Source organism: Shewanella sp. SM95, assembly GCF_025653595.1.
In the GTDB taxonomy this organism is placed as follows: domain Bacteria; phylum Pseudomonadota; class Gammaproteobacteria; order Enterobacterales; family Shewanellaceae; genus Shewanella; species Shewanella oncorhynchi.
The window spans coordinates 1-55,242 of the sequence record NZ_JAKKSE010000027.1; the positions used below are offsets into that span (position 1 = coordinate 1).

The 55,242-nt window shown below is 46.0% G+C and carries 48 protein-coding genes; 27 read left to right on the top strand and 21 right to left on the bottom strand.

Going from position 1 to position 55,242, the window contains the following annotated elements; genetic code table 11:
* Window positions 1–168: transposase family protein (locus L5M29_RS20575; RefSeq protein ID WP_263169833.1), on the bottom strand; the 168-nt coding region annotated here is incomplete at its 3' end.
* Between the two features lie 122 nt (window positions 169–290).
* Between L5M29_RS20575 and L5M29_RS20580 the strand changes: the two genes are divergently transcribed.
* Window positions 291–557, top strand: coding sequence for an FAD-binding protein (locus L5M29_RS20580; RefSeq protein WP_263169793.1), 267 nt, complete (start codon window positions 291–293; stop codon window positions 555–557).
* Window positions 558–1,024: 467 nt separating this feature from the next.
* Here the strand turns inward: L5M29_RS20580 and L5M29_RS20585 are convergent, their stop codons facing one another.
* Window positions 1,025–4,144: a multidrug efflux RND transporter permease subunit gene (locus L5M29_RS20585; protein ID WP_263169794.1), complete on the bottom strand. Its 3,120-nt coding sequence runs from the start codon at window positions 4,142–4,144 to the stop codon at window positions 1,025–1,027.
* A gap of 16 nt (window positions 4,145–4,160) precedes the next feature.
* Complete coding sequence (locus L5M29_RS20590) at window positions 4,161–5,318, bottom strand: efflux RND transporter periplasmic adaptor subunit (protein WP_263169796.1); 1,158 nt, start codon at window positions 5,316–5,318, stop codon at window positions 4,161–4,163.
* A 165-nt stretch (window positions 5,319–5,483) separates the two neighbouring features.
* On the opposite strand from L5M29_RS20590, the gene L5M29_RS20595 reads away from it, so the two are divergent.
* From L5M29_RS20595 to trmY, 3 genes are all read left to right on the top strand, one after another.
* The gene (locus tag L5M29_RS20595; protein WP_259541624.1) at window positions 5,484–6,218 is read left to right on the top strand and encodes a response regulator; all 735 of its coding nucleotides are present in this window, start codon (window positions 5,484–5,486) and stop codon (window positions 6,216–6,218) included.
* Window positions 6,215–7,282: an ATP-binding protein gene (locus L5M29_RS20600; protein WP_263169801.1), complete on the top strand. Its 1,068-nt coding sequence runs from the start codon at window positions 6,215–6,217 to the stop codon at window positions 7,280–7,282. Before L5M29_RS20595 ends, L5M29_RS20600 begins: the two co-directional genes overlap by 4 nt.
* Before the next feature lie 670 nt (window positions 7,283–7,952).
* Entirely contained in the window at window positions 7,953–8,549 is a 597-nt protein-coding gene (gene trmY, locus L5M29_RS20605) for a tRNA (pseudouridine(54)-N(1))-methyltransferase TrmY (protein ID WP_028759682.1), read from the top strand.
* Between the two features lie 84 nt (window positions 8,550–8,633).
* Here the strand turns inward: trmY and L5M29_RS20610 are convergent, their stop codons facing one another.
* On the bottom strand, window positions 8,634–9,500 hold the full coding sequence (locus L5M29_RS20610; protein ID WP_263169803.1) for a LysR family transcriptional regulator: 867 nt from the start codon (window positions 9,498–9,500) through the stop codon (window positions 8,634–8,636).
* Window positions 9,501–9,617: 117 nt separating this feature from the next.
* On the opposite strand from L5M29_RS20610, the gene L5M29_RS20615 reads away from it, so the two are divergent.
* Window positions 9,618–10,724, top strand: a complete 1,107-nt coding sequence (locus L5M29_RS20615) for an NADH:flavin oxidoreductase/NADH oxidase (protein ID WP_263169805.1) — start codon at window positions 9,618–9,620, stop codon at window positions 10,722–10,724.
* A 266-nt stretch (window positions 10,725–10,990) separates the two neighbouring features.
* On the opposite strand, the gene L5M29_RS20620 is transcribed toward L5M29_RS20615, so the two are convergent.
* Both L5M29_RS20620 and L5M29_RS20625 read right to left on the bottom strand, forming a co-directional pair.
* Window positions 10,991–12,778, bottom strand: a complete 1,788-nt coding sequence (locus L5M29_RS20620) for a DUF3413 domain-containing protein (protein ID WP_263169807.1) — start codon at window positions 12,776–12,778, stop codon at window positions 10,991–10,993.
* A gap of 66 nt (window positions 12,779–12,844) precedes the next feature.
* Window positions 12,845–13,063: a YejL family protein gene (locus tag L5M29_RS20625; RefSeq protein WP_011847036.1), complete on the bottom strand. Its 219-nt coding sequence runs from the start codon at window positions 13,061–13,063 to the stop codon at window positions 12,845–12,847.
* Window positions 13,064–13,140: 77 nt separating this feature from the next.
* Here L5M29_RS20625 and yejK point away from each other — a divergent pair, with 77 nt between their 5' ends.
* Window positions 13,141–14,169: a nucleoid-associated protein YejK gene (gene yejK / locus L5M29_RS20630; RefSeq protein WP_263169810.1), complete on the top strand. Its 1,029-nt coding sequence runs from the start codon at window positions 13,141–13,143 to the stop codon at window positions 14,167–14,169.
* A 157-nt stretch (window positions 14,170–14,326) separates the two neighbouring features.
* Here yejK and L5M29_RS20635 read toward each other — a convergent pair whose 3' ends face one another.
* Window positions 14,327–15,325 (bottom strand): cytochrome-c peroxidase, encoded by a 999-nt coding sequence (locus L5M29_RS20635; RefSeq protein WP_263169812.1) that lies wholly within the window; start codon window positions 15,323–15,325, stop codon window positions 14,327–14,329.
* A gap of 469 nt (window positions 15,326–15,794) precedes the next feature.
* Here L5M29_RS20635 and L5M29_RS20640 point away from each other — a divergent pair, with 469 nt between their 5' ends.
* Window positions 15,795–16,667 (top strand): 6-carboxytetrahydropterin synthase, encoded by an 873-nt coding sequence (locus L5M29_RS20640; protein WP_263169815.1) that lies wholly within the window; start codon window positions 15,795–15,797, stop codon window positions 16,665–16,667.
* A 298-nt stretch (window positions 16,668–16,965) separates the two neighbouring features.
* Window positions 16,966–17,904 (top strand): M23 family metallopeptidase, encoded by a 939-nt coding sequence (locus L5M29_RS20645; protein ID WP_411569050.1) that lies wholly within the window; start codon window positions 16,966–16,968, stop codon window positions 17,902–17,904.
* Between the two features lie 154 nt (window positions 17,905–18,058).
* On the opposite strand, the gene L5M29_RS20650 is transcribed toward L5M29_RS20645, so the two are convergent.
* The 3 genes from L5M29_RS20650 to L5M29_RS20660 all read right to left on the bottom strand — a co-directional run bounded on the left by L5M29_RS20650 (window position 18,059) and on the right by L5M29_RS20660 (window position 19,982).
* Window positions 18,059–18,319 (bottom strand): DUF5062 family protein, encoded by a 261-nt coding sequence (locus L5M29_RS20650; RefSeq protein WP_006081993.1) that lies wholly within the window; start codon window positions 18,317–18,319, stop codon window positions 18,059–18,061.
* A gap of 292 nt (window positions 18,320–18,611) precedes the next feature.
* On the bottom strand, window positions 18,612–19,295 hold the full coding sequence (locus L5M29_RS20655) for a VOC family protein (protein WP_263169818.1): 684 nt from the start codon (window positions 19,293–19,295) through the stop codon (window positions 18,612–18,614).
* A 174-nt stretch (window positions 19,296–19,469) separates the two neighbouring features.
* On the bottom strand, window positions 19,470–19,982 hold the full coding sequence (locus tag L5M29_RS20660) for a murein L,D-transpeptidase family protein (protein WP_028759690.1): 513 nt from the start codon (window positions 19,980–19,982) through the stop codon (window positions 19,470–19,472).
* A gap of 172 nt (window positions 19,983–20,154) precedes the next feature.
* On the opposite strand from L5M29_RS20660, the gene L5M29_RS20665 reads away from it, so the two are divergent.
* Together L5M29_RS20665 and L5M29_RS20670 are read left to right on the top strand one after the other, a co-directional pair.
* On the top strand, window positions 20,155–21,012 hold the full coding sequence (locus L5M29_RS20665; protein WP_028759691.1) for an ion transporter: 858 nt from the start codon (window positions 20,155–20,157) through the stop codon (window positions 21,010–21,012).
* 44 nt (window positions 21,013–21,056) lie between these two features.
* The gene (locus L5M29_RS20670; protein ID WP_263169820.1) at window positions 21,057–22,598 is read left to right on the top strand and encodes an MATE family efflux transporter; all 1,542 of its coding nucleotides are present in this window, start codon (window positions 21,057–21,059) and stop codon (window positions 22,596–22,598) included.
* 244 nt (window positions 22,599–22,842) lie between these two features.
* Here L5M29_RS20670 and L5M29_RS20675 read toward each other — a convergent pair whose 3' ends face one another.
* Window positions 22,843–23,040 carry a DUF2986 domain-containing protein gene (locus L5M29_RS20675; RefSeq protein ID WP_028759693.1) on the bottom strand — a complete coding sequence of 66 codons (198 nt, stop codon included), beginning with the start codon at window positions 23,038–23,040 and terminating at the stop codon, window positions 22,843–22,845.
* A gap of 338 nt (window positions 23,041–23,378) precedes the next feature.
* On the opposite strand from L5M29_RS20675, the gene yqfB reads away from it, so the two are divergent.
* Window positions 23,379–23,696, top strand: a complete 318-nt coding sequence (gene yqfB / locus L5M29_RS20680; RefSeq protein ID WP_263169822.1) for a N(4)-acetylcytidine aminohydrolase — start codon at window positions 23,379–23,381, stop codon at window positions 23,694–23,696.
* A gap of 123 nt (window positions 23,697–23,819) precedes the next feature.
* Here yqfB and L5M29_RS20685 read toward each other — a convergent pair whose 3' ends face one another.
* From L5M29_RS20685 to L5M29_RS20700, 4 genes are all read right to left on the bottom strand, one after another.
* A complete protein-coding gene (locus L5M29_RS20685; RefSeq protein ID WP_263169824.1) occupies window positions 23,820–26,867 on the bottom strand; it encodes an efflux RND transporter permease subunit in 3,048 nt (1,015 codons plus the stop codon).
* Window positions 26,864–30,115, bottom strand: a complete 3,252-nt coding sequence (locus L5M29_RS20690) for an efflux RND transporter permease subunit (protein WP_263169825.1) — start codon at window positions 30,113–30,115, stop codon at window positions 26,864–26,866. Before L5M29_RS20690 ends, L5M29_RS20685 begins: the two co-directional genes overlap by 4 nt.
* Before the next feature lie 12 nt (window positions 30,116–30,127).
* A complete protein-coding gene (locus L5M29_RS20695; protein WP_105252698.1) occupies window positions 30,128–31,192 on the bottom strand; it encodes an efflux RND transporter periplasmic adaptor subunit in 1,065 nt (354 codons plus the stop codon).
* A 299-nt stretch (window positions 31,193–31,491) separates the two neighbouring features.
* Complete coding sequence (locus L5M29_RS20700; protein WP_105252697.1) at window positions 31,492–32,778, bottom strand: citrate synthase; 1,287 nt, start codon at window positions 32,776–32,778, stop codon at window positions 31,492–31,494.
* Between the two features lie 414 nt (window positions 32,779–33,192).
* Between L5M29_RS20700 and sdhC the strand changes: the two genes are divergently transcribed.
* From sdhC to L5M29_RS20750, 10 genes are all read left to right on the top strand, one after another.
* Window positions 33,193–33,588 (top strand): succinate dehydrogenase, cytochrome b556 subunit, encoded by a 396-nt coding sequence (gene sdhC / locus L5M29_RS20705; protein WP_012089416.1) that lies wholly within the window; start codon window positions 33,193–33,195, stop codon window positions 33,586–33,588.
* A complete protein-coding gene (gene sdhD, locus L5M29_RS20710; protein WP_028759700.1) occupies window positions 33,582–33,929 on the top strand; it encodes a succinate dehydrogenase, hydrophobic membrane anchor protein in 348 nt (115 codons plus the stop codon). The genes sdhC and sdhD overlap by 7 nt, the downstream gene beginning before the upstream one ends.
* Window positions 33,930–35,696: a succinate dehydrogenase flavoprotein subunit gene (sdhA, locus tag L5M29_RS20715; protein WP_105252695.1), complete on the top strand. Its 1,767-nt coding sequence runs from the start codon at window positions 33,930–33,932 to the stop codon at window positions 35,694–35,696.
* Window positions 35,697–35,707: 11 nt separating this feature from the next.
* Window positions 35,708–36,415 carry a succinate dehydrogenase iron-sulfur subunit gene (locus L5M29_RS20720; RefSeq protein ID WP_028759701.1) on the top strand — a complete coding sequence of 236 codons (708 nt, stop codon included), beginning with the start codon at window positions 35,708–35,710 and terminating at the stop codon, window positions 36,413–36,415.
* Between the two features lie 214 nt (window positions 36,416–36,629).
* Entirely contained in the window at window positions 36,630–39,461 is a 2,832-nt protein-coding gene (gene sucA / locus L5M29_RS20725; protein WP_028759702.1) for a 2-oxoglutarate dehydrogenase E1 component, read from the top strand.
* A gap of 31 nt (window positions 39,462–39,492) precedes the next feature.
* Window positions 39,493–40,683: a 2-oxoglutarate dehydrogenase complex dihydrolipoyllysine-residue succinyltransferase gene (gene odhB / locus L5M29_RS20730; protein ID WP_006081977.1), complete on the top strand. Its 1,191-nt coding sequence runs from the start codon at window positions 39,493–39,495 to the stop codon at window positions 40,681–40,683.
* A 105-nt stretch (window positions 40,684–40,788) separates the two neighbouring features.
* Window positions 40,789–41,955: an ADP-forming succinate--CoA ligase subunit beta gene (gene sucC, locus L5M29_RS20735; RefSeq protein WP_006081976.1), complete on the top strand. Its 1,167-nt coding sequence runs from the start codon at window positions 40,789–40,791 to the stop codon at window positions 41,953–41,955.
* Window positions 41,955–42,827: a succinate--CoA ligase subunit alpha gene (gene sucD / locus L5M29_RS20740; RefSeq protein WP_028759703.1), complete on the top strand. Its 873-nt coding sequence runs from the start codon at window positions 41,955–41,957 to the stop codon at window positions 42,825–42,827. Before sucC ends, sucD begins: the two co-directional genes overlap by 1 nt.
* Before the next feature lie 400 nt (window positions 42,828–43,227).
* Window positions 43,228–43,635, top strand: coding sequence for a nucleoside diphosphate kinase regulator (gene rnk / locus L5M29_RS20745; RefSeq protein WP_263169826.1), 408 nt, complete (start codon window positions 43,228–43,230; stop codon window positions 43,633–43,635).
* Window positions 43,636–43,730: 95 nt separating this feature from the next.
* A complete protein-coding gene (locus L5M29_RS20750; protein WP_028759705.1) occupies window positions 43,731–44,228 on the top strand; it encodes a GNAT family N-acetyltransferase in 498 nt (165 codons plus the stop codon).
* Window positions 44,229–44,311: 83 nt separating this feature from the next.
* Here L5M29_RS20750 and fur read toward each other — a convergent pair whose 3' ends face one another.
* Window positions 44,312–44,743: a ferric iron uptake transcriptional regulator gene (gene fur, locus L5M29_RS20755; RefSeq protein WP_028759706.1), complete on the bottom strand. Its 432-nt coding sequence runs from the start codon at window positions 44,741–44,743 to the stop codon at window positions 44,312–44,314.
* A 257-nt stretch (window positions 44,744–45,000) separates the two neighbouring features.
* On the opposite strand from fur, the gene cobB reads away from it, so the two are divergent.
* The 4 genes from cobB to corA all read left to right on the top strand — a co-directional run bounded on the left by cobB (window position 45,001) and on the right by corA (window position 47,949).
* Entirely contained in the window at window positions 45,001–45,732 is a 732-nt protein-coding gene (cobB, locus tag L5M29_RS20760) for a Sir2 family NAD+-dependent deacetylase (RefSeq protein WP_173496822.1), read from the top strand.
* Window positions 45,729–46,178 carry an ATP-binding protein gene (locus L5M29_RS20765; RefSeq protein ID WP_263169828.1) on the top strand — a complete coding sequence of 150 codons (450 nt, stop codon included), beginning with the start codon at window positions 45,729–45,731 and terminating at the stop codon, window positions 46,176–46,178. The genes cobB and L5M29_RS20765 overlap by 4 nt, the downstream gene beginning before the upstream one ends.
* Window positions 46,179–46,502: 324 nt before the next feature.
* Complete coding sequence (locus L5M29_RS20770) at window positions 46,503–46,874, top strand: hypothetical protein (protein WP_028759709.1); 372 nt, start codon at window positions 46,503–46,505, stop codon at window positions 46,872–46,874.
* Between the two features lie 127 nt (window positions 46,875–47,001).
* Window positions 47,002–47,949, top strand: a complete 948-nt coding sequence (gene corA, locus L5M29_RS20775; RefSeq protein WP_028759710.1) for a magnesium/cobalt transporter CorA — start codon at window positions 47,002–47,004, stop codon at window positions 47,947–47,949.
* A gap of 188 nt (window positions 47,950–48,137) precedes the next feature.
* On the opposite strand, the gene L5M29_RS20780 is transcribed toward corA, so the two are convergent.
* The gene (locus tag L5M29_RS20780; RefSeq protein ID WP_263169829.1) at window positions 48,138–49,400 is read right to left on the bottom strand and encodes an HD-GYP domain-containing protein; all 1,263 of its coding nucleotides are present in this window, start codon (window positions 49,398–49,400) and stop codon (window positions 48,138–48,140) included.
* 118 nt (window positions 49,401–49,518) lie between these two features.
* Here L5M29_RS20780 and L5M29_RS20785 point away from each other — a divergent pair, with 118 nt between their 5' ends.
* Window positions 49,519–50,214 carry a 2OG-Fe(II) oxygenase gene (locus L5M29_RS20785; RefSeq protein ID WP_168825391.1) on the top strand — a complete coding sequence of 232 codons (696 nt, stop codon included), beginning with the start codon at window positions 49,519–49,521 and terminating at the stop codon, window positions 50,212–50,214.
* Between the two features lie 15 nt (window positions 50,215–50,229).
* Here L5M29_RS20785 and L5M29_RS20790 read toward each other — a convergent pair whose 3' ends face one another.
* From L5M29_RS20790 to L5M29_RS20805, 4 genes are all read right to left on the bottom strand, one after another.
* On the bottom strand, window positions 50,230–51,579 hold the full coding sequence (locus L5M29_RS20790) for a sensor histidine kinase (protein WP_028759713.1): 1,350 nt from the start codon (window positions 51,577–51,579) through the stop codon (window positions 50,230–50,232).
* Window positions 51,570–52,244 (bottom strand): response regulator, encoded by a 675-nt coding sequence (locus L5M29_RS20795; RefSeq protein ID WP_028759714.1) that lies wholly within the window; start codon window positions 52,242–52,244, stop codon window positions 51,570–51,572. Before L5M29_RS20795 ends, L5M29_RS20790 begins: the two co-directional genes overlap by 10 nt.
* Window positions 52,245–52,426: 182 nt before the next feature.
* Window positions 52,427–52,786, bottom strand: coding sequence for a hypothetical protein (locus tag L5M29_RS20800; RefSeq protein WP_028759715.1), 360 nt, complete (start codon window positions 52,784–52,786; stop codon window positions 52,427–52,429).
* A gap of 171 nt (window positions 52,787–52,957) precedes the next feature.
* Entirely contained in the window at window positions 52,958–54,280 is a 1,323-nt protein-coding gene (locus L5M29_RS20805) for a dicarboxylate/amino acid:cation symporter (protein WP_263169831.1), read from the bottom strand.
* Window positions 54,281–54,502: 222 nt separating this feature from the next.
* On the opposite strand from L5M29_RS20805, the gene L5M29_RS20810 reads away from it, so the two are divergent.
* On the top strand, window positions 54,503–55,242 hold a 740-nt coding region (locus L5M29_RS20810; protein ID WP_263169832.1), incomplete at its 3' end, for an Ig-like domain-containing protein.

Below are 55,242 nucleotides of genomic sequence, written 5' to 3' on the forward strand. Positions count from 1 at the left end.
CGTGGATCTCAGACCAACCTTCGCGTGGATCTCAGACCAACCTTCGGCGCCAGCAATCACACCACACAGAGTGACGAACAATACATCATGTAACGGGTAAGTCACTTTGGCAGATTGTCGGCTGTCAGCAATCGAGTTGAAATGTGATGTGAAGGCTTCAAGGTACATGCTCTTATGCTCTCTATAAGAAAAAGAGAGCATAAGATCATAATCGATGCCGTCCGTCAAATTTAGCTCAAAACGGTTAAAATATATTCACGATCTTGCCCTGGGCATTTAACCGTGAGCAGATGCCGCTATCAATAGAAAAATCTCCTTATTATGCCGTAAAAGTTGCTCCTGGCATCCATCATACTATGGGGGGAGTTGCCATTGACACTAAAGCTGAAGTACTCGATATACAAAGCCAACCGCTCAAAGGTTTATTTGCAGCGGGAGAGGTGACTGGTGGTGTTCATGGGTATAATCGACTGGGTGGTAACGCTGTCGCTGATACTGTGATTTTCGGTAAAATCGCAGGGACAAATGCTGCCAAACATGCTCTAAATACAAAGTAACGCTAAATCAGTGAGAGACTCGTTATTGTCTCTCACAACATCTCAAGTTTTATTCATCGTAAATATTAGCAATAAAATTATTGCTTAAGTTAAAGTGCTCTCCCTGCTATTTTTTGAGAGGCTAATTTAGCCTCTCTTTTTTATTTGTCGGTAGAATTAGATTTGATGGATTTTGCTCACTTTTCGATGGCTTCATCTTTTTAGATAGCGCGGGAATATTGGCGAATTGTACTTACTCTGTCGATAAATCGAATAATACACTGTCGGCGAGTTCAGCATCGCACGGCTTCTTAGAGAACCGATTACAGATTTGAGCGTCGGAACCATAAGCCGGATACGCAGTAACGATTACTATCACTGAACCTATATTTCCAGTGTTTAAAATTATTACACATATATTGACCAGCTTTAATGCTCAATAGGATGGTGTTGTTAGACTTTCCTACAGAGCATCAAAGCGGGTGAGGCTATTTGGCTGTATTATGCCGCGCAAGCCAGGCACTCAAGCGCTCTTGTGTGCCGATGACAAAGACAAAAAACGCCGGTACGAAGAATATTGCCAGCAAGGTACCACTGAGCATGCCACCGAATACGCCAGTACCGATTGCATGTTGAGTTTCGGCGCTGGCACCGCTTGCAAGCATTAAGGGTACTACTCCGAGAGTAAATGCCAATGACGTCATCAGAATTGGACGCAGACGCAAGCGTGCAGCGGTCACTGCAGCATCTATCAGCGTATGGCCCTCGGCATGCAATTGGCGGGCGAACTCGACGATGAGGATAGCATTTTTTGCCGATAGACCGATGATGGTGATCATTCCCACCTTGAAGAACACATCGTTAGGCATATCACGCAATATTACTGCCGTTACCGCGCCCAGCAGACCCAGCGGCACGACCAACATCACCGAAAGTGGGATCGACCAGCTTTCGTACAACGCAGCGAGTACCAGAAATACAACCAGAGCGGACAGCAACATTAGCAACGGTGCCTGCGCCGCCGATTGGCGCTCTTGCAATGATGCCCCCGTCCACGCTACTGCGAACCCTTGTGGCAACTGCGCCACTAAGCGTTCCATCTCGGTCATCGCAGCGCCGCTGGAAACGCCTGCTGCCGCGCCCCCGGAAATACGCATAGCCGGGAAGCCCTGAAAGCGCATCATTTGCTGTGGCGACTCTTTCCATTCAGCCGTCACTACTTCCCGTAGAGGCACCATGCCACCACTTGAATTACGCACGCGCAGGCTGAGCACGTCGTCCAATTGCATTCGTGCCGTAGCGTCGGCCTGCAGTATGACCTGCTGCATACGTCCATTATTTGGGAAATCATTGACATACAGTGATCCCATGGCCGCCGAAAGTGTGCTGCTGACCGCGGCGAAGGACAGACCCATAGCCTCGGCTTTTGACCGATTGATATTCAGGCTAATGCTCTCACCGGGCGGCAGGCCATCTGGGTAGACATCGCTGACCACCTCGCTCTGCACAGCCAGTGCCAGCAATTGTGCCTGTGCAGCTATCAATGCAGCCTCGCCCCGATTGGATCTATCCTGCAGGAACAGAGTGAAACCTGAGGATGTGCCCAGCTCGTCAATGGCTGGCGGCATCATGGTCATCACTGTGCCTTCGACGTTATCAGCCATAGCTTGCTGCGCCAGTGCCGCTTCTTCGGCAGCTGTGGCGCCATTTCGTTGATCCCAGTCCTTGAGCATAGTGAAAGCCATGGCGGCATTGGGGCCGGAGCCTGCAAAGCTAAAGCCCAGCACTACCATATTTGCATCCAGCGCAGGGCGTGAGGCGACGTGTGTCTCATAGGCTTTGACCACATCCAGCATGCGCTCGCTGGTAGCGCCTGTGGGTAATTGGATGGAGGTCATGAAATAGCCTTGATCCTCTTCTGGTAGAAAGGACGACGGCAATTGCCCAGCAGCGATGACTAGCACCATGCAGAGTACGGCAAATGCCGCCATCATACGTCCACTGCGTCCAACCAATCGTGCTATGCGTGCACTATAGCCTGCGGTGAGTTGTTCAAATCCACGGTTGAAGGCTCCGAAGAAACCGCCTTTTTGATGGTGATCAGCACTAACTGGGCGCAGTAGCGTGGCGCATAGTGCTGGCGTTAGGGTCAGTGCGAGGAAGGCCGAAAACAGAATAGACACCGCCATCGACAAAGTGAATTGTTGATAGATCACTCCCACTGAGCCGCTACCGAAGGCCATGGGGATGAATACGGCGGTCAGCACTAGCGTGATACCGATCACCGCACCGGTAATTTCCTTCATCGCCTGTGAGGTTGCCTCCCGCGGCGACAGTCCTTGGGTAGCCATCAGCCGCTCAACGTTTTCCACCACCACAATAGCGTCGTCAACAATAATGCCAATGGCCAGCACCATGCCGAACATGGTCAGCGAGTTGATTGAGAAGCCTGCCAGTAACATCACCGCGAAGGTACCGAGTAGCGCTATGGGCGCGACGATAGCAGGTATAAGTGTGTAGCGCAGGTTCTGAAGGAACAGGAACATCACCATAAATACCAGCGCCATAGCTTCAAACAGGGTATAGATTACTTTTTCGATAGACACTTTGACGAAGGGAGCGGTATCGAATGGCACTGAATAGTTCATGCCAGCTGGCATCATCGGCGCCAGTTCGGCTAGGCGTTCACGTATCGCAGAAGCTGTGCGTACAGCGTTGGCTCCTGGCGAGAGCTGGATAGCAGCACTGGTCGCCGCCACACCATTCTCACGGTTAGAAAAACCATAGGACTGAGCGCCCAGCTCGACCCGAGCCACATCTGCGAGCACCAATTTTGCGCCATCGGCACCGGCACGTAGGACGATAGCAGCGAACTCCTCGGTTGTACTGAGTTGTCCTTGCACTGTTAGGGGGACCGTCAGTCGTTGTCCCTGTAAGACAGGTTCATCACCGAGTCGCCCTGGGGCTATTTGTGCGTTTTGCTGCTCAATAGCGATAGCAAGGTCGTTCATTGTCAGACTATAGGCGGTGAGTTTATTCGGGTCTACCCAGACGCGCATGGCTTGCTCGGCACCGAATAATTGCACGCGACCAACACCGTCGATTCGGCGCAGTTCCTCGACAATATTGCGTGCTAAATAGTCGTTTAGCGCGATTTCGTCGAATTGGCCGTTTGGAGATGTCATACCAATCATCATCAAAAAGCTTGAAGCGGCCGACTCAACCTGCAGACCGCTCTGCCGTACAACTTGAGGTAGGCGTGGTTCGACAGCCTTAATACGATTTTGCACATCAACTTGGGCCATTTCCGCATCAGTGCCTGGTTTGAAGGTGGCGGTTATTTGTGCACTGCCCGAGCTGTCCACCGATGATTCGAAGTACAGTAGGTTTTTCACTCCTGACAATTCGCGTTCGACAAGGCTTACTACAGAGTCATTAAGTGTCTGTGGCGTGGCTCCAGGATAAGCGGCATAAATGCTCACCGACACGGGTGCCACTGATGGGTAGCGGGAGATGGGTAATTTGGGAATGGCGATGACGCCAATCAGTACGATAAATAAGGCTATCACCCAAGCAAATACTGGGCGGTTGATGAAAAACTGGGGCATGGCGACTTCTCCAAATTCAGCGCACGACGGCGCTAAGTTGCTGAGGAACGACAGAGGGTTGCCAAGGTCGCGCATTCACTTGTGCTGCAGGGCTTAGGCGTTCGATACCTTCAACAACTATCTGCTGCCCAGCACTAAGGCCGGATACTACGTGATAGCGACCTGCCACCAATTCATCGACCTTAACGGCCACAGGTTGCACTTTAGCTTGCTCATCAAGCACCCACACTTGGGATTGACCAGCCTTGCGAGTCACTGCCTGCTGAGGCACGTTCAGAGTCGTAGGATAGTAAGCTTGTGGAATGCGAGCTTTTACAAAGAGACCGGGCAACAGACGATGCTGCGGGTTATCTACCAGCACGCGCAGCAGTACATCGCCTGTACCTGCATCTACCTGAATACCTGAAAATAAGATATGCCCTTGCATGCCAAGAGGCTCGCCACCACTGCTTAGGATCTCAACAGCTAACTCTGGGAGCCCTGAGCTTGCCAGCTGACGCATCGCTTCCAGCATTGATGCTGGAAGACGTACATCAACGTACACTTGGTTGATTTGTTGGATCCTCGCCATGGGTGTAGCATCGGTGGGTGAGACCAATGCACCTTCACTCACTAATGCTTCATCTATACGTCCGGAGATGGGTGCCTCTACGCTGGCAAACTGTAGATCTAACTGACGCCGTGCCAGCGTCGCTTTGGTTTGGGCTACATCTGCGGCAGCCTGATCGCGCAGGGAAATAGCATCGTCATGCATTTGTTGGCTGACGGCCTTAGTTTGTATCAAAGAGGCTAAGCGATCGGCTTCTTGACGAGCCCGAACCCATACCGCTTCGGCACGCTGTAACGCTGCAGCAGCAATATCGACATCCGCTTTAAATGGCGCTGGATTTATTTGAAATAGCACAGTGCCAGATGTTATCTCGGCGCCCTGTTCGAATAGACGACCTTGCACTATGCCGCTAATTTGCGCGCGGATCTCAGCGCTGCGAACCGCAGCGACACGACCGGGCAGATCTTTAGTCACCAATAGTGCTTCATTTTCTAATGTCATCACTGACACTTGAACCGGAGCAGTTGTCTCTTCATCCTGTACTGCTGAATCACAACCTACCAATCCCAACACGGCAATTCCTACAACTAACACAAAGCTTAAGTGCCGCTGTTTGATGTACATAATCTACTCTCCTCAATGTACAGCGATCTCACTAATGGCGTTTTATCAAACGCTAGAGAACTAATGCTGAATTATGACGAGTCAGTATTGCGAATTATTCGAGACATTGTGGAGAATGTATGGAGGGGATGATAAAGTTCAACCATTTTAACGTTGGGGCAATCCATGGCTAATCTCAATGAGCCCGTAAGTTCTATGACTTCGGCACTGGTGTTAATTGCAGAGGATGAAGCAGAGATTGCCGATATCCTTATCGCTTATTTGCAGCGCAGTGGGCTGCGAACTCAACATGCTATCGATGGTATCCAAGCGCTAGCTATGCACCAAGCATTTAAGCCCGATCTATTGCTGCTCGATGTCCAGATGCCGAATCTCGATGGCTGGAATGTACTGAATGAAATTCGCTCCCGTGGTGACACGCCGGTGATCATGCTTACCGCGCTGGATCAGGATATTGATAAATTAATGGGGTTACGCCTCGGTGCTGACGACTACGTGGTTAAACCATTCAATCCCGCCGAGGTGGTGGCTAGGGTGCAGGCGGTACTGCGACGCGCTCGCACTAACACTAACACGCCTATAAATACCCAAATGTTGCGCGTCGGCACGTTCCAAATCGACTTAGACAGCCACGAGGCTAGCGTAATCTGTAACGGTCAGCAGCAGGCACTGGATCTGACCTTGACCGAGTTCAAACTGCTCGCTTGCTTGATGCGTACACCGAAACGTGCTTTTAGCCGCGAGGAGCTGTTAATTAATTGCTTGCCTGAGGGCGATACTCAGGAACGAACGGTAGACAGTCATATCAGTAAGTTACGTAAAAAGCTTGAAGCGCTCGATATTCAAGGAGTGCCGCTCAGTGTCTGGGGGGTTGGCTATCGCTTTGGTGGTGAAGTATGAGGCAAGCACCGGGTTTGCGCAGGCAAATAATCCAGTCCTTAGCAGTAATGACGTTAGGCATCATTTTCCTGTCAGTGTTTGGCTCCTATGTATTCTATGCCATTGCGGTGGCCTACCTGCCAGGCAGTATATCTGAAACCTGGATGCCTTCTCAGATGGAAATGCTATGGATAGTTTGCACTATCATAGCCGCGTTGGGGATGGCGCTATTTGTTGCCATTCGCCTGTCACGGCGCATTCTTACTCCTCTGAACTCTGTGGCATATAGCCTACGCGAAGTCGCCCAAGGCAAGCTTAACGCGCGTGCGCGAATGGACCAACATGCGATGGGGGAGACGGCGCAATTGGTGAGTGACTTTAATGCTATGGCCGAGCGCCTAGAGTATATGACTCGCGAGCGGGAGTTTTGGAACGCGGCAATCGCTCACGAACTTCGTACCCCAGTCACTATTCTGCGTGGTCGGTTGCAGGGGTTAGCGGAAGGTGTTTTTAGCCCCAGCAGTGAGCTCTTCGAGGGACTGTTACGGCAGGTTGAAGGCCTTAATCACCTGATCGAAGATTTACGAGTGCTGAGCCTCAATGACAGTGGACATCTAGAGTTACAGCGGGATGAGGTCTGTTTAGCCGAGGAACTTAGTGCGGTGATTGAGACTTTCGCTGCGGTGTTAGACGCTAAGGGACTCATACTGAAGCAGGAACTTGATACAAGACTTAAAGTTTACTGTGATGCTATACGAATATGTCAGGCGCTGATGGCGCTGCTGGAAAATGCACGCCAGCATGCTGATCCTGGCACTTTGACTGTAAGACTTTACAGCGTGGGAGTAAGCTGTTATCTAACCGTAGAAGATGAAGGCCCTGGTATTCCTGATGAAGCAGCAAGCTACATATTCGAGGCATTTCGCCGAATTGATCCGTCTCGCTCTCGAAAAAGTGGTGGCAGTGGGCTCGGCCTCGCAGTGGTTAAAACAATTGCTGAAGCTCACGGCGGCCACGTGGTCTGCCAGCCATCGGGCCATGGAGGAACAATATTCGTTCTGTCTTGGCCTGTTAAGGCAAGTTAAGGCTCCCCTTAACTATGTCCTGATACTGGAGTTATCTATATGAACGGTGACGTGCTTAGTGATTCCTGCACGTATGGTCACCACGCTAGAGTACATTGCTGAATCGGGAAAATGCAGGGATTGTAGGTATTCCCTAGATGCCATTGGTTGTTATCCGATATTGATTACAACTAATGGGATGTTATTTTGTTTGAATGCGCTCAATTTGTTGTACTTGTAGCCTTGATATCGCATTTGCGTGTAAGTCTACATAAATTGTTGAGCTAATTAAAACGTGCAAAATTACATGATTTATGTTTAAATTTAGCAGGTTATGATTAAACAGCTCACTGTTATAGAGTGTCAGGGGTCTGAGGTTCGAATCTTCTCATACCGATCAAATTAGATGCTTTTTGTTAGTTTGTTTTAATCATTAAAATAACCAGCAGTTAAGTTAAACAAAACCCCGTGTTAGCATTGCTATACGGGTTTTGTTTTTTATAGCTTTTCGCTGCCGATATGACTAACGCTGCTTGCGACTAAGGTTCAAGTTCGAGTGATTAGGCTGGCTTTGGCACAGCAAAAGGTAAAAGGCAAAAGGCAAAAATTTTCAAGGCGAAATCGTCAATTTCACAAATTATATGCATCTGCCATTTAGCATTTAAGACATTATTGAGTAGGACATTTACCTATGCGCGCGTTTGTTTTACGAGCAAGATCAGCACCTACTGACAGTCAGTTGTTTTTGGCTTCTGTCGGCCAAGAGGCGCATACCGAGATTTTAGCTCATACCCTGATGAACACTATCTTTGTGGCTCAGTCCCATCGAAACGATGTTGTCGTTTATTTGGTGCTAGAAAGTACCCATGATTTTTCCCGCACTATCTGCTTCGATACTCGAAATATTTGCCATATTGGTGGTTTTCACGAGCAAGCTTTGCTCACTAAAATTGCCAAAGCCTTAGATATTTCTCGGGGGATGACGAAGGAGCAAACCCGTGTTGTTGACGAGGGCATCAGTGTTAGCACTATCAGTTTTGAAAAGCTGGTACAGGACCTCGCGGTGGATTATCAATTGTTTATGATGGATAAGAAGGGTACATCAATCCGTGAGCAAGAATTTGTGGGTAATCCGTGCTTTTTACTGACCGATCATATACCTATGCCGAAGAAAAGTTTTAATACCTTGAAACGACTCGGTGCGCAAAAGATCAGCTTAGGGCCAAAGATGCTGTTTGCTTCCCAGTGCGTGGTATTGATCCATAATGAATTGGATATTAATCAATAGCCTCTGAGTCTTATGTATCCGTTGCTAACGCTGACTATTCCTGTGCGGCAACTTGTGTGCCGAACCCCATTTTTTAATGGGGTTTTATATTTTCCCCTTTAAAAATGTGATCGCTTTTTGGGCTCTGCGTGACAAGGGCCATTCCGCGCGGTGGATAAGCCAAATGGTGTCTACAACTTGGCTGCCACATTCCACAACATAAATATCTTCTTGTCGTTCAAAGGCTTTTCGGGCGTATTGCGGTATAACCGTAAATCCTAGCCCTTTTGCGACAGGTTCGAGAATGAGGCTGATTTGGTTGGTAAATCCCTTGCAGGGGATCTCTTGAATGCCGGGGTGAGTTGGATATTTACGGCTAAGCAGCCGAGTCGCCATAGCCTCACCATCGGGATGGGAGATAAACCCTAGCCGTTGTAAATCAGTCCATGCATGTTGTTTATGGCTCGCAGGTACCACAAGTTCAAGCGGCTCTTCGGTAAAATGTGTGCTGTGAATACGAGGATCGGAAGGTTTTAAGGTTACCATGCCGATTTCATGTTCATTGGCCAACACTGAGGCCACTATCTCACTGTCAGGGGCAAAACGGTGGCGAATGCTTAACGCCGGAAAGGCTTGTTGTAATTCGATTAATAGCGGAAAGAGCGTTAAACCAATGCTACCTGGAGTGATAAGGTTAATATCACCGACATTGGCATCATCATGGATCAGTTTCTGCTGTAAGCGCTTTTGCGCGCATTCAACTTCTTTGACGTAGGTCAGCAGGTTTTCCCCAATGGGAGTGATTTCAAGCTGGCGGGTGCGGCGTAAAAACAGTGTGCCGTAGGTTTCTTCTAAGCGACTGATATGCTGACTCACGGCCGCTTGGGTGATACCTATAGCTTCGGCGGTGCGGGTGAAATTGCCTTTCTCGACTAGCACGCTAAAGGTGTGTAACCACTGTGGATTTATCATAAGTAAAATTTATCAAATCTATAATCTGTATGTGCTTTTAATTATGGCACGATAAGACTAGTCTGTCGTCATTCAGTATTCAAATACCTTTTGATCTTAATAGACACAGGAAACACCATGGCCGATCTATTTTCATCCTTCAAACTTAAAGACATCACCCTCAAAAACCGTATTGCCGTTGCGCCCATGTGCCAATATCAAGCCACGGACGGACTCATCAACGACTGGCATCAGGTGCATTACAATAGCCTTGCCCGTGGCGGTGCCGGTCTTGTTGTGGTTGAAGCCACTGCGGTTTCTCCCGAAGGACGTATTACCCCCAAATGCCTTGGGTTATGGAATGATGAACAAGCACAAGGCTTAGCAAAAGTGGCTAGCGCGATTAAAAATGCGGGTGCTGTTGCAGGCATTCAGATTGGTCATGCAGGCCGTAAAGCGAGTGCCAATATCCCGTGGGAAGGGGATGACCATATTGCCGATGATGACGCGCGAGGTTGGCAACCGATTGCACCATCAGCCGTCGCATTTGACGCAAACTTACCTAAAGTGCCTACCGCTATGACGATTGAGGACATTGAGCGGGTTAAAGCCGACTTTGTGGCGGCGGCAAAACGGGCCTTAGCGGCAGGATTTGAATGGTTAGAACTGCATTTCGCCCACGGTTATTTAGCCCAAAGCTTCTTTTCAACCTATGCCAATCAACGCACCGACCAATATGGTGGCAGTGCCGAAGGGCGGGGGCGCTTTTTGTTAGAAACCATTGCCGCGGTAAGAGACGTTTGGCCATCGCATTTACCCTTAACGGCGCGATTTGGCGTGATTGAATTCGACCATAAAGATGAAGAAACACTGACGGAATCGATAACCTTGGTGAAGCAATTTAAGCAAGCGGGGCTCGATATGTTAAACGTCAGCATTTGCTTCTCGACCCCAACGGCAAATATTCCATGGAGTCCTGCATTTTTGGCGCCTATTGCAGCGCGGGTTCGTCAAGAAGTGGGGTTCCCCGTTGCGACTTCTTGGGGTATGGATGATCCACATCAAGCCAATGCGGCCATTGAAGATGAACAAATGGATTTAGTGATGATAGGTAAAGCGTTTTTAGCGAATCCACATTGGCCATATCAAGCGGCGCAAACCTTGAAAATTGCGCGCCCATCTTGGGTATTACCCGCTTCCTACGCCCATTGGTTAGCACGCTACTCTACGGTTAAAGCCGATTGATTGTAGAGTGACTTGAGTTGATTCAAGCCTAAGCCTTAAAAAGCCGTTATCTAAAGATAGCGGCTTTTGGCTTTAGTGGCAGGTAAGGTCCATCATAAGAGACTAGCTACAAGAGACTAGCTTAGCTACAAGAGACTCGCCACGCAGCTCTTCAACCCAAGCAGTTAAATCCAAGCTTCGTGCATTTCGTATTCACCCAGTCGCCAGAGAATAAAAAAAGCCCTAATCCTGCGGGAATGGGGCTGCTTTAACTAAGATGATGAAGCTCAGTGGTTATAGAAACGTCGACCTTCACGCATCACTTCAATCAATTCAGGCGCGCTCATTTTTTTATTGAGCCTATGTTCATAGTTTTCATCGTAAATACGATATTTACCGTGGCGGTCAATCACTGTTACTTCTGCTTCTTGATAGATAGCAAAAATACGGCTATCACCTATATAGATCCACGTTTCTTTGTCAGGTTGTAATAGGCTGCGGCCAGCGCTGTAATCTGTCGTGTTATTGGTGCAACCTAGCACGTGGGTCATTAAAGTCGGCGCAATGCCGTAATGGCTGGTGCGGTATTTGACCTTAGAAGCGCCAGTATTCGGCCAGTGGATCACTAATGGCACTTTGACACTCTGTGGTGACAGGTTGCGATTAGCTTCATCACTATTGCTGGTGAACATTTTGCCATTGACCCCAGTGATAATCACTAAGGTGTCGTTGGGCACATTGGCCAGTATTGCCTTGAGTTGTTGATCGACAAAATACAGAGATTGGCGATATTGATTAAACAGTACTTTTTGCGCTGGCATCAGGTCGGTATTGGCTTTCACTGTTTCGATACCCAGAAAACCCACGGGAGTATCAAAATTTTCTGGCGCTTTTAAGTTAACGAGCGCCAACCAAGGTTTATGTTGGATGCTGTGCCACTCGTTAAAACTGGCCACTGTGTGCAAATCGGCATCGGCACTGCCATTGGTTTCTTTGGCTATGACAGGATTAAAGTCATTAAACATCGCCTGTGATGAACGCAAATTGAGATTGGTTTCAGGGAGGAAAAGCCCCAATTCATAGCCTGCTTGTTGAAAGCTTCTGGTCAGTAAAGGACTGGTGCTATTAAAAATTCGCGCATCGCCATAACTGCCTTGCAGGCCATAGAGTAGCGAAAACATGCCCGTTCTAAATTGGTTGCCGCCGCTGAAATGCTGGGTAAAAGATTGATTATTTTCAGTGTATTGGTGTAGGAATGGCATGCTTTTGCCATCGACCATATCCGCCCGTAAACTGTCGATGGTAATCATCAACACGTTGATTTTCGTATCGGCCTGGCAGGTGAGTGGCTGCTCTGGATAACTGAGTACACTGGTGTTGTGATTGACGTCATCGCCTTGGTATGAACCATCGATACCGTGACTTTCCATAAAGGAGCGAGCAGTCGCGGGATAAGATAAAGGATAAGTATCGTCGAAACGGGTAATTTCTGTGATATCGGCGGCATCTGCCCAAATGTGGATCAAGTGGCTGCTGATAAAACATACACACACTAGGGTGATAACTTTATTGCCTAAATTGAGTTTTTGGATCTTCTCTATGCGTTTCCACAAAAAATTGGCCATGGTCAGTTCAATGGCGATGATGGCCAGTGGTGTGACGATATAAGAAGTACCACGGAGCAGGGCATTGAGATCCGCCCAAGCTAAATCGAAGGCAAAGGGGCTCAAGTGCATGCCGTAATCGGCGTAAACAATGGTATCGTACAATAAGATACAAAGACTTAGGGTCGCGATCACCGCCGCGACACCTCTTAATATCTTTGAATAGGGCAATATCAAGGTTAGTGGAAATAGGCAGATCAAATAGACGATAAAGGCGAGAAAGCTAAACTGACCAATAGTGCTGACGCTCAGATAAAACCAGCCATACCAGGTTTCTGGATAACCTACGCTGCCAAGGTATCGGCTGCCGACTATCATGGCTAATAAGCCATTGAAGAAGGCGAACCAATGCCCCCAGTTGATGAGCCGGGAAACCCGATCGCGGCTCATTTGCTTTTTTCGCTCGACCATAGTGATCCGCTTATTCCTAAAAGGCCTTGTATCTTATATTCTTTTGATGATTATTACCCAGTTAACTTACTGGGATTTAACCGATTGTGCGAGTGCTTTTGCAAATTGTTCGGCCACGGCTTGGCGCGATTCGCTGGGCACTTTACGTTCTAGCAGGTTAGTCACGCAGTTACCCAATGCCATCAGGCTCAGGTCAGTCGGTGCTTTATGCTTTTCTAACACAGCCAATATTTCGGCGATTAATGATTCAACTTGGGTGTTTGAGTATTTCGATTGGATTGCCATAATCAAAAAATGTTTCACTTTGGAATGGATTAGCGGCATATAATAGCGGATTTATCCCAGTATCACTATCAGGGCTTATGAGTATTAACATCGAACACGCAATTATTCACGAGATTTCTCAGGACAGTCAGGGGCAATTACGCTGCCGTTTGCGTCCTCAACCTCTGCTGAACGGTCAGGCGGTCGAGGTGATGCTCGACGAGTTGCATCAGACATATACGGGAAAGGCCGGTAAAGGTTTTGGCTATTTTGGTATCCATGGTGACGACGGTGAGGCGAATCCCGCCTTTGCCAATGCGCTAACTCAATACCGTAGCGGCGAGCTAGGGTTTGTGGAATTTTCCGGTCAAGCCAGTAAATTACTGCAAGAAGAATTGTCAAAGTACGACTTCAGTCAAGGCGGTTTCCTGTTGATGTCTTGCTATACCAGCATCACCAGCGATTATTTGTTTGTGGCTTTATTAAGTGCTAAGTCGTCAATGACAGTATTAGACGATATGGAACTGTCGCAAAATAACCATTTGGATTTAAATAACATCCAACTTGCGGCACGTATCGATTTAACTGAGTGGCAAGCCGATAAGGATTCTCGCAAGTACATCTCCTTTATCCGTGGCCGCGCGGGACGCAAAGTCGCCGACTTTTTCCTCGATTTTATGGGCTGCGTCGAAGGCGTCAACACTAAGGCGCAAAACAAAACCTTAATGAATGCGGTTGAAGATTTTGTTGCCAGCAGTGAGTTGACGAAAGACGAGCGTCAGCAGTGCCGCAATAAAGTGTTTGAATATTGCAGTGAGCGTTTCGATGAAGGCGCTGACATTGAGATCAAAGACTTGGCCGATGAGTTAGCCGATCAAGGTATGGACTCCTTCTATGATTTTGCCCGTGGCGGCAGTTATGATCTTGATGAAGAGTTTCCGGCCGACAAATCAACCCTGCGTCAATTGAAGAAGTTTTCTGGTACGGGTGGCGGTGTAACGTTAAGTTTTGACGGCGGTCACTTAGGCCAACGGGTGATTTACGATCCCATCTCGGACACGATTTTAATCAAAGGTGTGCCAGCAAACTTAAAAGATCAGCTTGATCGTCGTCTTAAAGGCGAATAGCACTTAATTAATCTATCGTTTTTTAAGCGAAAGAATAACCAAAGGCCGAGAGTTTTTACTCTCGGCCTTTTTGTTAACTAAGTCGCGCTGACTTAGTGTCTATGCTAAGTGAGTACAGCTAAGTGAGTACTTCTTAGTCAGTGACTCGTTGCCTATGTTAGTTATTGGAACTAAATGGCACAGGACGTGGCGTATCTTTATTCGATGGTGGCAAAATAGGTAGCGTGATTTGCGGCTGTTCGCCCGTTAAGGACTCAAGGAAGGCGACCATTTCTTTCACTTCTTGGTCAGAGAGTTTTTGTCCTAATTGAATGTCTGCCATGGTATTCACCGCTTCTTCCAAGGTCCAGACGCTGCCATCATGGAAGTAGGGGTAGGTGAGTTCAATATTGCGTAGTGTCGGCACTTTAAACACATATTTATCAGCGTCTTTACCTGTGACGCCCTTACGACCTTCTGCTGGGTTATTGGTGTGGAACGGTTTGATGAGTCCCATTTTCATATACATGGTTCCACCGACAGCGGGGCCGTTATGGCAACTCACGCAGCCTTTATCCTTGAAGAGTTGGTAACCCGCTTTGGCATTTGCGCTGATGGCCTCTTGCTTGCCCAGAAGATATTGATCGAAGGGGCTATTAGGGGTGACTAAGGTTTTTTCAAAGGTGGCAATCGCATCGGTTAAACGGTCAATTGTGACTTTTTCATCGCCATAGACCTTGGCGAAGTGTGCTCGGTAGGCGGGCATAGAGGCGATAGTTTCAGTTGCGAGTTCATGGGTAAAGCCCATCTCTTTTGGGTTGGCGATAGGGCCTGCGGCTTGTTCTTTCAAATCACTGGCACGACCGTCCCAAAATTGAGCCAGCATAAAGTCGGCATTAAGCACTGTGGGCGAGTTAATTGGGCCTTCCTGCCAATGATGACCAATGGACGTTGGCAGAGCATCGACACCACCAGTGGATAAATTATGGCAAGAGTTACAAGAGATAAAACCAGATTTAGACAGTCTGGGTTCGAAGAACAGCATTTTACCTAATTCAACTTTTTCAGGCTCAGTGATCTTGGCTGCTGTAATGACTTCGATGGGTTCTGCACTGATAGCATGGGTACTGGCTAACATACCTGCGATGAAAATGGCGATAGATGTAAGTTTAGTCATCTTATTTCTCCCTATATAACCTTGGTTTTTGTATGGTTTAACAGGGATGCTAGCGGTTAATAATGCTGAGTGATAATGCTTTGTTTCGATTGGGTCTATCGCTGTTGCGGATTAAGCTTTTGCGATCTAATTCGCTGTTTTTACGTTGATATTTTGCTAGGTTGAGTGGTATTTCTGTTAAGGTTTTATCTGTTAATCGGCAAGGTCGATGCATTGTTGCTTTCTGCCTATCGGTACCTGATGGTTGCAATGAGTCGAATTGCTGGATTTTAGAAAACCTGATACAAACATCTGATACAAAATATTGGGCCGAGTGGATTCATTTGTCGCGACAATAGACGGAATTGATTAGAATCTCCATTCATGTTGAGTTAACTCGTGTTGAGTGCCTCAAGTTAGCATGCTCGGCCATCGCCAAGCGGTGCTATAAAATTATATAGGTGGACTGTTTTTCTGCCGAGGAGCGTTAATGCAATTGTTTGTCAAAGATTTAACTGTGATCGATTTTTCCTATTTGTGCCCAAAGCGCGCCATGGTGGGGGAGAGTTGGATTGTTGATGTTCTGCTAGAGGGCGGATTAGACGAGCAAAACATGGTACTCGATTTTGCTAAAGTCAAACGTACGATCAAGCAGACCATAGATGCGGTGGCCGATCATCGTTTATTAGTGCCTACGGCCTGCAGCAGTGTGCGATGGCAACAGCAGGGTGATAGAGTATGGATGGATTTTGATAGTCAGTTAGGTGAAATTCATTTGGCCTGTCCTTCACAAGCCTTTGCCTTAGTGCCGACCGAAGAGATTGATATTCCCAGTGTGAATGCCTTTTTACAGAAAGCATTGCGCGAAGCTTTACCTAAGAATGTCGAAGGGATCACGCTCACCTTGAGACACGAAATTCTCGATACGCCTTATTACCATTACAGCCATGGTTTACGTAAACACGATGGTAATTGTCAGCGTATCGCCCATGGGCATCGTAGTCCTATTCACGTTTATGAAAATGGCAGTCCAGCACCTAAGTGGGATGAGTATTGGGCCAAACGTTGGCACGATATTTATTTAGGCAGTGAAGAGGACTTGGTTTCAGTTAAGACCCTTAATCTTTCGCCGCAAACGCGGATAACCGATGACAGCCACTATGGCTTTCATTACCAAGCCCCTCAAGGGGATTTCCAATTGGCAATGCCAAAGGAATGCTGTGATTTAATTCCCCACGACACGACGGTTGAGTTGTTAGCCGATTATATTGCCACGACATTAGTCGCTAAAGTGCCAGGAAGTCAGTTTAAAGTGGTGGCGTTTGAAGGTGTTGGCAAGGGCGCGATTGTCGTTAAGGGATAGGCACTACGAGCTGATATAAGTGAATGGACTTAAACTATTCACCTTTTAATCACGGATTTAATAGGCCTCGGTAGATTATCGGGGCTTTTTTGTTTGTTTTTAGCATAGGCTGAACTGAGATTACGACAGGGATGTGGGTTTGCAGAATCGATTTTTATGGTGCGTTAGGTTAACGTGGCATTGATTGAATTCGGCTGCGTTTTGTGTCGCGATGAATGTATTGAGTGGGTCTTGATCCCTATTGCCCCTCGATAAGGATTTTTTGAAGATGTTGGAAACTAGGATATTGGAAACTAAGATGCTGGAAAATAATAAGATGTTGGGAAATAAAGTATCGCAATTTTTATCTCACGGTGGAGCCCCCCTAAGTTCAAATCCAGTGCGCTGCTTATCGGCATTATTCACTTTGGGCCTAGTGCTCATTGCGCCTCAGGTACAAGCTGAGGTGAGTTTACAGGGTAAGTTAGAGCAAGGCGCATTAATGCGGGGTCAAGCGCCAGCGGGCACTCAGATTAGCTTAAATGGTGAAGCCATCAAGGTCACGCCTGACGGTCATTTTGCCTTTGGTTTTGATCGCGACGGTGAATTGAGCCAGCAGCTAACCTTGGTTTATCCCGATGGTTTGACTGAGGTTAAGCCTTTAACCTTAACCAAGCGAGAGTACGATATTCAAAGTGTAAAGGGCATTAGCTCGAAGATTATGAAGCCCGATCCCGTCGCGCAGGAAAGAGCGGCGAAAGACACGGCGCAGGTGAAAGCGGCACGGGCAACATTTAGTGAGCAAACTGCATTTTTACAGGCGTTTATTTGGCCGCTGACGGGGCGTATTTCAGGGGTTTATGGTAGCCAACGTATTTATAACGATGTACTCGGTAATCCACACTTTGGGGTGGATGTGGCGGCGAAAACCGGCACTGTAGTGGTCGCCCCTGCCGATGGTGTTATTAGTCTTTCTGTGCCTGACATGTTTTATTCGGGCGGGACTATGGTGATCGACCATGGTTATGGCGTGAGTTCGAGTTTTTTGCACTTGAGTAAGCTGTACGTCAACGCGGGTGAAGCGGTTAAGCAAGGCCAAGCTGTTGCAGAGGTGGGCGCAACAGGCCGTGCAAATGGCCCACACTTAGATTGGCGAGTGAACTGGTATCAAATGCGCCTCGACCCTACAACCATAGTGCCGCCAATGGCAACAGTGCTAGCGAATGAGAAAGCCAACAAAGCGGCCAAAAAGGGCTAGGTTCGATATCCAGTTCTGGCTCACTTAAATGGCGCAATGATGCGCCATTTAATGGTGTTCCTTATCGTGAACACTTAGTGAGTTGGCTTCTTTTTAGGCTAGCTTCAAATGTCTGCTTGCCAATAATCATTTTTAACCGAGTCGTCTAAAAAGATTACTTCAACAGTGGATGATCAGCTGGCAGTTGGCGGGTGATCCATAAAATCAGTTTGTGTTTCATGTTTGGCCCATCTTCTTTATCTTTGGCCAGTGGCTGAATCAAGTTGTCGGTGACCAATAAACGGTAAATACATTCCACTTTGTCTTTAGGTGAGATGCCTTTGTCAAAGTCCGCATATCCGCGTTTTTTGGCATAGCCCACGCCGATTTCCATGGCGAACTTCAATATTTGTGCTTCGTTCTTGTGTGGCTTCATTGGCGATCCTCTGTTTGCACATAGCATCCATCTACTGGACACGATAATTTGTGCCTGATGGCATCTGCGAGTTATACGTCCTAAGTTACGCTAAATATGCTGTTTTTTAGATTTAATTTTGGCGATTTTTGACAAAACTACCAAAAAACTGACCTAAAAATAACGAGAATATTGAATCTGATTAAATTGTCATCAACTCAGATGTTAACTCAGGTACTGTCGTAGGTTTTAGCTAAGGCAAGTGCCGATGAAAATCTAAGCTCAGTTTTATCTGCTTGAGTTTAAGTCTGACTTAACATTCAGATACTTGTTCGCTCGCGATGACCGCTTTTATGCCATGGGGATGCACTTTAATGCACACATTGCCGCGTTTAAAGGCGATAGTTGGATTGGCTAAACGTTCTTTATCGCCTTTTGGCGAGCTCATCTTGACCTTAATCTCAGCAAGGGATGGCAAGTCTGGTAATCTTGACTGCTCTGATTCAGCTGTCTGCTCAGATTGCGGCAATGGACTCAGTCCTAGGTTGAGTAAAGGGCGGAGTGTTGGACATAAGACCAGTAAATCTTGGCTCAAGGTATCGCAATCTTTAGCTTTAGAATCAATAACTAATTCTATGTGCTCCCAGCCTTCCTGTGGATAAACTTTATCACTAGGATAGGGAAGCTCGACGCAGGCAATGCTAAATTGACCGAGTGTGAGTGGCGTGTCTAGCTCGATGATCAGAATCGTACGGCCATTGATGATGTTGTCTGAAATGATTTTACCTATGCGGCTAAAGGCGTCGCGCAGGGCATCGGCACTGGCGATGGAATTGACGCGCAGCGCGACATGGTCGCAAACCAGTGCTTTATCTGCTAAGTCTAAGGTTTCAAGCAAGGCTAAAATCTGTGCTTCGAAGGCGGGCCAGCCTTGGATTAATTGCTCATAGCTGAGGTTTGCACTGTGCGGCGCAACAGGCTCGTTGAATTTAGGCATAAATACTCCAAGGCATTTCTATTGGCGTTAGTTTTATCCCTTAAGTAAATGACCGAGACTATTACAACTAACATCATGCTTTAAAAGGTTAAATAAAAACGCCCATTAAGCTGGGCGTGTTTGATATCGTTCAATTATCTATTTGGCATTTTGCCATCTGGATATTGGCTAAGATTACGGCCAAATCTCAATTGGTGTTCCTTCATCGACCACTTTCCACACTTCATCCATTTCGGCGTTGGTAATCGCGATACAGCCGTCAGTCCAGTTGTATTGCTGGGCTTGTTCTGGCGGCAATGAAGACTTAGGGTTTTGGCCGTGGATCATGATCATGCCTCCGGGTCTAATGCCTAAGGCTTTGGCTCTGAGTTTATCCTCTTCATTAGGATAGGAAATATGGATCGATTTATAATAAGCACTATCAGGCTTTTTATAATCTAGGGTATAACGCCCCTGTGGTGTGCGTTGATCGCCTTCCTTTAATTTGTGTCCAGCGGGTAGGTCACCCATGGCGATGCGATATTGTTTGAGCACTTTGCCATCGCGTAATAAAGCCATACTGGATTCGGATTTAGTGATCACCACCAGATCCACTTTACCCATGCCAGAGGCATGTAATTCGGGTGAAACGAGAGCCGCGATAGTCACAGTGAGAGATGTCAATGTGGAAAGTAGGGTGGCGCGCATGGAGTCCTCGAAAATAAACACAGGTTGTTGGCTTTTTTCGGCATCATACCGCAATTTTATCCTACTGTGAGTAGATAATTTTGAGCTAGGTGCAATTGCATGGCAGACTCGTGGCATATTTATGCTGTAATCCCTGTGTTAGTCAGTTTGTTGCAAGGAAGTAAAAGCTTTTATGTCTGAGAATATCGAATCCGAAAGTCCGTTAAAACGTCAATTACGTACCATTATTTTTGGCACTGATACTCCCGCTGGCCGCTATTTTGATATCGCCCTCATGGTGTGTATTGTGTTGAGTGTCGGCTTAGTGTTCCTCGACACAGTAGAGATATTCCATCGCGAATACGGCCAGCTTATTTCTGTGTTGGAATGGGTATTTACCATTATTTTTACGATTGAATATGGCCTACGTTTGTACTGCGCGACTCATCCTGTGTTATATGCTCGCAGCTTTTATGGTTTAGTGGATTTGTTATCGGTATTGCCAAGTTATCTGGCGTTGCTGATCCCTGGTGCTAACTTTACCTTAGTTATCCGGATACTTAGGCTGTTTAGGATTTTCCGCGTACTCAAATTACTGCGTTATTTGAGTGAAGGAAATGTTCTACTTAGGGCGATGATGCAGTCGAGTCGTAAGGTTTTTTTGTTTTTCTTCTCGGTCAGTTTGATCGTTATGGTACTGAGTTCAGTAATGTATGTGGTTGAAGGGCCTGATAATGGTTTCAGTTCAATCCCTAAATCTGTGTACTGGACAATTGTGACTATTACTACAGTCGGTTACGGCGACATTACCCCTAAAACCGGATTAGGTCAGGCGATTGCGGCTTTTACTATGCTGATTGGTTACTCGATTATCGCAATCCCAACGGGGATTTTAACTGCCGAGATATCCCAAGAAGTAGGGCGTCATCGAGATTTACGCTCGTGCAATCAATGCCATAAGACAGGTCATGATATTGATGCCATGTATTGTAGTCGTTGTGGATGTGAGCTAGATAGCCTAGATGTGCCCGTTGATAAAGGCGTTTCATGATGACTTCGGCGAACACTTTTTATTTTTGTAGGTAAAAGACACGTATGACGCAAGCCAAGTTTGTTGAAGGCCCCATATTACGCCATATCTTAGTGATGAGTTCGACCGCCGCGGTAGGGATTTCTGCCTTATTTGTCGTGGATTTACTGGATATCTTTTTCCTGAGCCTATTGGGAGAGCATGAACTTGCGGCGGCTGTGGGCTATGCGGGGAGTATTTCGTTTTTTACCACATCGATTGGAATTGGTTTATCGATTGCATTAGGGGCTTTAGTGTCTCGCTCGATTGGCGCAAAAGAGGTGGTGTTGGCAAAGCGTTTATTACTCAATAGCGCGGTTGTGACGACACTGATCAGTGTGCTGGTGGCGGCTGTGGTCACCACCTTTATTCCTGAGCTAGTTGCCTTAGTCGGCGCGAGTGGTCATACGGCAGAACTTGCTGCGAGCTATTTGTATATTCTCGTGCCTTCCTTGCCTTTTATCTGTCTTGCAATGGCGCTCGGCGGGGCTTTGCGCGCCGTGGGTGATGCAAAGTTATCTATGATGTCGACCTTAGCGGGGGGCGGCGTTAATGCTGTACTCGATCCGATTTTTATCTTCATGTTCGCCATGGGGATTGAAGGTGCTGCATTGGCATCCGTTTTAGCGCGGGTGGCGGTATTTGTGATTGCCGCTCGCGGTGTGGTGGTTAAGCATAAGTTGTTAGGCCATTTTGATAAGGCACATTTTGTCGCCGATCTTAAGCCCATCTTTGCCATTGCAGGCCCTGCGATGTTAACCAATGTGGCAACTCCCATCGGAAATGCCTTTGTGACCCGAGCGATCGCCGATTTCGGTGACGCTTATGTGGCAGGTTGGGCAGTATTAGGGCGTTTAATCCCTGTGGCCTTTGGGATGATCTTTGCACTCTCTGGCGCGATTGGACCTATTGTTGGGCAAAACTTTGGCGCAGGTCAGTTTGACCGAGTACGTGAGAGTTTAACGCGGGCGATTCAGTTTTGTACTGTGTATGTGCTGGTAATGTCTTTGTTGCTGTTTATGCTTAAGTCACATTTGGTCAGTGTGTTTGATATGAAGGGCAATAGCGCTGATCTTATTCACTTTTTCTGCAGTTATATTGCGGTATTCTTTATCTTTTCGGGGATTTTATTCGTGGCGAATGCGTCCTTTAATAATCTTGGCAAGGCCAAATATTCCACGCTATTTAACGTAGGTAAAGCCACTTTAGGCACTGTGCCTTTTGTGTATTTTGGTGCACTTTGGGGCGGTGTTTACGGTGTATTGATTGGGCAAATTTTAGGGTCTATTTTGTTTGGTACATTAGGTGTGTGGGTTGCCTATCGTTTAGTGGATAAAGTGGCGGCGCAGGCACAGTTTTCAGCCGCGCCTAATCTTGATGCTGCGAATGCTATCCCCCGCAATGTCGTACTGAGTGAGGAAGAGGAAATCGCTAATTGTGTTGCACAGAACTTACCGAGTGCGACCAATCCGCTTTCATCCTCTTGCGTGCAGATGGCGCAATTAACGGAGGAGCAAGAGAATGAGCCCGTATTGCCCTATTTAGACGAGGGGAAAAAGCCTAATTGACGTTATGTGGCTTAGCTGCGCCATGTAGAAGCTGTGGGCAAGAACGCAGATAAAAATGAGCTCTTAATAATGAGGAGCAGTCAGAAAGCTGCTAATGATAGGAATGCTGAAAAACAAAATGCCACAAGATTGCTTGTGGCATTTTGTTTGAAACGGCGTTTGCACTTCATTTAATTAAGCTAACAATGCCAAAATACGCCGGCTAAAAGACTATTCTGCTGAACTTCTTATTCTTCGTTACTGCTTATTCTTCAATACTTGGCGTGTCTTGTTGGCCTTCGACTTGTTCAGTCGCGGCTTCTGATGCCGCCATTTTTGCGCGATCAGCCTTAGAGATGTAACCTGATTTTGCAGGTGAGCCGATAGTCACTGGGTCGACTTTATTCAGTCTGGCCTTAGCGCGTTTAGCTATTTTCTTGATGATCTTTTGTTTCTTGTTCATGACGTCTCTAATTTCGTTTCGCACCCGCTACGCGCAGGAATATGAGGCCAAGGGCTCAATTGAGGCGGGATTCTAACTCAATCTGAGCGAACTGACCATGTTTTGCTGAATTTTGTCGAAAACAACGGCTACTCTTTGGGAACTAGTTTTGCTATATGGCGTTAGCATAACAATTTGACTCAAACGGTACTGTTAGTATTTCACACGACAAATGCTGCAAATTCTGCGGTATAGGCTGTCAGTGTGGATCAAAAGCCATTATATTGCCTAGCATTATGAGTTTGAAAAATTGACTCTACTGTTCTTTTATTGCTCATATCCTGAGCCGAGGAAGATGTGTGTTATTAACTAAAATCACTTTTTTTGAGCGCTTTGAGCACGATATATTAAGTGGCACTAAAACCATTACATTGCGTGATGAAACGGAATCCCATGTGATTGCAGGTCAAACGCTTCCCGTTTCAACCTTCGAAACTGACCGCTGGTTTTGTGATATCCATATTATTGATGTCGTGCCAGTGACCTTAACTGGGCTCTCAGACATTCATGCTAAGCAAGAGAATATGACGTTGCCGCAGCTACGTAATGTGATTGCAGAAATTTATCCCGGTCTTGAGCAATTGTTTATGATCCAGTTTAGGGTTTTACCGCAGTAAAAGTATAGAGCGTAATTCGTAAAATAAAAAAGGCCGCACAGCAGCCTTTTATTACAAATTCAATGGCATACTAAGTTGTCAAAGATTGCTGAACTGTTCAAGAACATCAGCTATCCAAGACAACTAAACCGTCCAAGGTAACAGTTTTTTGGCAAAGTGATCGGCTTGGCCTAAGCGAATCGCTGCGCGGTGACGCATCCGATAAAAAGCTTGATAGCACAGGGGGACTAAGTACAAGCTAGTCACTGTCGAGAACGATAAGCCACCGATAATGGCGATTGCCATGGGGTAATATGGCGGGCCGCCGCCACCGATTTGGGTATCACCCATCGCCAGTGGGACTAATCCCAGTACTGTTGTACCTACTGTCATTAACACTGGCCGCAAACGGGTGATACACACCTCCCGAATGGTGTCAGACAATTTGTCGAGATCCGGTGTCATCTGATTGATTTGATCCACCAGAACGATACCGTTGTTTACCACAATCCCCATTAAAATCAAGATACCTATCATTGCCATCACAGAAATAGGGGTGCCTGTGATAAACAGCGCCCAGAATACACCTGTGATGGAAAATAGGATCGAGGTAATAATCGCCGTTGGTAATAGTAGAGATTCAAACAACGCCGCCATAACAATATAAATCATCGCGACAGCCAAGAGCATATTAGTCACCATCACGTTCTGATCTTCATCTTGGCGCTCGAAGCCACCACGGAGTGAATAGTCGTAACCATCGGGGAAACGGATATTTTCCATCACTTGCTTGATCTTAGTTTGCGCCTCTTCTGTGGTGAGGTTTTCTAAGTTAGCCCCAATCGACAGCGAGGTTTGGCGATTGAAGTGTTTGATAGTATCGAAGCGGGGTTGGATCTCAATCTTCGCCAGATTATCTAAGGTGTACACTCTTTGGTCGAGGCGTACTATGGGTAACTGCTTGAGTTTCTCAAGTGACTTTTGCCACTCTTTCTCATAGGCCATTTCGATGCGCAGCTCGCCATTAGGATCGTGGCGGAAGGATCGCAGCGGTGAACCGCGCAGTGCCATGGAGATACTTGAGGCAATTTCATTGAGTTTTAAATCTAACCGCGCCGCCATTTGTCTATCAATGCGGATAATCACTTCTTGCTGAGCGCCATTAAGCTCGGAGCGAACATCTTGCAATCCTTTGATATTTTGCAACAAAGGAATAACTTGCTCGCTCAAGTTAATCAGCTCAGAGGTTGAACGTCCTGTCAGTGTGACTCGCACGCCAGAGTTGTCATTGCCCCAGCCAAATTGCGGTTTGGCGATGGAATACTTAGGGAAGCCACTGCGGATTTTCTTTTTTAACTCATCCACTGACATAGGCAAATCTTTCTTTAGGAGGATCACTGATGAGCCATCGTCAGAGGCATAATAGCTGTAGACAGAATCAATATGGAATTCCTCTTTATTGTTATAAAGATACTCTTCCATTTGGTTGACCATCGCCTCAGTGACATTGAGATTATGTCGACCTTCTACTTGATAGTTAATGTAGATTCGCTCATTGCTCTCGCTGTCTTCTTGGTCCTGTTTAACCATAGATAGTGGCAGGGCGGTGGATGCGAGGATCGCTACAGCAATCACGCCTGAACGCCAAGGTCTGAGCAATACCCAATCTAGGGTATTATTGTAGAAACGTTGTAATTTACCCGCATCCTTTTCGGGTGCGATGTCAAAGTGGAACTTAGTCAACATCAAAGGGATTAAGGTTTTTGCGACCAATAGCGACGCGGCGAGTGAGATACAAATCGCAATAGCAACATGCTCTAGAAAAATGGTGATCTCGACTTTTACGCCAAAAATATTAGGTAAAAATACAATGGCGGTTGTCATTGTGCCTGCCAATACCGCCAGAGACACTTTATCGACCCCCGTCATGACTGACTCTTCATTGTCTTTAGGGTGTTTACCTTGTTTTTCCTGCAGTACGCTCTCAGTGACAACCACAGCGTTATCAATCAACATACCGACGGCGAGCAGGAGTCCCATCATAGACAGAATATTCAAGCTGTAACCGAGTAGATACATAGCGGCGAGCGTCATACCGATTGAAATAGGCACGGATGACACAACCACTAAAGTCATTTTCAAATTACGCAGGAATAAGTACAGCACGACAAAGGACAGCAGTGCACCGATTAACCCTGAAAGCAGCAAATCCATTAGTGAAGATTTTACTCCAGAGGCTTGATCTTCCATGATAAATAGGCGAATACCTTGGAACTGTTGGTCCTGCTTCGCAAGCTCAATCACCTTCATGACACGGTCTGACACTTCGACTAAGTTAGCGCCAGATTCCTTAAACACATCCAAACCCACGGCATAGTGCTTATCTAAATGTCGACCTTCGATACGTTCAGGTAGGGCAAATTGCACATCGGCGATATCGCCTAAGGTCAATCCGGGGATCAGTACTAGTGCTTTGATATCCTCAAGGTTTCTAAACTCACCCTTAGGTGAAACTTGATAAACGATATTACTGGCCCTGAGTGTACCTGCGCTCAGCACAAAGTTCTCTCTGCCGAGACGTTGTTGCAAATCCGTGGCTGAAAATCCACTGGCGGCAAGGCGATCGGCATTGATGCGTACCTCAATTTGCTTTTGCTCAACGCCGTACAGGCTGACCTTAGAGACACCTTCAACACGTTCAAGCGGACGCTTGAGCTGTTTATCGAGTAGATCGAATGCACCTGAAAGCTCACGATCACTTGAGATGCGTATGGTGAGCACAGGCATGTCGGCGGTGGAGAATTGGCGGATAAAGACCCGCTCCACATCCTTGGGCAGTAAATGCCGCACAGCATCGATTTTTTCCCGCGCTTCTAAGCTCTTAGTGGCAACGTTTTCCCCCCACTTCATGTTGATTTCGATTTCGGCGCCTTCTTGGGAGGATTCTGATTCAAGCTCATCAATCCCACCCATAGTCGCGAGGGATTCCTCCAGCACTTTGGTAATATCGCGCTCCACTTCAGCAGGGGTCGAGCCTTTGTAAGGCACTTCCACCACTATCTGTGGGATATCGATACCGGGGAACATTTCCAGCGGTAATAGGCGACTCGAGGCGAGACCAAACAGCAAGATAGCAAAGAAGAACATGCTGGTGGTTACGGGGCGCTTAATGGCTAAACGGGTGAGGTTCATGGGCGAGCCTCCTCTACGTTTACATGTGAGCCAGTTACTGCGTATTCTTTACGGTCGAATAGGGCATAGAGCACTGGGAGCACTACTAAGGTCAGTAGTGTTGATAAACTCAGACCAAAGATCACCGTAATCGCCATCGGTGCGCGCACCTCTGAGCCATCACCTAGACCTAGCGCCATCGGCAATAAGCCTAAGGTCGTGGTGAGGGTTGTCATCATAATCGGGCGTAGGCGCGATTTAGCTGCATCGCGAATGGCATCAAGTTTTTGAGCACCTTCGCTACGCAGTTGATTGATCCGATCCACAAGCACAATCGCGTTGTTCACGACGATCCCCGCCAACATGATAAGGCCAATAAATACCACCACACTCAAATGAGTTTGGGTGATATAAAGCCCAAGTACACTGCCACCTAATGCCATAGGTACGGCAAAGAGAATAAGCAAGGGATGTAATAGTGATTCAAACTGACTCGCCATGACTAAATACACTAAGAAAATCGCTAAGATAAGGGCAATTTTGAGTGATTGGAACGAGTGCTCCATTTCCTCATTTTGACCACCAAAACGGGCCTGAACCGATGCGGGTAACACTTGTTGCGATAGTATCTGCTGCGCCTGTGCAACCGCATCGCTTAAATCACCATAGGCGAGGTTAGCTGATACGAGAGCCACACGTTGTTGGCTGATGCGGTTAATCGCAGATGGGCCTAATTGCAATGAAACTTCTGCAACTGCGCTTAATGCAATAGGTTGACTGCTATTCGGATTGATGATTAAGGCATCGATATCGCTGATTTGATCCCGCTCCGCGAGTTCACTGCGCACCAGAATATCAATCTTACGGTCACGCACTGTGTATTGACTGGCAACAGTACCACCAACACGTTGGGCAATACGGTTTGCAACCGTTGGCGCATCCATTCCTAGAGCCGCTAACCTTGCATGATCGAAACGGATACTTAGCTCAGGTTGACCATCACGTAGACTGGTGTTCACGTCGGCAAAACGCTCCGATGCGGATAATGCTTTGACGAGACTATCTGCGCTGCGTTTGAGTAAGTTTAAATCGTAACCTGTGAGCTCAATCTCTAGTGGCGTTTTAAAGCTGAATAACTCAGGTTGCTCAATTTTCGCTTCAAGTTCAGGAATACGGCGCGCAGTATCACGTAATACTTGAGTGACTGCGTTATAGGCACTGTGGTCGTTAAGCACCACTTGCAAGCGGCCCCAGTTTTCACCCCCGCGGGCAGTATCCGAAGTCATCAAACCGCCACTACCGGCTTGACTATAAGCATGTTTAACTTCGGCTCTGTCTTTAATTGACAGTGCAAGTTGCTGTAATATCTTGTCGGTTTCGCTCACAGCCGTACCCGGCGGCAGTAAGATCTCCACGTAAAACTCGCCCTGATTCATTGGCGGAATAAGCTCCGTACCAAGTCGCGGTAACAAACTAATACAAGCGCCTGTTATTGCAATCGTGAGTAACAGCGTTGCTTTCTGTTGGCGCAGCGCCGAGGCCAGAAGCTTGTAATAAACCTTCTCAATACTGTGGTAGACAAAGTTAAATGCTGAGCTTAACGGGCGCATCACTAGACCAATAAGCCATGAGAAAAAGCGGCCTAAAATCAACACTAAGCTCAGTAGTGCACTAGGTAAGTAACTAACAATTAATAGAATAGGAAAAGAAAACACAGTCGCACTATAGTGTTTAAGCTTGCCCATTTTAGTGGTGGGTTTATCCTTAGGTGTCGTTTTTATCAGCGCGGGTAAGGTTTTAAAGCCTTCACGTGATGCCAGCATTGGAATGGACGTTAATGCGACTAATAGCGATGCTAACAGCGCAAAAGTGACCGTTAGCGCTTGGTCTGAGAAGAGGGCGCCAGCAATCCCATCCACAAATACTAGCGGCACAAACACCGCAAGAGTGGTGAGTGTTGAGGCAAAAATCGCGCCTGCCACTTCTTTAGTTCCCGTCACTGCGGCTTCTAATTTACTCATGCCTTCGCTACGGCAGCGGTCAATGTTCTCTAATACCACAATGGCGTTATCGACCAAGAGACCTATGGCAAGGGCAATACCACCTAATGACATGATGTTTAAGCTGATATCGGCAAAATACATCATGTTAAAGGTGGCGATCACTGAGAAGGGAATCGAGATAGAAATAATTAGTGTCGGGATGATATTACGCAAGAACAGGTAAATCACTAGCATAGATAACAAGCTGCCCATCAGCGCAGAAGAGGTGACTTCGCTGACCGCACTTTCGATAAACTCAGACTGATCGTAAATCACTTCGAGCTTATTTTGCTTAGGGTCTTGATTGATTTTGACGAGTTCATCGCGCAGTTTTTTGGCGACAGCGACAGTATTTGCATCACCTTCTTTATAAATGGCCAGTTCAATCGATTCTTGACTGCCGATGCGGGTGATATCACTACGCTCTTTGTAAGCATCTGTGATGGTAGCAACTTCGAATAAACGGACTAAAGCTTGCTCGTCGCGATAGACGATCACTTGGCCGAGTTCATCTAATGAGTTGAATTGGTTTAGCGTTCGTACTAAGTATTCGCGATCACCTTGGATCACTTTACCCGCAGAGAGGTTGATGTTTTCCTCATTAATACGACGTTTAATATCATCGGCATTGAGATTGAGCTGCGACAGTTTTTCTTGATTGAGCTGAATATGCACTTCTTGCTCTAGGCCGCCAGATAAACGCACGGCGGCGACCCCAGATAGCGCCTCTAAACGACGCTTAAGTTCTTCCTCTGCATAGGTGCGCATTTGTTTGAGATCGGCTTCAGAGGCATTGGGCACAGACAGCGCGAGACGCATAATAGGGTCAAGGTTGGGGTTAAAACGCAGTAATAAGGGCTTTTTTACATCGAGCGGCAGAGCGATAGTGTCGAGTTTTTCACGTACATCTAAACTCGCCATATCCATTGTTGTGCCCCATTCAAACTCAAGCACCACATCCGACATGCCTGAGCGCGAAATAGAACTGATTTTACGTAAGCCTTTGACCACGCCAACGGCTTCTTCAATTGGTTTAGAGACGAGCTGTTCGACTTCAACTGGCGCCGCGCCGTCATACATAGTGCGAATGGTTAATGTGGGATAGCTTAAGTCTGGCAGTAACTTCACCGCTAGGCGGGAAAATCCCACCATACCGAATAAAATCACTGCCAGCATGAACATCCATACCGTGACTGGCCGTTTAACGGAAGTGCTGATAATTGACATGAAAGGCTCCTATCAGTTCTTAGCGGAAGCAAGATCGAGTGGGGTGATCACTTCGACTAAGGATTGGTCTTTCAAGTTTTGCTGGCCACGGGTAACGACTTGCTCACCGGGGTTAATACCTGTAATCACTTCTACCGAATCACCTTCACGGTAGCCAATTTCGACTTCACGACGGTTCGCATTGGTACCATCAATAACATAAAGCGCTTGTTTGTTGTCTTGGTTGATCAAGGCGCTGTAGGGAACAGTAATCACGTTCTCGTGGGTATCGTATTTGAGCTCAACCCGGGTAAACATGCCAGCTTTAAGGCGCGCCTCTTGATTCGGCACAGCAAGTGTCACCTTAAAGGTGCCACTTTGTGGGTCGACAATCGGGCTTATGCGCAACACTTTGGCGTGGATAGCATTCTTGCTATGTTGATTACTAAACACTTGTGCTTCTTGGCCGAGTTTTAAGCTCGCAAGCTGTTGCTCTGGGAGATGAACAATACCGTGGAGTTCATCTTGATTGACGATGTAGAACAAGTCGCCAAATTCCTTCGCCATATTGCCAGCTTTCACATAACGTTTAGCTACTACGCCGCTAATAGGGGACAGTACGCGGCTTTCTTTTACTTGCAGTTCGGCGAGATCTTTTTTAGCGATAGCGGCTTGCAAGTTATATTCAAGTTTGGCCATTGAATCCGCGCTGATAAATTCTCTGTTGCTCATTTTCTTCAGACGATTCAATTCCTGCTCGATGATTTTGACTTCGGCTTCTGAGCGGTCTAAATCATATTGCTGCCTCTTGGCATCAATAACAGCCAGCACTTGGCCCTTTTGAACGCGGTCACCTTCTTCAACAGCGAGAGATTCAATGAGCCCTGATATACGACTCACTACATTGGCTTCCTGTGGCGCTTCTAAGGTGGCAGTTGTACTGTAAAAAGAAGAAACGTTTCCTTGCATCACTGTAGTGGTTTCGACGGGAATGGCATATTTTTCTTCTTTTTTGACCACTTCTTCCTCACCACAGGCTGCTAGCATCGAAATCATTAGCAGTGGGAGGGTGAATTGAGCAATTTTTGACTTTTCCATAAGAATGTTACCTGTTGTCTTTATTGTGATGCCATTTGAGAGCAGAAACCGTGCCAACATTAAATATAGCTTAATTTCATATAGTTAAGCTATATTTAAGTTAAGGCTAATGTGCGAATTTCACTAAATGTAGCTAAAAAGTTTAAAAAGTGATGAGAATAACTAAAGGCGGTTAACAGCGGTTACGCAAGTAGGCAATTGCAACAATGTATTTTGTCTAACAAAGGGAGTGTAAAAGGCGATTGTTTGATATGAAAAAAGCGCCCTCAGGCGCTTTTTAATGCATAAGTCGTGGGGACTTAGCGTTTGTCTTGTGCGACGAAATCACGCGCAGTTTCGCCAGTGTATAACTGACGTGGACGGCTGATTTTGTGGCCTGGTTGATCTAACATTTCTTTCCAGTGTGCAATCCAGCCTACAGTACGTGCCAGTGCGAATAGCACAGTGAACATACTGGTTGGAATACCAATGGCTTTCATGATGATGCCAGAGTAGAAGTCGACGTTTGGATACAGCTTTTTAGAAATGAAGTATTCGTCTTCAAGTGCAATGCGCTCAAGCTCCATTGCCACATCCAAGAGTGGATCTTGTACTTTCAGTTCTTTCAGCACTTCATGACAGGTTTCACGCATCACTTTGGCTCGTGGGTCAAAGTTTTTGTAAACACGGTGTCCAAAGCCCATCAGACGGAAAGGATCATTTTTATCTTTAGCGCGTTCAATGAATTCAGGAATACGGTCTACTGAACCGATTTCTTCTAACATTTGCAAACAGGCTTCGTTAGCGCCGCCGTGTGCAGGGCCCCAAAGAGATGCGATACCCGCTGCAATACACGCAAATGGGTTTGCACCTGAAGAACCGGCTAAACGTACTGTTGAAGTCGATGCGTTTTGTTCATGATCTGCATGTAAAATGAAGATCCTGTCCATTGCACGTTCAACAATAGGGTTCACGACGTATTCTTCGCACGGTACAGCAAACATCATGCTTAAGAAGTTGCCTGCATAGCTTAAGTCATTACGTGGGTACACGAATGGCTGGCCTGAAGAATACTTGTAGCACATGGCTGCTATCGTAGGCATTTTTGAGACTAAGCGATAAGCGGCGATTTCGCGGTGACGTGGATCGTTAACATCCAGAGAGTCTTGGTAAAATGCAGATAATGCACCCGTCACACCACATAACATGGCCATAGGATGTGCATCACGACGGAAACCTCTAAAGAAGAAGGCTAGCTGCTCGTGAACCATAGTGTGGGTTTTAACTGTATGTACAAACTCAGTATATTGCGCTTTGGTCGGTAGTTCACCGTAAAGCAGCAAATAACACAGGTCTAGGTAATCGGAGTCAACGGCAAGTTGATCGATTGGATAGCCACGGTGTAACAATATACCTAGATCACCATCAATATAGGTAATTGCAGATTCACAGGAGGCAGTCGCAAGAAAACCTGGATCAAAAGTAAAGTAACCTTTGCTGCCAAGTTTACTGATATCGATTACGTCAAAACCAGCGGTTCCCTGCTTTACTGGCAATTCTATCGAGTCGTTCCCTGGTAATTCTAATTTGGCTTTTAAATCAGCCATACCCCGTTCTCCTTACTTAGTTCTTATCTGTGAGTGCGGCATGTCAAACCGCCATTACTTTACAGCCATTCTAGATCACATTTCAATTTAAATAAGCGTTTAAATTTGTTAGACCATGGTATAAAAGCCTTTACTTTTCTATTTGTAACTGGCACTTACAGTAAAAAATAGTCAAAAAAACATAATTTGCATTCTGTGATGTTTGTATTTGACATTTGCCGCGAGTATACTTGCCTCGCCCAATAAGGGCCGCAAACAACGATTATAAAGCACCCTTTGTTTACATGTTAAATGAGTGCGTGCTCAGATAGTTAACTGTTTGTTTAAACTTTGCTTTTGTGTTTACTTTTGCAGTGATTAACCTCCTGTTTAAAGTTTGTACAAAAGCGGTTCACATAACAAAAAAAATGCTCAATGGAGCTGAGTGAGCAGAACGTGAAAAAGCAAAGACCTGTCCATTTAGATCTGCAGACCATTCGCTTTCCTGCAACAGCGATTGTGTCAATTCTTCACCGTGTTTCCGGTGTCATCATGCTGTTCGCAGTTGGCATTCTCATTTGGTTGCTAAATTCATCTTTAGCATCAGCTGAAAGTTTCGCTGGCGTACAGTCTCTATTCGATAACTTCGTGATGAAGTTTATCCTGTGGGGCATTATGACTGCACTGGCCTATCACTTGTTTGGTGGCCTGCGCCACTTAGTAATGGATACCGGTCGTTGGGAAGAATTGTCATCGGGTGCCGCATCAGCGAAAGCTGTATTTGCCTTAACGGTAGCCTTTTCAATCATAGCGGGGATCTGGGTATGGTAACCAATGCAGCAAGTTTTGGACGCAGTGGTGTTCATGACTATATTCTACTACGCGCTAGTGCAGTGATCCTCGCCTGTTACACCATTTTCTTGGTTGGCTTTATTGCATGTAGTTCCCCTCTCACCTACGACGTCTGGCATGGCCTATTTAGTGCTCTGCCAATGAAAGTGTTTACACTTCTGACGCTGGTAGCCTTATTAGTACATGCTTGGATTGGTGTATGGCAAGTGCTGACAGATTACGTTAAGTGCACGTCGTTACGTGGTGTTTTACAGTTCACCTTTGTCGTTACCGTATTTTGTTATTTAGCGGCCGGCATTGTTATTGTGTGGGGTGTCTAAGTGAGTATTCCAGTACGCGAATTTGATGCTGTAGTGATCGGTGCCGGTGGCGCTGGTATGCGTGCAGCGCTGCAGATTTCCAAAGAAGGTAAAAGCTGTGCGCTTTTATCAAAAGTATTCCCAACCCGTTCTCATACCGTATCTGCGCAGGGTGGTATCACTGTTGCGTTAGGTAACGCCCATGAAGATCATTGGGAACAACACATGTACGATACCGTGAAAGGTTCCGATTTTATCGGTGACCAAGAAGCGATCGAGTTCATGTGTAAAACCGGTCCTGAAGCCGTGATTGAACTTGAGCAAATGGGTTTGCCTTTCTCTCGTTTCGAAAATGGTACGATTTACCAACGTCCATTTGGTGGTCAATCTAAGAACTTTGGTGGCGAGCAGGCTGCGCGTACTGCGGCAGCTGCCGACCGTACTGGTCATGCTTTGCTTCACTGTTTATATCAACAAAACGTTAAGCATAAGACGCAAGTCTTCTCAGAATGGTATGCATTAGATCTCGTTAAAAACGATGATGGCGCCGTTGTGGGTTGTACTGCGATTGAAATTGAAACGGGCGATATCGTTTATTTCAAAGCTAAAGCAACGATTCTTGCGACTGGCGGTGCAGGGCGTATTTACGCTTCGACAACTAACGCGCATATCAACACCGGTGACGGCGTAGGTATGGCAATGCGTGCTGGCGTGCAAATGCAAGACATGGAAATGTGGCAATTCCACCCAACTGGCATCGCTGGCGCGGGTGTACTTGTGACTGAAGGTTGTCGTGGTGAAGGTGGTTATCTACTGAACAAAGACGGCGAGCGTTTCATGGAGCGTTATGCCCCTAACGCGAAAGATTTGGCATCACGTGACGTGGTAGCACGTTCAATGATGACTGAAATCCGCGAAGGTCGTGGTTTAGACGGTCCATTAGGCCCACACTGTTTACTGAAGCTTGATCACTTAGGAAAAGAAACATTAGAAGCACGTTTACCAGGCGTGTGTGAATTGTCTCGTACTTTTGCCCATATCGATCCAGCCGATGGTCCAATTCCAGTACTACCAACCTGTCATTATATGATGGGCGGTCTACCAACTAAGGTCAGTGGTCAAGTTATTCGTAAGAATGAAGACGGCACTGAACAAGATGTTATTGGTCTGTTCGCTGTGGGTGAGATTGCCTGTGTATCTGTACATGGTGCAAACCGTTTAGGTGGTAACTCACTGCTTGATTTAGTGGTCTTTGGCCGCGCAGCGGGTCAGCATTTAGGTAAAGCTTTGGATGAGACTGACGATCCAAAAGACGCAAGTGATGCGGATATTGCTGCCTCTCTGGCGCGTCTGAATCGTTGGGAAAGCAACAAAGATGGCGAAGACCCAGCGCAAATCCGTAAGGATCTGCAACTGTGTATGCAATTAAACTTCTCTGTATTCCGTCGTGGCGATGCTATGGCTGAAGGGTTAGAGCAGTTGAAAGTGATTCGTGAACGTCTTGCAAATGCTAAATTGTCTGATAACTCTCGTGAATTCAATACTCAACGTATTGAATGTTTAGAGTTAGATAACTTGATGGCAACGGCAATCGCCACGGCTTATGCGGCTAACTTCCGTACCGAAAGTCGCGGTGCTCACTCACGTGAAGATTATTTAGAGCGTGATGATGAGAACTGGTTATGCCACAGCTTATTTGACCCAATCACTGAAACGATGGATCGTCGTGCAGTGAACATGGCACCTAAGTTACGTGAAGCATTCCCACCGAAGAAACGTACCTACTAGGAGTTGCAAAGATGAAATTGACATTTGCAGTTTATCGCTACAATCCTGACGTAGATACTAAACCGTATATGCAGGATTACAGCTTAGAAGTGGCTGAAGGCTCTGACATGATGGTGCTCGATGCACTGATCAAGTTGAAAGAGCAAGATCCGACTTTGTCATTCCGTCGCTCATGCCGTGAAGGCGTGTGTGGTTCAGACGGCGTGAACATGAATGGTAAGAATGGTCTGGCGTGTATTACCCCAATTTCAACCTTTAAAGGCAAGAAATTAGAAATACGTCCATTACCAGGTATGCCTGTTGTTCGTGACTTAGTTGTTGATTTAACTCAGTTCTATAAGCAGTATGAGAAGATCAAGCCTTATCTCATCAATGATGAGAAACAACCCGCTCGTGAACACTTACAATCCCCTGAAGAGCGTGCTCATTTAGATGGTTTGTACGAATGTATCATGTGTGCCTGTTGTTCTACGGCTTGCCCATCATTTTGGTGGAATCCTGATAAGTTTATCGGTCCAAGCGGTCTGCTTCATGCATATCGTTTCTTGATCGACAGTCGCGATACAGCTACAGAAGAACGTTTATCTGAGCTGGACGACGCCTATAGCGTGTTCCGTTGCCATGGCATCATGAACTGCGTTGACGTTTGTCCAAAAGGTCTTAATCCGACTAAAGCAATTGGTCATATTAAGTCCATGCTGTTGAAGCGAGCAGTGTAATGCGAGAACCCGAGCTGAAACCAATAATAATATAGCTCTTGAAGAGTCACTTTCTGGTAGCAGAAGGTGACTCTTTTGCGTATGTAATGGAAGACAACGCGCCGTATATCTGGACATCTAGGGGCGGCAGAAATTATGCGTCGAAGGTAATCTCTACAGACTGCATATTTAATACTATGGCTAAGCACGTGTATAAAGTTTGAAAGGAATAGAAATGCACCAAGGCATCATGAAAGCCTGGCTCGAATCATCTCACTTAAGTGGTGCAAATTCGACCTACGTAGAAGAGATGTATGAAGCCTATCAAGAAGACCCACAGTCAGTCGCTGATGATTGGCGTGCGGTATTTGATAATCTCCCTCCTGTGAACGGTGCCTCTGTTGATGCGCCTGAAGCTGCTCACTCAAAAGTACGTGATTATTTTCGCAGTTTAGCGTTAGAAGGTCGCCATAAGAGCTCGGCTCGTGTGACGGATCCTGAAATGGATGCTAAGCAAGTTAAAGTCCTGCAATTAATTAACGCCCATCGTTTCCGTGGTCACCAAGGTGCTAATCTTGATCCCCTCGAACTGTGGAAACGTGAACCCGTAGCTGATTTAGATCCTGCCTTCCACGGCTTGACTAAAGAAGACATGGAACGTGAGTTTAATACAGGTTCTTTTGCTCATGGTGGCGAAACCATGAAGCTCGCGGATTTGGTAAAAGCGCTGAAAGCCACCTACTGTGGTTCTATCGGTGCTGAATATATGCACATTACCGATACCGATGAGAAACGCTGGATCCAACAACGTCTCGAACCTTCCTTAGGTAAAGCTAACTACGATAAAAGTGTTAAGACACGCATTCTTGAAGGCCTTAACGCCGCAGAAGGTATTGAAAAATACTTAGGTGCTAAATTCCCTGGTGCGAAACGTTTCTCGTTAGAAGGCGGTGATGCGTTAGTGCCTATGATGCGCGAAATTATTTATCGTGCAGGTGAAGCCGGTACTAAAGAAATCGTCGTCGGTATGGCTCACCGTGGTCGTCTGAACGTGTTAGTGAACGTATTAGGTAAGCGTCCAGCTGAACTGTTTGACGAGTTCGCGGGTAAGCATGCTGATACCCACGGTTCTGGTGACGTTAAGTACCACCAAGGTTTCTCCTCTGATTTTGAAACGCCGGGTGGCAATGTGCATTTAGCACTGGCCTTTAACCCATCGCACCTTGAAATCGTTAACCCTGTGGTCATTGGTTCTGTACGTGCCCGTCAAGACCGTCGCGGTTGTAAGGATGGCTTACAAGTCATGCCTATTACTATTCATGGTGACTCTGCCATTGCGGGTCAAGGGATAGTACAAGAGACATTCAACATGTCTCAAACCCGTGGCTTTAAAGTCGGCGGCAGTATTCGCATCGTAGTGAACAACCAAGTGGGTTTCACGACGTCTAACCATGCGGACACTCGTTCGACTGAATACTGTACTGACATCGCTAAGATGGTTCAGGCACCGATTTTCCACGTTAACTCTGATGATCCCGAAGCCGTTGCTTTTGTGTCGCAGTTAGCCGTTGATTATCGTAACGAGTTCAAACGTGATGTGGTGGTTGAATTGGTCTGTTATCGCCGTCATGGCCATAACGAAGCCGATGAGCCAAGTGCAACTCAGCCGCTGATGTATGCCAAGATCAAGAAACACCCAACGCCACGTAAGATTTATGCAGACAAGCTAATCGCTGAAAACGTGATGGCAGCTGATGATGTGACTGGTCTTATCAATAATTACCGTGATGCATTAGATCAAGGTGATTGTGTGGTTAAAGAATGGCGCCCAATGACGCTGCATTCTGTTGACTGGACTCCGTATATCGGTCGTGAGTGGGACGAAGCGTATCAAGCCTCTATGTCGGCTGAGCGTTTACAAAGTCTGGCTGACAAACTGAGCTATGTACCTGAAAGTCATCCATTGCAATCACGGGTTGCTAAGATTTATAGCGACCGTTTAGCGATGGCAAAAGGCGAGAAGCCACTCGATTGGGGTTTTGCAGAAACGCTGGCTTATGCCTCAATTCTGGAAGACAACAAGCGTGTACGTATTACAGGTCAGGATTCTGGCCGCGGTACTTTCTTCCATCGTCATGCTGTATTGCACAATCAAAACGATGGCACGACTTACATGCCACTGCGCAATATTGCTGATGAACAAGGCCCAATTGATATTACTGACTCAGTATTATCTGAAGCCTCAGTACTGGCGTTTGAGTATGGTTATGCCACAGCAGAACCCGGTGGATTGACTATTTGGGAAGCGCAGTTTGGTGACTTTGCTAACTGTGCCCAAGTGGTAATCGATCAGTTCTTGTCATCGGGTGAGCAGAAGTGGGGCCGTTTATGTGGTCTGACTATGCTGTTACCCCATGGCTATGAAGGTCAAGGCCCTGAGCATTCAAGCGCCCGTTTAGAGCGTTTCTTGCAGATGTGTGCTAACCACAATATGCAAGTGTGTGTGCCTTCAACACCTGCACAGGTCTACCATATGTTGCGCCGCCAAGTGGTGCGTCCTATGCGTCGTCCACTTATCGTCATGTCGCCTAAGTCATTACTACGTCATCCATTAGCGGTTTCAAGCTTGGAAGAATTAGCCAATGGCAGTTTCCAAAATGTGATCGGTGAAATCGATACGTTGGAAGCAAGCAAGGTTGACCGAGTTGTCTTCTGCAGTGGTAAGGTTTACTTCGAGCTGCTGGAAAAACGTCGTAAAGAAAATATCACTAACGTAGCGTTAATCCGTGTCGAACAGTTATATCCGTTCCCACATGATGAAATGATCGTTGCTTTGGCTGATTACCAACATGTGAAAGATTTTGTTTGGTGTCAGGAAGAGCCACAGAACCAAGGTGCTTGGTACTCTAGTCAACACCATTTCTGGGCCGCGGTTCCTGCAGGTGCACAGTTAACTTATGCTGGTCGTGAAGCGTCAGCTGCACCAGCGTGTGGTTACCCTGAGTTGCACACACATCAGCAAGAATCTTTAGTGAACAGTGCCCTGAAACTTACAATCACACTGTAGTAATAGACATTTTATAAAAGGATAGTTTTTCATGAGTATCGAAATCAAGGTACCCGTACTACCAGAATCTGTTGCCGATGCCACGATTGCCACTTGGCATGTGAAAGTGGGCGAGCAAGTTTCTCGTGATCAAAACCTGGTTGATATTGAAACCGATAAAGTGGTTCTTGAAGTGGTTGCGCCAGAAGATGGCCACATTGGCGAGTTCTTATTTGAAGAAGGCGCCACTGTTCTGGGTGAACAAGTGATCGCTAAATTTATCGCCGGTGCTGTATCGGGCAAAGAAGTCACTAAAGCACAAGCTGAAGCGGCAACGCCTGCAGCTGAAACCAGCGATGAAAGCAGTGATGCGTTAAGCCCATCTGTTCGCCGTTTACTGGCAGAGCACAATGTTGATGCCAGCAAAGTAAAAGGCACTGGTGTGGGTGGTCGTATTACTAAAGAAGACGTTGAAGCTTTTGTTAAGTCTGCGCCTAAAGCAGCGGCGCCAGCAGCACCTGCTGTAGCTCCGTTAGCGGCTGGCCGTAGCGAGAAGCGCGTGCCAATGACACGTCTGCGTAAGACAATCGCAAACCGCTTGTTAGAAGCGAAAAACTCTACCGCTATGCTCACGACGTTTAACGAAGTGAACATGAAGCCCATCATGGATATCCGTAAGCAATACCAAGATATCTTTGAAAAGCGCCACGGTATTCGTTTAGGCTTTATGTCTTTCTACATCAAAGCCGTGACTGAAGCGCTGAAACGTTTCCCAGAAGTCAACGCGTCTATTGATGGCGATGATATCGTCTATCACAACTACTTCGACATCAGCATTGCAGTATCAACACCACGTGGTCTGGTAACACCAGTGTTACGTGACACAGATACCATGAACTTAGCTGAAATCGAAAAAGCAGTTCGTGACTTAGCCCTTAAAGGCCGTGACGGTAAGCTGACTGTGGCTGACATGACTGGCGGTAACTTCACTGTGACTAACGGTGGTGTTTTCGGTTCACTGATGTCTACACCGATCCTTAACCTGCCACAAAGTGCGATTTTAGGCATGCATGCCATTAAAGATCGCCCAATGGCAGTCAATGGTCAGGTTGAAATCCTGCCCATGATGTACCTAGCACTCTCATATGACCATCGTATTGTTGATGGCCGTGAGTCTGTTGGTTTCTTGGTTGCGATTAAAGACTTCCTAGAAGACCCAACTCGTCTGCTGCTTGATCTGTAACACAACTCGATAAGAGATTGCGCTTAAAGAAATAGCCAGACATACCCTCGTGACTGGCCCAAACGGGCCAGTTGGATTTGATTAGAAGTATACGGATAGATCATCATGAATTTGCATGAGTATCAGGCAAAATCCTTATTTGCCGAATATGGTTTACCAGTGTCAGAAGGTTTTGCATGTGATACAGCCCAAGAAGCTGTAGAAGCGGCAGGCCATATTGGCGGAAATTTATGGGTTGTTAAGTGTCAAGTACACGCAGGCGGCCGCGGTAAAGCAGGTGGCGTTAAAGTCACTGGCGATAAAGAAGAAATCAGAGCCTTTGCCGAACACTGGTTAGGCAAAAATCTGGTGACTTATCAAACTGATGAGAAAGGCCAGCCAGTTGCTAAAATTTTAGTAGAAAGCTGCACCGACATCGCTAACGAACTGTACTTAGGTGCCGTTGTTGACCGCGCGACTCGTCGTGTTGTGTTCATGGCGTCGACTGAAGGTGGTGTTGAAATTGAGAAAGTGGCAGAAGAAACGCCAGAACTCATCCACACTGCAATCATAGATCCTTTGACTGGCCCACAAGGTTATCAAGCACGTGATCTTGGCTTCAAGTTAGGTTTAAACCCAACTCAAATGAAGCAGTTCACTAAGATTTTCATGGGTCTGGCGACTATGTTCGTTGATCATGATTTCGCATTGCTTGAAATCAACCCACTGGTTATTACCACTGAAGGCAACCTACACTGTCTAGACGGTAAAATCGGTATCGACGGTAACGCACTTTACCGTCAACCAAAAATCAAAGGCATGCACGATCCATCACAGGATGATGCCCGCGAAGCTCACGCTGCTAAGTTCGAGCTGAACTACGTTGCATTAGACGGTAACGTTGGCTGTATGGTGAACGGTGCAGGTCTGGCGATGGGCACTATGGATATCGTTAACTTGCACGGTGGCAAGCCAGCGAACTTCCTAGACGTAGGCGGCGGCGCGACGAAAGAACGTGTAGCAGAAGCATTCAAAATCATTCTGTCTGACAGCAATGTGAAAGCGGTTCTGGTTAACATTTTCGGCGGTATCGTACGTTGTGACATGATCGCAGAAGGTATTATCGGCGCTGTTAAAGAAGTGGGCGTTAAAGTACCTGTTGTGGTTCGTTTAGAAGGTACTAACGCTGAACTTGGCCGTGAAGTATTAGCTAAATCAGGTCTAGATATCATTGCAGCTACCAGTCTAACTGACGCGGCTGAGCAAGTAGTTAAAGCTGCGGAGGGCAAATAATGTCTGTCTTAATCAATAAAGATACCAAGGTAATTTGCCAAGGTTTCACTGGCGGTCAAGGTACATTCCACTCACAACAAGCTATCGATTACGGTACGCAAATGGTGGGCGGTGTGTCTCCTGGTAAAGGTGGTCAAACTCACTTAGGTCTGCCGGTGTTCAACACTGTGAAAGACGCTGTGGCTGCGACTGGTGCGACTGCTTCTGTGATCTATGTTCCGGCTCCTTTCTGTAAGGATGCCATTCTTGAAGCTATCGACGGTGGCATCGAGCTTATCGTTTGTATCACTGAAGGCATTCCTACACTGGACATGCTGCAAGTTAAAGTGAAGCTTGAAGAAACTGGCGTTCGCATGATCGGCCCTAACTGCCCAGGTGTTATCACCCCAGGTGAATGTAAGATCGGCATTATGCCAGGTCACATCCACTTAAAAGGCAAAGTGGGCATCGTTTCTCGTTCAGGTACTCTGACTTATGAAGCGGTTAAGCAAACAACGGATGAAGGTTTCGGCCAATCTACTTGCGTAGGTATTGGTGGTGACCCAATTCCAGGTACTAGCTTCATTGATGTACTGGAAATGTTCCAAAACGATCCACAGACTGAAGCGATCGTTATGATCGGTGAAATCGGTGGTAACGCTGAGGAAGATGCGGCGGCTTTCATTAAAGCACACGTGACTAAGCCTGTTGTGTCTTATATTGCGGGTGTCACTGCACCTGCAGGTAAGCGTATGGGCCATGCTGGCGCGATTATCGCTGGCGGTAAAGGTACTGCAGAAGACAAATTTGCTGCATTAGAAGCAGCGGGCGTGACAACTGTCCGCTCGCTTGCTGATATCGGCAAAGCGCTGCGTATTCGTACAGGTTGGTAAGCTAACCTTTCGAATATAAAAGGCGCCTAAGGCGCCTTTTTTATTGGCTGTAGTTTCGGCAGCGAATCGCAGTAAATGACAGGAATGGGATTGAGCTAACACCATGAAGACTAGATATTTTTGCTTCTACGGGTTAGATTGATGCTTCTCTACTACGCGCTCGTTTGTGTCATTGGCGAGGATAATGTGAGTAGAGCCATTAACCATGAGCTAAGTGCTTATGGCTTCAGTGCTGTTCTGCAAAAAAATCTTGAACTCAAATTTATTTAACACGGTTGCAGTCTATCGTTGCGAGCGTATTTGTTTTATGGGGCTTACCGCATTGGGGGAGGGTAAGCAACAGATTCGATGTTAGCCACAGTAACGGCTTAAACATCACATTTTTTACGAGGGAAAAACTGTGAAAACACCTAAAATCATTATTTCGGAAATTGACTTAGAAAGACTAGAGCGATTATTGGAGTCACTGCCGGCAAATGCGTTTCCGGGCAAAGCGGCATTGGAGGCTGAATTAGACAGAGCCGATATTGTGCCTGCATCACAGGTGCCCGCGAATGTGGTGACCATGAATTCAGAAGTGAAGTTTAGCGTTTCATCCAATAATGAGACTTTCTGTTTACGTTTAGTGTATCCAAAAGACGTGAACGGCGCGGGCACGATTTCTATTTTGGCGCCGGTGGGCAGCGCATTATTAGGGCTCTCTCAAGGTGATGAAATTGAATGGCCAGGTCCGGGTGGTTCTATGGTAAAAGTGCGTATTGAGGAAATCCTGTATCAACCTGAACGCAGTGGTGATTTCCACCGTTAAGCTTGAGGTATTGGCGTAGTGTCGTTGACGTTACGCCAGTGCACTTTAAGCGAACCATTGGTTGATTTTTAAGTGCCATTTTTGAAGGAGCAAAGATGATAACCCAAACTGAACGGTTAATTATTCGACCATTTACTGAGCAAGATTGTGAAGCGCTTTATTTGATGAACAGTAATGCTGCGATGCTCAAATACATTCCCACCGCGGCATTTACAGCTCGCGAGCAGGCGGTTGAGTTGTTTCACAAAGTGATCCAAGTTGATTATCAGCAACATGGTTTTGGTCGTTGGGCGGTAGAGCATAAAGCCGATAAGCGGGTGATTGGTTTTTGTGGTCCGAAATTTATTCCAGAATTCAGTGAAGTCGAACTGGGTTATCGTTATTTCCCTGAGTATTGGGGAACTGGAATTGGTACTGAGGCCGCATTTGCTGCATTAGCCGAATTTAAACGTTTTGGTATTGATCAGACGATTGCACTTATCTTAGCAGGGAATCTCGGTTCTGAAGGTGTGGCTAAGCGTGTGGGCATGCATTGGCGTGAGCAAAATGAGTTTATGGGCCATAAAGTGAATATCTACGCCAAGGTGTTATAGCGGTTTACCAGTTAACATCATCCAATAAAAAACCAGCCTTAGGCTGGTTTTTTGCTTAATGCTTTATAAACACAATGGCCGACTTAGGCGTCGTTATGCTCACAGGTATCGTTGGTGCAAGTGCCGTACAAATATAAGCTGTGATTAGTCAGCTTAATATTGTGTTTCATGGCAATTTCATCTTGACGACGTTCGATGACTTCATCTGAAAACTCAATCACTTTGCCACACGATAGGCAAACTAAGTGATCATGATGATGCTGAGTCGATAGTTCGAAAACGGCTTTACCGCTCTCAAAATGATGGCGACTGACAATACCTGCATCATCAAATTGGTTTAACACACGGTAGACGGTGGCTAGACCAATTTCTTCACCGATATCGAGCAGCTTCTTGTACAAATCTTCTGCACTGATATGTTGGTTTTCAGGTCCTTGCATCAGTTCTAGGATCTTGACTCGTGGCAGGGTAATTTTCAAACCCGCTTTTTTTAGCGCTTGATTTCCATCTGTCATTGCTAATCTCTTGATTGCAGAACCAATAGGTTCATCCGTGGATAGTGTTTGCCATTATAGGTGCTCAGGTTGAAAACTTAAACCTTTGTTCTGGCTTTCTAGGGCGATATGCAGATAAATTGTGTCAATAGGCGTTAAATCACAATATTTTGCGGCAATTCAAGCATAGTTTTTGTATGGTTATACCAAGGAATAATATTCACGGCTGCCAAAGTCAGTGAGAATAATTCAAATAAATAAAATAATAAGGAATCAGCATGTACCAGCAAATTGTGGTGTTAACCGGCGCAGGGATCTCAGCTGAGTCGGGTTTACGCACCTTTCGCGATCAAGATGGTCTATGGGAAGAGCATCATATTGAAGACGTTGCGACACCAGAAGGGTATGAACGTGATGCTGAATTAGTAGAGCGATTTTACAATAGTCGTTGGTTGCAACTGCACAGTGGCACGGTTGAACCCAATGCAGCGCATGTGGCCTTGGCAAAGTTGGAAGCGGAGTTTAAAGGTCAATTACTTATCATCACACAAAATATTGATGACCTGCATGAGCGTGCGGGCTCGCGTCGTCTATTGCATATGCACGGTGAATTATCCAAAGGCCGTTGTCCGCGCTCACGTCAGACCTTTATTTTACGTGACCCCTTTGGTGCCGATAATTGCTGTACTTGCTGTATTCCGGCTCAGCGATTACGCCCCCATGTGGTGTGGTTTGGTGAAATGCCCTTAGGGATGGATCGAATTCACGATGCGCTGGATAACTGCGACTTGTTTATTGCCATTGGCACCTCTGGCACTGTGTATCCTGCCGCGGGCTTTGTGGATACAGCTAACCATCATGGGGCTCAAACAGTCGAAGTGAATATGATGGCACCCGATAGACACAGTCAGTTTCAATATCACCTCACAGGAAAAGCGGGGGAGTTAGTGCCTCAGTTGGTTGATACCATTTTAGCGGGTCGAGTGATTGGCAGTGAGTCGAACACATGAGCGAAAAAGTTGCGATTATAATGCGTGGCTTACCGGGCAGTGGTAAGTCACATTGGGTTGAAACTTACATTCTGTCCCTTCCTTTAGAAAAAGCCATTGGCGTGCGGCAACGTGGCGTATTTTCGACTGATAGTTTTTTCTACCATGAAGATGAATACCGTTTCGATGCCAAGAAATTACCTGAGTTTCATCAATGTAATTTGACGGGGTTTATTCAGGCACTTTCTTCAAGCGAGCCTGTGGTGATTTGTGATAATACCAATCTGTGCCACTGGGAATACATGGCCTATGAAGCGGCGGCAAAAGCCTTAGGTTATCAAGTTAGAATTGTGCTTGTGGGTGAACCAAGCAGTCTGGCTCATCAGCAGGAATGCGCGACACGCAATCGCCACGGCGTTCCTTTGGCACAAATTCAGCGGATGGCGAAGGGATTTGAAGATTTTTAATTTCAGGTACTTACTTATGTTGAGTGTTGTGATCTGTAGCAATCAATTTTAGGTATAGGTCCCGCAGTGTTTTCGCCCTGTCATAAGTCTGTTGTACTCTGTTTCAACGTTCTGCTTTGTCTATGTCTATGTGCATGTGTATGGCTTGTACATTCGCCTTGTCTATTTGACTGTGCACTTTAAGCTTGATCCCAAAGACAGTTTATCCACATAACTCTGCGTATAATGCGCTAACTTGTGTGGCATTGAAGGGTCAATGCAAGATTGCTGCTGGCTTGATCGAGACCATTGAGCACAAGCGGACGTTTATCAGAGGAAAGAGCCATGCTCATTAAAATTTTACTAACAGTCTTAGTCATTGCTGGCGCTTGGTTTTTGCTGGTGAAACGCAAGCGTCAGATTGAACCTCAGGCTGTTAATCTCAGTTCAAAGCGTTTTAGTGAACCGCTGTGGCGCCGATACCTGTTGACGGGTGTGTTTGTGGTGATTGGATTTAGCCTGCTGAGTTACAGTGTTTGGTATTGGCGCGATCAGCATAGAATTGTCACTGTGAGAATTGTGTCACCGAATGCCGACAATAACGGCGAGTATCGTGTGCGAAAAGGGGATATCTCAGACTCGAAAATGGTCACTATCGATGGCATCCATATTCGCTTTTCGACCCAAGAACGGTTGGCAATTATCGAAACCGACTAAGGCATATTTATTTTACTAAATTACCTTGCACGCCTTTTCATTGCCAACTTATGCGGTAAACTAGCGACAATTTTTTAGCCTGCACTTAAGTGGAATCGTTAACTTAAGTTTTTTTTCAGGAGGACAAATGATTACTGCTTATGTCTATGATAATCGTCACCTTACTGTGACAGAGCTCGGCATACTGGACAGTATTCCCGCGTCGACCATTTGGTTAGATCTGTATAAACCCGATGATGAGGAGCGAGAGTGGTTAAGTCATTTTTCTGTTGAAGAAGTGCCTGACGAAGAAGATATCAATGAAATTGAGGCCTCAGCACGTTTTTATCAAAACAGTGACGGCTTGCATATTAATTCGTTATTCCCACAGCGTGTCGGACAAGATGTGCGCGGCGTTAACGTTTCCTTCAACCTTCGTAGCAATTTTTTACTGACAATTCGGGAAGAAGACGTAGGTCTTATCCGTTTGCTGCGTAACTATTTGCGTTTAGGGCGGTTAGAAGTATCGACACCGCAGGAATTGTTTCTCGAGTTATTTAATCTGAAAGTGGATTATCTATCTGACTTAATTGAAGACGTTTACACTGTACTTGAAAATGTCGGTGAGCAAGTATTTGATAACGATGAACTTGACGATGTATTTAAGCTCATCACTCTGCAAGAAGACTCTAATGGTAAAATTCGATTAAGTTTGCTCGATACTCAGCGTTCACTGCGTTATATGCAGCGTTATTATCGTGGCCAGTTATCCGATGAACATTTAAAGGACTTGCGGGAAATGTTGTCGGATATCGAGTCGCTGATGCCCCACAGTCAGTTTATTTTCGATAAGTTAAACTTTCTGCTCGATGCGGCCATGGGTTTCAGTGGTCTGCAACAGAACAAAATCATCAAAATCTTCTCGGTTGCCGCAGTGGTGTTTCTACCACCGACCTTGATTGCCAGTAGTTATGGGATGAACTTTACCAGCATGCCTGAGCTTGAGTGGCAATACGGTTATCCTATGGCGATTGTGATGATGTTAGCCAGTGCCGCAGGTACTTACTTCTTCTTTAAACGTAAGCATTGGTTATAAGCCTGGCGCGAGCTGTGTTTATTTCTTGAATTAACAACAAGGGTCGAATGCAATATTCGACCCTTATTGTTATCACTTTTATTAATCATGTTCATTCAATGACTTTTATTCAATGAGTGAGACTCGATGACTTTGCTTAAATGAGTGAAGCTCGTTAGACATAATCGTTAAGCCAGTTTCTTAATCAACTACTTACGACTATCGCCGCCAAAGTAGTAACTCACTCGCTCGCGCGGATTCAAATACTCGTGGACTTTTTCAGGAAGCGCCGCAGGTGGTAAGCAGCGCACTATGCTGATCCCTTCAATTTCCAGATCAACGATAGGCGCCTGATCTTTGGGCACTAAGGCATCGTAAACCAATATTTTTGGACATAGTAGTTTAGTTAAGTTAACCGACATCACCATGGCATATTGACCGCTGGATAATTCCACCACACTGCCGGGGGGGTAAATGCCCAGCATCTTGATCATCTTGCCAATATACTCTTGATTTAGCTTAGTTTTGTATTGCTTATACAAATGCCCCAGTGCGGCGTAGGGCATTCTGGCTTTGCCCTGTTGGCTTGGGTAACACAAGGAGTCATATTCGTTCACTACCGCAATCAGTTGCGATACCTTATCGAGAGCCTCTTCCTTTAGGCCTTTGGGATAACCACTGCCATCGAGAAACTCGTGGTGATTGGTGATTGCAGGTAAGGCTGCTTGGGGAAAATTATCGGCTAATTTGAGCAGTTCAATCCCAAGTAAAGGATGCTGCTTGATAAAATTAAGCTCTGGTGCTGACCAAGGTGTCGATTTTTTTAGAATTTGTGGTGGGATTTTTAATTTACCCACGTCGTGGAACAGGGCACTGAGACCGACCGTTTCGATTTCACTTCTATCCCATTCCATTTCTTTGGCGATCAGCATAGAGAGGATAGCAACATTCAAGGAGTGGTAGTAAATGCTTTCATCCTGCTTAGCATCACTCATCAAATGCAGCACTAAGTTATCTGATTTGAGCAGCTGTTCGACTATGGTGTGGACCAAATCTTTGGCGTCATCGACCGCATTTAAGGGGCGATTACGTAGCTTAGAGATGAGGCTGCGCATCATGGCTACTGAGCGGGTAAAATTTTGCTCAGTTTTATTAATGTCACGGCGTAATTTTTTTTGTACTTCGATTTGCTCAGCCTTGTATTGATCCATGTCGTTTTTAAGCACATTGATTTCAGCACTTGGCGGCAATTTGATAGGGTTGACCGCATCAGCATGTATCGGGGCGACGTCGCTGCGTTCTAAATCGACGATGACATGTTCTATGCCCAGATTTTTAATCAACTCGATTTGCGCAGCTTGTTTAATATGAAAGCTACTGAATAAAAAGGGATGATCTTTCCAAGCCACGGGCAAACGCACAAAGTTGCCGACTTGAAGTTGATGGATTGAAACTTTACAGCTTTTTTTCATATTCTTGTTATCGTGAAGCGTAATGTGGGTTATTTTATCTCAATGATGCTGCTTTACAATTACTTAACTAACATGTCAGCATAGTAAGCCTAGAAAGTAGCCACTCCATTGAGGAAGTATGGACTTTATTGAAGTATACCCTAATGCGTTGCCGAATGACTTGTGTGACCGTCTCATTCTGGCATTTGAGCAACATGCTGGCGTTGTTGATGGACACACGGGCAATGGCGTTGATCTGGAGAAGAAGATCAGCCGCGATTTGACCTTAGATAGTTTCGTCGACCTGCAGCCCATCAGAAACGAACTCTTAGGTTATACCTTAAAGGGCGCGGTAGATTATTTCACAAAGTATTCAATGGCATTAATGGGTGCGGTGTCAGTGTCAGTGAGTGATGAGCAGGGCCAACCTGTAACGCTAACTCCGACTAATTTTGCGACGCTGGGTGCGCCTAGGGCCGATGGCTTAGTGAAGTATTTGTATCGCAGTGGCAGTATTAATATTCAAAAATATCAGCAAAATAAAGGCGGTTATCCCCATTGGCATTCGGAGCAATTCCCGCAGAATGGCCACAATGAAGCTCTGCATCGCGTCGTGCTCTATATGTTTTATTTAAATGATGTGGAAGAGGGCGGCGAAACCGAATTTTATTATCAACAGCGTAAAATCTCCCCCAAAAAAGGCACTATGGTGATAGCGCCTGCGGGATTTACTCATTCACATCGGGGAAATAAACCTGTGAGTGGTGACAAATATATTGCCACTTCTTGGATCATGTTTAATCGAGCCGAACAGTTATATGCGGTGATTGCCTGATAGTATCCCAGTTTATTACACTGGGATACGGATCCTAAAGAGCGCCCCTTCTAAGCGACTTTCTTCAATTTTTAAGCTGCCACCGTAGCTGTGAACGATTTCATCACAGACAGCTAATCCTATCCCTTGCCCTGGAGACTGAGTATCGGCACGCACGCCACGTTGGATAATCTTCTGTCTTAAGCTTTCTTCAACACCTGGGCCATCATCTTCAACAATGAGTTCAAACTCACCTTGTGAGTTAATTTTAGCCGATACATGCACTTGGCTGATACACAGGCGGAAAGCATTTTCCATAAGGTTGCCACAAAGCTCCATTAAGTCACCCTTGTTGCCGGGGAACATCAAAGAGGGGGAGATGTTGGCCGAGAACTGCACTTGTTTTTCTCGATAAATTTTAAACAACATTTGTGCTAATTGATCGACTAAGGGCGCGATAACAGTTTGTTCTTGCTTCAGGCCTTGGCGGCCTAACATGGCCCGTTTTAATTGGTATTTGACCAGCTGATCCATCTGGCTGACTTGTTCCATGATCTTTTCGCTTGCCGATTGTTTACTCAAACTGGCGTCATCTGTAATGGCATGCACGGCGGCTAAGCGGGTTTTAAGACTGTGTGCCAAGTCATTCATAGCATTTTGATAGCGCTGTTGTTGGGCACTCGATTGTTGCAACATCTGGTTGAGTGCTTGCGTTACGCCTTCAAGTTCAACAGGATAGCCCTCAGAAAGTGATTTACTCTTACCTTGGTTAATTGATTGCAGTTCATTTTGCATCCGTACCAAGGGACGCATGCCCCAATAGGCGGCGCTGACCAATAGAATTAAGGCTAAGGCCAATACCATAGCTAAACGAATATAAGTACGTTTACTGAACTTACTGTATTCTTGCTCCAGTTTGGCGGCATCTTTCATGACGAGGAGGTTGTAATGCACACTGGCAATTTCTACCGCGAGCAAATAGACGAAATATCCTCTGTCGTCAGCCATGGTGAGGTAGTAGGGCGGGGAGTCGTTACGGATTTCGTTAAAACGCTCACAGGTATCAAATAAGCCACGATCTACTGCGAGGGATGAGGTCCAAACCTGCTTAAATTTGTCATCGCAACTCGCTATTACATAGCGCTCTTGTTTATTATTTTCTTCCAGCCAAGCACTGGTATCGGGGATAAGATCGTGCTCCCGTAATTCGGCGGCGACTTGGGGAATTTCGGCAATGAGTTGGGCAGTTTCTTCGTTATAACTATTTTGCGCATGCAGAATATTAACCATCCATGCGAGACCAAAACCCACTAAGGTAATAATTGATAGCGAGGTGAGAAACATCCGTGTCAGCAGACGTTTCTTGAATTTTAATCTTAATTGCATGGCAGGTTAAATTTATATCCTTGGCCGCGGATGGTCACTATGGGGTTATCTATACCATCGCGGGTCAGTTTTTTACGCAGGCGGCTGACCATGACTTCAATCGTATTGGGATCGCCTTCCTTATCACCATAAATCACATCGAGTAAACGTTGCTTGGCGACAACCTCATGACAATGGCGCATCAAATATTCGAGGATTAAATATTCAAAGGCAGTGACTTCCATGACTTCGTCACCCAGAGTGACTTGTTTGGCGGCGAGATCGAGTTTTAATTCTCCACTGCAAATCACGGGTTTAACAAAACCTGCGCTACGGCGCACTAAGGCATCAAGCCTTGCAACAAGCTCTTCTTTTTGAAAGGGTTTCACTAAATAGTCATCGGCTCCGGCGTTAAGGCCTTCAACTTTATCCTGCCAATTAACTCGTGCCGTGAGAATTAATATTGGTGCTTTAAGACCCGCTTCACGGAGTTGTTGAATTAAGCTAATACCATCTTGATCGGGTAGCCCTAAATCGACAATGGCGACATCGATGGGATAATTAGTGGCTTGATAAAAACCTTCTTTGGCAGTCAGTGCCACTTGAACTTGATTGCCGAGATCGCTTAATTGCACTTTTAAGTGGTGGGATAAAATAGGATCGTCTTCAACAACCAAAATTCTCATAATATAATGCCTTAAAGTGTATGAGCTAAGCTTTAGCAAACTAGTCTACGCAAAATCACACTGATAACCAAATAGAGGATCAGCATATCTTAGTTGAACTTAACCTTTGCTGACCGAGTTGAACTTGTGGTCAAAATAAGTACTAATTTATTGTTGAATAAGAAGGTTTTGCTGTTAAAGTGTTAGCGTATCGGGGAATTTCCCCAAGGCGATTTTTGTTTTCTGATCCGCAAAATGCCGTTGCCACACATAATCGCGCCTAAGGTAAATAACATCACCGCCATCATGATAAAAGACAATCTCAACCAAGGCATTTCTTGCGCTAATCGCAGATGTACCGCTTCAATGGTTGTGACGCCCCAGACGGCAAATACACTTATAAATAATAAAATTTGTAATAAACGAAGTAAGTAAACTGAGTTAAAAAATAAGACCAAAGGCGCAAGTGCAAAAGGAATGGCAAAGTTAATTTGTTCGTAACGTACGAAGTGGGCACTCAATAGCCAGCATGCAATCAGGATCCAAAGACTTCTCCACCACATTTATACCCCTCCCATTAAACGTATTAAAATAGTAAATATAATGTATCTAAAAACAAACTTCCGTACTATTGGTGCGTTCACATTTTGCTAACAATAGACATGTTAACTGTATTGCGTTCAAACAAAAACGCCCAACACTGAAGCTGGGCGTCATTTTGGTCTTTGTGAGGTTTAGTTCGATTTATCTAAATGATGAACTTGCTCATCAAAACTTCTAGCAACTTTACCAGCTTGAGTGTTGTTAAACACTTGCTCGTTAAATTCGCCCTCTGATTTAGCAATAATTACAGTTGCTACGCAATCACCAGTGACGTTTACAGCAGTACGTACCATGTCGAGTAAGCGATCGACACCGATAATCAGGGCAATCCCTTCCACTGGCAAGCCAACTTGATTTAACACCATGGCCAGCATGATAAGTCCGACACCTGGAACACCCGCGGTACCAATTGATGCTAACGTGGCAGTCACAACAACAACGGCATAATCGGTTAGTGAGAGCTCAATGCCAAAAACCTGCGCAATAAACACAGTGGCAACGCCTTGCATGATAGCAGTGCCATCCATATTAATGGTAGCGCCTAACGGTAGCGTAAAAGCGGCAATTTTATTATCGACACCTAATCTATGTTCAGACGCTTCTATGGTAATGGGTAAAGTGGCATTTGAACTGGCGGTTGAAAAAGCAAACAACTGCACATCGCGCATTTTACGAATGAATATTAAGGGGTTGAGGCCTGAGAAAAGTTTTAAAAGGATTGGATAAACGATAAACGCATGGACCAGTAATACACTTAAGACCACGAAGAAATATTGAACCACACTACCAAAGGTCTCTAAACCGAGTGTTAATGCAAGTTTTGCCATCAGCGCAAACACACCATAGGGCGCGAGTTGCATGATCAGTGTCACGACACGCATGATGACTTCATTTAAATCTTCAAACAACGCCGCAATACGTTTGCCGCGCTCACCAATATGGGCAATAGCAAAGCCAAAAATGACCGCAAAAATAATAATTTGCAGCATATTACCTTCGCTCAATGCCTGCATCGGATTAGTAGGCACTATGTTTATCAGCACATCAGCAAGACTTGGGGCTTCTTTTGCGACGTACTCCATTTTTTCTGACGCCAGTGAGGCGTTCCCAGGATGTATAAGGACTGCGCTGACAATCGCAATCACTAAGGCAATGGCGGTTGTGAATAAATAGAAGGCGAGGGTTTTCCCCCCTAAGCGGCCTAATTTTGAAGGTTCACTCAGTGAGCAAGTTCCGCAAACTAATGAAATAAAGACTAAAGGAACGACTAACATTTTTAAGCTGGAGATGAAGATAGTACCGATAACATGCAAGAAACCTTCAGTAATATAATCTTTTACTATATCGCTTTCTGGAAAGGCATTGCGGAGAATGAGGCCTAAAGCAATACCTGTTCCCATACCGATCAGAATTTTACTTGTAAGGCCGAGTTTATTTTTTATAGAAATTGCCATAGAGAGTCCTGTGTGTTTTTTATACATTCTATTTTTTGGCGCTCACAAGACTAGCAAGAAAATCGTGAAGATGAAATGACAATTAATGTTAAAGTATTTATCAAATTTGCGAAATAAAATAAGATAGTTATGGGAAAGTTGCGTGAAAATTGTGTAATGTTAGCCTATAAGTAATAAGCGTCTCGCTTAGGTATTATCATCAGAGTAACAGGGAGCCTGACAATGAAGTCAGCGTATAAGGTTTTTCTCGCAGGATTGTGTTCGCTTTTATTATTAGCATGTGGTGGTGGAGGCAGTATCTCTGATGATGGTGGGACAACGCCTGATCCCGTTACAATATCCGTTAAGTTATCGGTAAGTGATCCCCAAGTATCGTATGCAAAACCTGCGACACTTACGGCCAAAGTATCTGACTCAAAAGGTAATAATCTAAATACATTAGTATCATTTTCCTTAAACAATAATACTTATGGCTCTTTTAGTCCTTCAACCGGTCAAGTCGCAACAAATTCTGATGGTGTTGCAACGATACAACTTTTCACTGGGGCAATTAATACTGGTGCCACAGTTACAGCAAAGATTAGTACTGGTGAGTTTGCAGAAGTGAATGTCACCATGGTTGGTGATGGGGTTGTATCAGGCGATAAGCCGACGGTAAGCCTTGCTGCTAACAATATAGATATAAATGCAACAACTCCAGCCCAGTTAACTGCAACAGTAAAAGATCGAAGCGGTTTGCCGCTCGTCAACAAACTGGTGAGCTTCTCCTTAAACGATAATACCTTGGGTATTTTTGACCCTGCCACGGGTACGGCGCTAACCAATAGTAACGGTGTCGCGAAAATAACCTTAGCAACGGCGGATATCAAAGGCGCGGCCTTAGTGACTGCCTTAGTGCAAGGTGTGGATGCAGAGCCAGCTTCGCTCGGTGTGAATATGGCCGGTGACGGTAACACTGGAGA

Excerpts from the sequence above, each read along its gene's own strand:
- L5M29_RS20580 (WP_263169793.1), top strand. The coding sequence starts at position 291 with ATGCCGCTATCAATAGAAAAATCTCCTTATTATGCCGTAAAAGTTGCT.
- L5M29_RS20585 (WP_263169794.1), bottom strand. The coding sequence starts at position 4,144 with ATGCCCCAGTTTTTCATCAACCGCCCAGTATTTGCTTGGGTGATAGCC.
- L5M29_RS20590 (WP_263169796.1), bottom strand. The coding sequence starts at position 5,318 with ATGTACATCAAACAGCGGCACTTAAGCTTTGTGTTAGTTGTAGGAATT.
- L5M29_RS20595 (WP_259541624.1), top strand. The coding sequence starts at position 5,484 with ATGGCTAATCTCAATGAGCCCGTAAGTTCTATGACTTCGGCACTGGTG.
- L5M29_RS20600 (WP_263169801.1), top strand. The coding sequence starts at position 6,215 with ATGAGGCAAGCACCGGGTTTGCGCAGGCAAATAATCCAGTCCTTAGCA.
- trmY (WP_028759682.1), top strand. The coding sequence starts at position 7,953 with ATGCGCGCGTTTGTTTTACGAGCAAGATCAGCACCTACTGACAGTCAG.
- L5M29_RS20610 (WP_263169803.1), bottom strand. The coding sequence starts at position 9,500 with ATGATAAATCCACAGTGGTTACACACCTTTAGCGTGCTAGTCGAGAAA.
- L5M29_RS20615 (WP_263169805.1), top strand. The coding sequence starts at position 9,618 with ATGGCCGATCTATTTTCATCCTTCAAACTTAAAGACATCACCCTCAAA.
- L5M29_RS20620 (WP_263169807.1), bottom strand. The coding sequence starts at position 12,778 with ATGGTCGAGCGAAAAAAGCAAATGAGCCGCGATCGGGTTTCCCGGCTC.
- L5M29_RS20625 (WP_011847036.1), bottom strand. The coding sequence starts at position 13,063 with ATGGCAATCCAATCGAAATACTCAAACACCCAAGTTGAATCATTAATC.
- yejK (WP_263169810.1), top strand. The coding sequence starts at position 13,141 with ATGAGTATTAACATCGAACACGCAATTATTCACGAGATTTCTCAGGAC.
- L5M29_RS20635 (WP_263169812.1), bottom strand. The coding sequence starts at position 15,325 with ATGACTAAACTTACATCTATCGCCATTTTCATCGCAGGTATGTTAGCC.
- L5M29_RS20640 (WP_263169815.1), top strand. The coding sequence starts at position 15,795 with ATGCAATTGTTTGTCAAAGATTTAACTGTGATCGATTTTTCCTATTTG.
- L5M29_RS20645 (WP_411569050.1), top strand. The coding sequence starts at position 16,966 with ATGCTGGAAAATAATAAGATGTTGGGAAATAAAGTATCGCAATTTTTA.
- L5M29_RS20650 (WP_006081993.1), bottom strand. The coding sequence starts at position 18,319 with ATGAAGCCACACAAGAACGAAGCACAAATATTGAAGTTCGCCATGGAA.
- L5M29_RS20655 (WP_263169818.1), bottom strand. The coding sequence starts at position 19,295 with ATGCCTAAATTCAACGAGCCTGTTGCGCCGCACAGTGCAAACCTCAGC.
- L5M29_RS20660 (WP_028759690.1), bottom strand. The coding sequence starts at position 19,982 with ATGCGCGCCACCCTACTTTCCACATTGACATCTCTCACTGTGACTATC.
- L5M29_RS20665 (WP_028759691.1), top strand. The coding sequence starts at position 20,155 with ATGTCTGAGAATATCGAATCCGAAAGTCCGTTAAAACGTCAATTACGT.
- L5M29_RS20670 (WP_263169820.1), top strand. The coding sequence starts at position 21,057 with ATGACGCAAGCCAAGTTTGTTGAAGGCCCCATATTACGCCATATCTTA.
- L5M29_RS20675 (WP_028759693.1), bottom strand. The coding sequence starts at position 23,040 with ATGAACAAGAAACAAAAGATCATCAAGAAAATAGCTAAACGCGCTAAG.
- L5M29_RS20685 (WP_263169824.1), bottom strand. The coding sequence starts at position 26,867 with ATGAACCTCACCCGTTTAGCCATTAAGCGCCCCGTAACCACCAGCATG.
- L5M29_RS20690 (WP_263169825.1), bottom strand. The coding sequence starts at position 30,115 with ATGTCAATTATCAGCACTTCCGTTAAACGGCCAGTCACGGTATGGATG.
- L5M29_RS20695 (WP_105252698.1), bottom strand. The coding sequence starts at position 31,192 with ATGGAAAAGTCAAAAATTGCTCAATTCACCCTCCCACTGCTAATGATT.
- L5M29_RS20700 (WP_105252697.1), bottom strand. The coding sequence starts at position 32,778 with ATGGCTGATTTAAAAGCCAAATTAGAATTACCAGGGAACGACTCGATA.
- sdhC (WP_012089416.1), top strand. The coding sequence starts at position 33,193 with ATGGAGCTGAGTGAGCAGAACGTGAAAAAGCAAAGACCTGTCCATTTA.
- sdhD (WP_028759700.1), top strand. The coding sequence starts at position 33,582 with ATGGTAACCAATGCAGCAAGTTTTGGACGCAGTGGTGTTCATGACTAT.
- L5M29_RS20720 (WP_028759701.1), top strand. The coding sequence starts at position 35,708 with ATGAAATTGACATTTGCAGTTTATCGCTACAATCCTGACGTAGATACT.
- sucA (WP_028759702.1), top strand. The coding sequence starts at position 36,630 with ATGCACCAAGGCATCATGAAAGCCTGGCTCGAATCATCTCACTTAAGT.
- odhB (WP_006081977.1), top strand. The coding sequence starts at position 39,493 with ATGAGTATCGAAATCAAGGTACCCGTACTACCAGAATCTGTTGCCGAT.
- sucC (WP_006081976.1), top strand. The coding sequence starts at position 40,789 with ATGAATTTGCATGAGTATCAGGCAAAATCCTTATTTGCCGAATATGGT.
- sucD (WP_028759703.1), top strand. The coding sequence starts at position 41,955 with ATGTCTGTCTTAATCAATAAAGATACCAAGGTAATTTGCCAAGGTTTC.
- L5M29_RS20750 (WP_028759705.1), top strand. The coding sequence starts at position 43,731 with ATGATAACCCAAACTGAACGGTTAATTATTCGACCATTTACTGAGCAA.
- fur (WP_028759706.1), bottom strand. The coding sequence starts at position 44,743 with ATGACAGATGGAAATCAAGCGCTAAAAAAAGCGGGTTTGAAAATTACC.
- cobB (WP_173496822.1), top strand. The coding sequence starts at position 45,001 with ATGTACCAGCAAATTGTGGTGTTAACCGGCGCAGGGATCTCAGCTGAG.
- L5M29_RS20765 (WP_263169828.1), top strand. The coding sequence starts at position 45,729 with ATGAGCGAAAAAGTTGCGATTATAATGCGTGGCTTACCGGGCAGTGGT.
- L5M29_RS20770 (WP_028759709.1), top strand. The coding sequence starts at position 46,503 with ATGCTCATTAAAATTTTACTAACAGTCTTAGTCATTGCTGGCGCTTGG.
- corA (WP_028759710.1), top strand. The coding sequence starts at position 47,002 with ATGATTACTGCTTATGTCTATGATAATCGTCACCTTACTGTGACAGAG.
- L5M29_RS20780 (WP_263169829.1), bottom strand. The coding sequence starts at position 49,400 with ATGAAAAAAAGCTGTAAAGTTTCAATCCATCAACTTCAAGTCGGCAAC.
- L5M29_RS20785 (WP_168825391.1), top strand. The coding sequence starts at position 49,519 with ATGGACTTTATTGAAGTATACCCTAATGCGTTGCCGAATGACTTGTGT.
- L5M29_RS20790 (WP_028759713.1), bottom strand. The coding sequence starts at position 51,579 with ATGCAATTAAGATTAAAATTCAAGAAACGTCTGCTGACACGGATGTTT.
- L5M29_RS20795 (WP_028759714.1), bottom strand. The coding sequence starts at position 52,244 with ATGAGAATTTTGGTTGTTGAAGACGATCCTATTTTATCCCACCACTTA.
- L5M29_RS20800 (WP_028759715.1), bottom strand. The coding sequence starts at position 52,786 with ATGTGGTGGAGAAGTCTTTGGATCCTGATTGCATGCTGGCTATTGAGT.
- L5M29_RS20805 (WP_263169831.1), bottom strand. The coding sequence starts at position 54,280 with ATGGCAATTTCTATAAAAAATAAACTCGGCCTTACAAGTAAAATTCTG.